The sequence below is a fragment of the Nostoc paludosum FACHB-159 genome (genome assembly GCF_014698835.1).
Classification (GTDB): Bacteria; Cyanobacteriota; Cyanobacteriia; order Cyanobacteriales; family Nostocaceae; genus Nostoc; species Nostoc paludosum.
The window spans coordinates 1-57,671 of sequence record NZ_JACJTU010000028.1 but is presented as its reverse complement, the minus strand read 5'-3'; the positions used below and the strand labels follow the sequence as shown (position 1 = coordinate 57,671).

At 41.9% G+C, this 57,671-nt stretch carries 46 protein-coding genes and 1 pseudogene (1 of these 47 running past the window's edge); 25 read left to right on the top strand and 22 right to left on the bottom strand.

What is annotated here, in order from left to right; translation table 11 throughout:
- A protein-coding gene (locus H6H03_RS25235; protein ID WP_190957831.1) for a GntR family transcriptional regulator crosses the window boundary here: on the top strand, positions 1 to 476 show its 3' end. 508 nt of this gene lie to the left of the window's left edge; the window shows 476 of its 984 coding nt (coding positions 509-984); its start codon lies off the left edge, out of view; it ends in the stop codon at positions 474 to 476.
- Positions 477 to 518: 42 nt separating this feature from the next.
- Entirely contained in the window at positions 519 to 1,718 is a 1,200-nt protein-coding gene (locus H6H03_RS25230; protein WP_190957800.1) for an FAD-dependent oxidoreductase, read from the top strand.
- Between the two features lie 77 nt (positions 1,719 to 1,795).
- Here the strand turns inward: H6H03_RS25230 and H6H03_RS25225 are convergent, their stop codons facing one another.
- The 3 genes from H6H03_RS25225 to clpP form a co-directional block, all read right to left on the bottom strand.
- Entirely contained in the window at positions 1,796 to 2,716 is a 921-nt protein-coding gene (locus H6H03_RS25225) for an alpha/beta fold hydrolase (protein WP_190957799.1), read from the bottom strand.
- Between the two features lie 189 nt (positions 2,717 to 2,905).
- The gene (clpX, locus tag H6H03_RS25220) at positions 2,906 to 4,246 is read right to left on the bottom strand and encodes an ATP-dependent protease ATP-binding subunit ClpX (protein ID WP_190957798.1); all 1,341 of its coding nucleotides are present in this window, start codon (positions 4,244 to 4,246) and stop codon (positions 2,906 to 2,908) included.
- A 9-nt stretch (positions 4,247 to 4,255) separates the two neighbouring features.
- Positions 4,256 to 4,954, bottom strand: a complete 699-nt coding sequence (clpP, locus tag H6H03_RS25215) for an ATP-dependent Clp endopeptidase proteolytic subunit ClpP (protein WP_190957797.1) — start codon at positions 4,952 to 4,954, stop codon at positions 4,256 to 4,258.
- A gap of 93 nt (positions 4,955 to 5,047) precedes the next feature.
- Here clpP and H6H03_RS25210 point away from each other — a divergent pair, with 93 nt between their 5' ends.
- Positions 5,048 to 5,245, top strand: coding sequence for a hypothetical protein (locus H6H03_RS25210; protein ID WP_190957796.1), 198 nt, complete (start codon positions 5,048 to 5,050; stop codon positions 5,243 to 5,245).
- Between the two features lie 96 nt (positions 5,246 to 5,341).
- On the opposite strand, the gene tig is transcribed toward H6H03_RS25210, so the two are convergent.
- Positions 5,342 to 6,781 (bottom strand): trigger factor, encoded by a 1,440-nt coding sequence (gene tig, locus H6H03_RS25205; protein WP_190957795.1) that lies wholly within the window; start codon positions 6,779 to 6,781, stop codon positions 5,342 to 5,344.
- A gap of 220 nt (positions 6,782 to 7,001) precedes the next feature.
- Here tig and H6H03_RS25200 point away from each other — a divergent pair, with 220 nt between their 5' ends.
- The 5 genes and pseudogenes from H6H03_RS25200 to H6H03_RS25180 form a co-directional block, all read left to right on the top strand.
- A complete protein-coding gene (locus H6H03_RS25200) occupies positions 7,002 to 7,142 on the top strand; it encodes a hypothetical protein (RefSeq protein ID WP_190957794.1) in 141 nt (46 codons plus the stop codon).
- 491 nt (positions 7,143 to 7,633) lie between these two features.
- On the top strand, positions 7,634 to 8,671 hold the full coding sequence (locus tag H6H03_RS25195; protein ID WP_190957793.1) for an aspartate-semialdehyde dehydrogenase: 1,038 nt from the start codon (positions 7,634 to 7,636) through the stop codon (positions 8,669 to 8,671).
- A gap of 144 nt (positions 8,672 to 8,815) precedes the next feature.
- Positions 8,816 to 9,715 (top strand): 4-hydroxy-tetrahydrodipicolinate synthase, encoded by a 900-nt coding sequence (dapA, locus tag H6H03_RS25190; protein WP_190957830.1) that lies wholly within the window; start codon positions 8,816 to 8,818, stop codon positions 9,713 to 9,715.
- Positions 9,716 to 10,075: 360 nt separating this feature from the next.
- Positions 10,076 to 11,848, top strand: coding sequence for a ribonuclease J (locus tag H6H03_RS25185; protein ID WP_190957792.1), 1,773 nt, complete (start codon positions 10,076 to 10,078; stop codon positions 11,846 to 11,848).
- Positions 11,849 to 11,893: 45 nt separating this feature from the next.
- Positions 11,894 to 12,127: pseudogene (locus H6H03_RS25180) on the top strand (Uma2 family endonuclease); the annotation flags it as partial.
- A 14-nt stretch (positions 12,128 to 12,141) separates the two neighbouring features.
- On the opposite strand, the gene H6H03_RS25175 reads toward H6H03_RS25180, so the two are convergent.
- Entirely contained in the window at positions 12,142 to 13,338 is a 1,197-nt protein-coding gene (locus H6H03_RS25175; RefSeq protein WP_190957790.1) for an anion transporter, read from the bottom strand.
- A gap of 494 nt (positions 13,339 to 13,832) precedes the next feature.
- Between H6H03_RS25175 and H6H03_RS25170 the strand changes: the two genes are divergently transcribed.
- Positions 13,833 to 14,210: a Mo-dependent nitrogenase C-terminal domain-containing protein gene (locus tag H6H03_RS25170; RefSeq protein ID WP_190957789.1), complete on the top strand. Its 378-nt coding sequence runs from the start codon at positions 13,833 to 13,835 to the stop codon at positions 14,208 to 14,210.
- A gap of 232 nt (positions 14,211 to 14,442) precedes the next feature.
- On the opposite strand, the gene H6H03_RS25165 is transcribed toward H6H03_RS25170, so the two are convergent.
- On the bottom strand, positions 14,443 to 16,326 hold the full coding sequence (locus H6H03_RS25165; RefSeq protein ID WP_190957788.1) for a caspase family protein: 1,884 nt from the start codon (positions 16,324 to 16,326) through the stop codon (positions 14,443 to 14,445).
- A gap of 201 nt (positions 16,327 to 16,527) precedes the next feature.
- On the opposite strand from H6H03_RS25165, the gene H6H03_RS25160 reads away from it, so the two are divergent.
- From H6H03_RS25160 to H6H03_RS25150, 3 genes are all read left to right on the top strand, one after another.
- Entirely contained in the window at positions 16,528 to 16,974 is a 447-nt protein-coding gene (locus tag H6H03_RS25160) for a hypothetical protein (protein ID WP_096536084.1), read from the top strand.
- A gap of 208 nt (positions 16,975 to 17,182) precedes the next feature.
- Entirely contained in the window at positions 17,183 to 17,356 is a 174-nt protein-coding gene (rpmF, locus tag H6H03_RS25155; protein WP_096536082.1) for a 50S ribosomal protein L32, read from the top strand.
- A 597-nt stretch (positions 17,357 to 17,953) separates the two neighbouring features.
- Positions 17,954 to 18,559 carry a sulfite oxidase-like oxidoreductase gene (locus H6H03_RS25150; RefSeq protein WP_190957787.1) on the top strand — a complete coding sequence of 202 codons (606 nt, stop codon included), beginning with the start codon at positions 17,954 to 17,956 and terminating at the stop codon, positions 18,557 to 18,559.
- Between the two features lie 128 nt (positions 18,560 to 18,687).
- Here the strand turns inward: H6H03_RS25150 and H6H03_RS25145 are convergent, their stop codons facing one another.
- Both H6H03_RS25145 and H6H03_RS25140 read right to left on the bottom strand, forming a co-directional pair.
- A complete protein-coding gene (locus H6H03_RS25145; protein ID WP_190957786.1) occupies positions 18,688 to 20,070 on the bottom strand; it encodes an aldehyde dehydrogenase in 1,383 nt (460 codons plus the stop codon).
- Positions 20,071 to 20,581: 511 nt separating this feature from the next.
- Positions 20,582 to 21,730 carry a hybrid sensor histidine kinase/response regulator gene (locus H6H03_RS25140; protein ID WP_190957785.1) on the bottom strand — a complete coding sequence of 383 codons (1,149 nt, stop codon included), beginning with the start codon at positions 21,728 to 21,730 and terminating at the stop codon, positions 20,582 to 20,584.
- Positions 21,731 to 22,538: 808 nt separating this feature from the next.
- On the opposite strand from H6H03_RS25140, the gene H6H03_RS25135 reads away from it, so the two are divergent.
- The 3 genes from H6H03_RS25135 (at position 22,539) to H6H03_RS25125 (ending at position 28,474) form a co-directional block, all read left to right on the top strand.
- Positions 22,539 to 23,930: a malic enzyme-like NAD(P)-binding protein gene (locus H6H03_RS25135; protein WP_190957784.1), complete on the top strand. Its 1,392-nt coding sequence runs from the start codon at positions 22,539 to 22,541 to the stop codon at positions 23,928 to 23,930.
- 312 nt (positions 23,931 to 24,242) lie between these two features.
- A complete protein-coding gene (locus H6H03_RS25130) occupies positions 24,243 to 25,928 on the top strand; it encodes a sensor histidine kinase (protein ID WP_190957783.1) in 1,686 nt (561 codons plus the stop codon).
- Positions 25,929 to 26,137: 209 nt separating this feature from the next.
- Positions 26,138 to 28,474 carry a PhoD-like phosphatase gene (locus tag H6H03_RS25125; protein WP_190957782.1) on the top strand — a complete coding sequence of 779 codons (2,337 nt, stop codon included), beginning with the start codon at positions 26,138 to 26,140 and terminating at the stop codon, positions 28,472 to 28,474.
- Positions 28,475 to 28,772: 298 nt separating this feature from the next.
- On the opposite strand, the gene H6H03_RS25120 is transcribed toward H6H03_RS25125, so the two are convergent.
- Positions 28,773 to 29,159: a response regulator gene (locus tag H6H03_RS25120; protein ID WP_190957829.1), complete on the bottom strand. Its 387-nt coding sequence runs from the start codon at positions 29,157 to 29,159 to the stop codon at positions 28,773 to 28,775.
- Entirely contained in the window at positions 29,131 to 32,520 is a 3,390-nt protein-coding gene (locus tag H6H03_RS25115; protein WP_190957781.1) for a response regulator, read from the bottom strand. The genes H6H03_RS25120 and H6H03_RS25115 overlap by 29 nt, the downstream gene beginning before the upstream one ends.
- A gap of 407 nt (positions 32,521 to 32,927) precedes the next feature.
- On the opposite strand from H6H03_RS25115, the gene H6H03_RS25110 reads away from it, so the two are divergent.
- Complete coding sequence (locus tag H6H03_RS25110; protein ID WP_096536066.1) at positions 32,928 to 33,332, top strand: NIL domain-containing protein; 405 nt, start codon at positions 32,928 to 32,930, stop codon at positions 33,330 to 33,332.
- 85 nt (positions 33,333 to 33,417) lie between these two features.
- Here H6H03_RS25110 and H6H03_RS25105 read toward each other — a convergent pair whose 3' ends face one another.
- Positions 33,418 to 34,485 carry a DUF3616 domain-containing protein gene (locus tag H6H03_RS25105; RefSeq protein WP_190957780.1) on the bottom strand — a complete coding sequence of 356 codons (1,068 nt, stop codon included), beginning with the start codon at positions 34,483 to 34,485 and terminating at the stop codon, positions 33,418 to 33,420.
- Between the two features lie 339 nt (positions 34,486 to 34,824).
- On the opposite strand from H6H03_RS25105, the gene H6H03_RS25100 reads away from it, so the two are divergent.
- Positions 34,825 to 35,808, top strand: coding sequence for a CHAD domain-containing protein (locus H6H03_RS25100; RefSeq protein ID WP_190957779.1), 984 nt, complete (start codon positions 34,825 to 34,827; stop codon positions 35,806 to 35,808).
- A 63-nt stretch (positions 35,809 to 35,871) separates the two neighbouring features.
- Here the strand turns inward: H6H03_RS25100 and H6H03_RS25095 are convergent, their stop codons facing one another.
- Entirely contained in the window at positions 35,872 to 38,997 is a 3,126-nt protein-coding gene (locus H6H03_RS25095) for a PAS domain S-box protein (RefSeq protein ID WP_190957778.1), read from the bottom strand.
- 708 nt (positions 38,998 to 39,705) lie between these two features.
- On the opposite strand from H6H03_RS25095, the gene H6H03_RS25090 reads away from it, so the two are divergent.
- Positions 39,706 to 39,978 carry a hypothetical protein gene (locus H6H03_RS25090; RefSeq protein WP_190957777.1) on the top strand — a complete coding sequence of 91 codons (273 nt, stop codon included), beginning with the start codon at positions 39,706 to 39,708 and terminating at the stop codon, positions 39,976 to 39,978.
- A gap of 419 nt (positions 39,979 to 40,397) precedes the next feature.
- Here H6H03_RS25090 and H6H03_RS25085 read toward each other — a convergent pair whose 3' ends face one another.
- From H6H03_RS25085 to H6H03_RS25040, 10 genes are all read right to left on the bottom strand, one after another.
- A complete protein-coding gene (locus H6H03_RS25085) occupies positions 40,398 to 41,285 on the bottom strand; it encodes an aspartoacylase (RefSeq protein WP_190957776.1) in 888 nt (295 codons plus the stop codon).
- Between the two features lie 104 nt (positions 41,286 to 41,389).
- A complete protein-coding gene (locus H6H03_RS25080) occupies positions 41,390 to 42,445 on the bottom strand; it encodes a glutathione S-transferase family protein (protein ID WP_190957775.1) in 1,056 nt (351 codons plus the stop codon).
- 119 nt (positions 42,446 to 42,564) lie between these two features.
- Positions 42,565 to 43,059 (bottom strand): ureidoglycolate lyase, encoded by a 495-nt coding sequence (locus H6H03_RS25075; RefSeq protein WP_190957774.1) that lies wholly within the window; start codon positions 43,057 to 43,059, stop codon positions 42,565 to 42,567.
- Between the two features lie 210 nt (positions 43,060 to 43,269).
- Positions 43,270 to 44,289, bottom strand: coding sequence for an RpoD/SigA family RNA polymerase sigma factor (locus H6H03_RS25070; protein ID WP_190957773.1), 1,020 nt, complete (start codon positions 44,287 to 44,289; stop codon positions 43,270 to 43,272).
- A gap of 647 nt (positions 44,290 to 44,936) precedes the next feature.
- On the bottom strand, positions 44,937 to 45,122 hold the full coding sequence (locus H6H03_RS25065) for a DUF3172 domain-containing protein (RefSeq protein ID WP_190957772.1): 186 nt from the start codon (positions 45,120 to 45,122) through the stop codon (positions 44,937 to 44,939).
- A gap of 389 nt (positions 45,123 to 45,511) precedes the next feature.
- Entirely contained in the window at positions 45,512 to 49,168 is a 3,657-nt protein-coding gene (locus tag H6H03_RS25060) for a HEAT repeat domain-containing protein (RefSeq protein WP_190957771.1), read from the bottom strand.
- Between the two features lie 81 nt (positions 49,169 to 49,249).
- Positions 49,250 to 49,540, bottom strand: a complete 291-nt coding sequence (locus H6H03_RS25055; protein ID WP_242057980.1) for a hypothetical protein — start codon at positions 49,538 to 49,540, stop codon at positions 49,250 to 49,252.
- A gap of 285 nt (positions 49,541 to 49,825) precedes the next feature.
- The gene (locus H6H03_RS25050; protein WP_190957769.1) at positions 49,826 to 50,212 is read right to left on the bottom strand and encodes an endonuclease domain-containing protein; all 387 of its coding nucleotides are present in this window, start codon (positions 50,210 to 50,212) and stop codon (positions 49,826 to 49,828) included.
- 178 nt (positions 50,213 to 50,390) lie between these two features.
- On the bottom strand, positions 50,391 to 50,867 hold the full coding sequence (locus H6H03_RS25045) for a hypothetical protein (RefSeq protein ID WP_190957828.1): 477 nt from the start codon (positions 50,865 to 50,867) through the stop codon (positions 50,391 to 50,393).
- An 82-nt stretch (positions 50,868 to 50,949) separates the two neighbouring features.
- Positions 50,950 to 51,279 carry a hypothetical protein gene (locus tag H6H03_RS25040; RefSeq protein ID WP_190957768.1) on the bottom strand — a complete coding sequence of 110 codons (330 nt, stop codon included), beginning with the start codon at positions 51,277 to 51,279 and terminating at the stop codon, positions 50,950 to 50,952.
- 67 nt (positions 51,280 to 51,346) lie between these two features.
- On the opposite strand from H6H03_RS25040, the gene H6H03_RS25035 reads away from it, so the two are divergent.
- The 7 genes from H6H03_RS25035 (at position 51,347) to H6H03_RS25005 (ending at position 57,225) form a co-directional block, all read left to right on the top strand.
- Positions 51,347 to 51,460, top strand: coding sequence for a histidine kinase (locus tag H6H03_RS25035; RefSeq protein WP_190957767.1), 114 nt, complete (start codon positions 51,347 to 51,349; stop codon positions 51,458 to 51,460).
- A 42-nt stretch (positions 51,461 to 51,502) separates the two neighbouring features.
- Positions 51,503 to 52,483, top strand: coding sequence for a homogentisate phytyltransferase (locus H6H03_RS25030; protein ID WP_190957766.1), 981 nt, complete (start codon positions 51,503 to 51,505; stop codon positions 52,481 to 52,483).
- 3 nt (positions 52,484 to 52,486) lie between these two features.
- The gene (locus H6H03_RS25025) at positions 52,487 to 52,963 is read left to right on the top strand and encodes a tetratricopeptide repeat protein (RefSeq protein ID WP_190957765.1); all 477 of its coding nucleotides are present in this window, start codon (positions 52,487 to 52,489) and stop codon (positions 52,961 to 52,963) included.
- A gap of 53 nt (positions 52,964 to 53,016) precedes the next feature.
- On the top strand, positions 53,017 to 54,042 hold the full coding sequence (locus tag H6H03_RS25020; protein ID WP_190957764.1) for a tetratricopeptide repeat protein: 1,026 nt from the start codon (positions 53,017 to 53,019) through the stop codon (positions 54,040 to 54,042).
- Between the two features lie 77 nt (positions 54,043 to 54,119).
- Positions 54,120 to 55,730: a uroporphyrinogen-III C-methyltransferase gene (cobA, locus tag H6H03_RS25015; RefSeq protein ID WP_190957763.1), complete on the top strand. Its 1,611-nt coding sequence runs from the start codon at positions 54,120 to 54,122 to the stop codon at positions 55,728 to 55,730.
- Positions 55,731 to 55,906: 176 nt separating this feature from the next.
- On the top strand, positions 55,907 to 56,503 hold the full coding sequence (gene coaE / locus H6H03_RS25010; RefSeq protein WP_190957762.1) for a dephospho-CoA kinase: 597 nt from the start codon (positions 55,907 to 55,909) through the stop codon (positions 56,501 to 56,503).
- A 422-nt stretch (positions 56,504 to 56,925) separates the two neighbouring features.
- Positions 56,926 to 57,225, top strand: coding sequence for a hypothetical protein (locus H6H03_RS25005; RefSeq protein WP_190957761.1), 300 nt, complete (start codon positions 56,926 to 56,928; stop codon positions 57,223 to 57,225).
- Positions 57,226 to 57,671 lie beyond the last annotated feature (446 nt).

The window sequence follows — 57,671 nt, the reverse complement described above, 5'->3', positions numbered from 1 at the left end:
TGGAAGAGTTAGCTGCCGTGCTAGATAAAACTACTTCTGCAACAGTAGTCACAAGCCGTTATTTTATCAATGATGTGGAAGCGATCGCAGCTCCCAAAGCTGTACGAGTAATTCCTCTGGATATCTACGACTACACCAAAGAACTCAACTTCTTGAAAACTCTACCAAAAGAAAACTGTGTAGGCATAGTCAGCCTCAGTTCTGGAATTGCCCGCGCCGCCGAAGTCATCCTCCACGGTTTGCGGGGAGATGAACTACTAATCATGACTTCTCAACCAAAAGATGCTTATAAGCTTCAAGCAATGGTCAAGCGGGCTGAGGTAATTATCAGCGATTTAGCCAGTTTTCCCGCCGTGCAAGCAGCAGTGCAAGCAGCTGACGAAGATATTATTCGCCCGCCAAAGTTGATTAAAGTTGAGAATTATATCGGCGCTAACTCGATTAACTTGCTAAAACGAGAACTGGGTTTGAGTTAATCTCAAGATAATTCGACCAATATCTTTGAGAGGAGGAATGCAGTGACGCAGATTGTGATTGTGGGCGCAGGCCCAACAGGTGCAACACTCGCCTTGCTTCTGGCAAAACGTGGTATTGCTGTAACATTAATTGAAGCAGCAAGAGACTTTCACCGCGTATTTCGCGGCGAAGCATTAATGCCCAGTGGCTTAGATGCATTAGAGCAAATGGGTCTATCGGCATTATTAGAGGATATCCCCCATCGGCAACTTGACGCGTGGGAATTTATTTTCGGAGAGAAGCAATTTTTTCGAGTTGATGAACCAATGGGGGCAGATCGGCCTTGTACGCTGCTTCCACAACCACCCCTGCTCAAAGCACTGATTTCACAAGCTCAAACCAATGATGGGTTTGAATTTATCCAAGGGGTTCCTGTCAAAGATTTACGCTGGAATAACCAACGCGTTGCAGGTGTAGTACTTAGCGATGGCAGAGAATTTGCCGCTGACTTAGTAATTGGGGCAGATGGTCGAAGTTCTCTTGTGCGACAACGTATAGGATTGGAATTGGTACGCCAACCCAAAAATGTTGACATTCTCTGGTTTAAGCTTGCCGCCAGCCCAAAATTTGCCACTGATAATGTGTTTCGTACTATTTTAAATAGCGATCGCGCATTTAGCATTTTTCATGGAGCAGAATCAGGAAAACTGCATCTAGCTTGGGTAATGTCGGCGAACGAAAACACTGACACCAAGCAAGCCAACTGGGCAGAAATTTTTGCATCATTATCACCCTCATGGCTAGCAGAACATTTCCGCAATCGCGCAGATAGCATAGAATCCCCCATTCGGCTTTCTGTTGTGGTTGGTTATTGTCCACAATGGTACGCACCAGGAGTACTGCTTTTGGGCGACGCTGCACATCCAATGTCTCCCGTGCGTGCCCAAGGAATTAATCTAGCATTGCGTGATGTAATTGTTGCCGCTAATCATCTTGTACCACTGTTCCATAAAAAAGCTCGGCACGAAGAGATTGATATGGCATTGCGGCAAATTCAAGCCGAACGCGAGCCAGAAATTATCCGCTCTCAGCAACTCCAATTAAAGGAAGCTAAACAAGGCGAACTACTGCGAAAAAATCCCCTGCTGCGATCGCTCTTGATTCAACTTGCTCCCTTACTCGGTAAAATAATTCAAAAGTCTTGGTTAAACCGCCAATATCAAATGCGTCAAGGCATAATCCAAGTACGCTTAACTGTCTAATACCAATTCTCTTGCTTGGCGCTTTTGGCGTCCTTGGCGGTTCCTTTAATGAGAATTGGTATAAAAAACCGTTTTAGTTATCCCACTTGTGCTTCTGGTGTCTTAATTTGCAAAAACTCTTGTACTCGCCGCAAATAAGTTGATGCATCTTCCAACATCGGAAAATGTGCTGTATTAGGAATCATGACAAATTCAACTTTGTCACTCAATGCTGCTGCTTGACGCCCCATTTGGGCTGGAATAATCTTGTCATACTCACCCGCTACCAGCAAAGTTGGCACTGTCAGCTTCGCAAACTCTTGCGGCATCAATTCAGATTGTGCCTTAGATACTGAAGTAAAAATTGTACCTAATGCTGCATCATAATCTGCTTGCAGAAAATCTTGCAAAAAAGCCTGCCGTTCAGAATTTGGTATGGGACTATGCAGAAATCTAGCCATAAACATCCGGTCAACAAATGGTATTTTACTTAACCATTTGGGGCGGAATTTAACTACATAATCGCCGAATTTATGAAAGGCTGTAAATGCTTTTTCGTCGTACTCAAAAACACCGCTACAAGTTAAAATTCCTCGTTCCACTCGTTGAGGGTAGCGGTTAAAAAATAAAGTAGCAACAGAAGCACCCATTGAATGGGCATTAATATAGGCACGCTGAATATGCAACCCATCTAACAAAGCTGCCAAATCATCAGCGTATTCTTCTAATTCATACGTTAAGTCTTTTATTGCCTCTGATTGTTCCTGAAGTGACTCAGACTCAGCAACAGATTCACTTGCTTGGACTATGGTTGGCTTACCACGAGAACGCCCAAATCCGCGCAAATCGTAGAGTAAACAATCAAATTGCTCGGATAAAGCATTAGCAGTACTTCGCCAATATCTAGCTGAACCAGCCCAACCGTGGATGAAAACCATCACTGGTTTTGCCAAAGAACCAGATGGTTTTTTCATCCATTCGTAGTAGTGCTCAACGCCACGAACATTAATGTAAGGCATTTGTGCTTTGTCCTCCGTCTTTATGTCATTCGTCCTCTCTTACAAATTCCCATCGTCCTTGGCGATGGGAATTTGCGGTTTGTTATTAGTCACTCGTCTGGGTGCATTATTATTACTCCTTAGTTTTTGACTAATGACCAATGACCAACGACTAATGACTAATGACTAATGACCAATGACTAATGACTCTTAAGCCGATTCTGGCTTCGGTAGTGAAGATGGATGTACGATTAGCTCGGCAGTCGATCGCTTCTCGACCATCTCGCGTGTTACTGTACAGCGCGTCACATCTTTACGAGATGGTAACTCATACATGACATCCAGCATCAATTCTTCCACAATGCCCCGCAAAGCTCTAGCACCAGTTTTCCGACGGTAGGCTTCTTGAGCGATCGCTTTTAGAGCATCTGCTTTAAAGTCTAACTGGACATTATCCATCTTCAGCAGTTTTTGGTACTGCTTCACTAGGGCGCTACGAGGTTGGGTAAGAATCGCCATCAGCGCTTCTTCATCTAGGGGATCTACTACTGCTACCATTGGCACGCGCCCGATAAATTCTGGAATCATGCCAAATTTCACTAAATCATCTGGTTCTAGATGGCGGAGAGTGTCTGCTGCTCGTTTTTCCTTTGACTGCCCTTCTCCCGGCTGCACAAAACCGATTGCTTTTTTGCCAACTCTCTGATCTACAACCTTTTCTAAGCCGACGAAAGCCCCACCACAGACAAATAAGATGTTACTGGTATCAATTTGAATGCAGTCTTGGTACGGGTGCTTGCGTCCTCCTTGGGGTGGTACGTTGGCGATCGTTCCCTCTAACATTTTCAGCAAGGCTTGTTGCACACCTTCGCCGGAAACATCACGAGTAATCGAGGGATTCTCACTCTTGCGGGCAATTTTGTCAATTTCGTCGATGTAGATAATTCCCCGCTGAGCTTCCTCTACATCCAAATCTGCCACCTGCAACAGTCGCAACAAGATATTTTCTACATCTTCTCCCACATAGCCTGCTTCCGTGAGCGTCGTGGCATCAGCTACGGCAAAGGGCACATCAAGGATTTTCGCTAGGGTTTGGGCTAAGAGAGTTTTACCGCAACCAGTAGGCCCGATTAGTAAAATATTAGACTTTTGCAACTCTACCGCATCATCAGCGCCAGCTTTGCCATTGGCTTTAGACTGAACGATCGCCAGCCGCTTGTAGTGATTGTAAACGGCGACAGATAATACTTTCTTAGCTTCGTCTTGACCAATAACGTGTTCGTCTAGATACTTTTTAATCTCTCTTGGCTTGGGTATTTGATTAAAGGAAATACTCGAAGAGCGGGTACGACGTTTTTGGGGTGGTTCCGCCCTTGGTGCAGGTTGGGCTGCTGCACCATTTGTATCGAGTAACTCCTCGTCTAGTATTTCATTACACAAGTCAACGCATTCATCGCAGATGTAGACTCCCGGCCCCGCGATTAATTTACGCACCTGCTCTTGAGACTTGCCGCAAAATGAACATTTTAAATGGGAGTCGTACTTAGACATACCAGCCTCTTATTTCAGAATGGTGACGTTTTCCCCTGCTGTGGGAAGATTTTGCCTGGAAATGACCTGATCGATCAAACCGTAGTTTTTGGCCTCTTCTGCCGACATGAAAAAGTCGCGCTCAGTGTCTGCTTCGATTCTTTCTAAAGGTTGACCAGTATGGTGAGATAGTAACTGATTTAGCTTCGCCTTAACGTAAAGAATTTCTCTGGCTTGAATTTCAATGTCAATAGCTTGCCCTTGAGCGCCACCAAGTGGTTGGTGAATCATGATTCGGGAGTCGGGAAGAGACATTCGCTTACCCGCAGTCCCGGCTGTTAACAAAAACGCTCCCATGCTCGCGGCTAATCCAAAACAGATGGTAACAACATCGGGGCGTATTTGCTGAATTGTATCATAGATTGCCATCCCTGCGTAGACGGAGCCGCCGGGAGAATTAATGTACAGTTGGATATCTTTTTCTGAGTCTTCAGCGTCCAAAAATAACAGCTGAGCGACAATTGAGTTGGCAACGGCGTCGTCTATTGGCGTCCCCAAAAAGATAATCCGCTCTCGCAGCAGGCGGGAGTAGATGTCGAAAGCCCTTTCTCCAATACCAGATTGTTCTACCACCATCGGCACGATGTTGTTAGGGCTACTCATCTGGGAGTTAATGTTTATTTTACTTAAGTTGCTGATGGGATAATTTCCCGACTGCGATACAAGCATAGAAGATTTAACGATAGTTGGGACAGAGCTCTGGGCAGCTGAGGCTGCGTTGTTGACGAGTGAGATTTTTATTTAAGCTACGTGTTAACCATTATGCCTCATATAAATTCCTCTCGTGTAACACAGTATCAAGCCCAGAGGCAAACGGTGTCACTATTTCCTGAAAATCCTTTAATTTTTCTTTTTATTGTGGGCACTGAAGAATTGGTAGATGGAGGAGTGTGGGGAGTGTGGGAAGAGAGGGCAAAAAGATTTCTCCCCTATCCTCCCACACATTTCAATGCCCAATGAGCAATGCCTTGTTTGGCCCATACCCCTCATCTCCTTTAGCTTACCCATTTCACAAGTACTTTAACTCAAGACTGGTGAATGATGGCTGTGGGGTTTTCACGACTCTGCTGTGGCTTCTGTCGAAGGTTCGCCGCTTTGTTCTGTCTCAGGTGCGTTGGTGTCTGTATCTGATTGTGTTGCTTCAGTTTCCTCTGCTGGAGCCAAAGAGCCTTCGGGTACAAGTTCAACTGAGGAGTGTTCTAAGAGCCAGTCAACGATTTTCTCGGTTAAAAGTTCATTTTCCACCATTGAGCGCAATCTTTCTTCGTCAATGTCTTGCTCATCTGGATACTGTTGTAAAAGTTCTGTGACTCTGGCTGCGATTTCGTCTGGTGTGACCTCGATAGACTCGCGTTTCCCAACTTCTCGTAAGGATAAAGAGCGTTTGAGGCGCTCAATTGCTTCAGGGCGCGATCGCTCCCGCAATTGAGGAATAATATCTTGGGTAAACAACTTTCTCACATCTAGTCCTTGCTGAGACAAGCGAATTGCTGTTTGAGTCAGCATTGCATCCACTTCTTTCTCAATTAACGTTGCTGGCAAGTCAATTTCTACGTGCTTGAGCAGTTCCGTTAATAAGGCTTCTTGCTTATTGCTTTTGGTTTTTTCGTCAGCCTCTTTTTGATATCGCTCTACCAGAGATGCTCGTAGCTCCTCCAAAGTTTCAAAATCACTGACTTCTTGGGCAAAGTCGTCATTTAATTCTGGTAACTCTTTTTCCTTGAGTTCTTTAACCGTCACTGTGAAGGTTGCTGCTTTTCCTGCTAAATCTTCATTAGCATATGGGTCTGGAAACTGCGCGGCAATTTCCTTGGTTTCACCAGGATTCATGCCCACAATACCAGAGACAAAACCTGGAATAAATTTATCTTCATACAACTCCAGTTGAAAATCAGTCGCTTCGGCTCCGGGAATCGCCTCTGGTTCGCCTGTTTCCTCTTCACCCTCGGCTTTTGAGAACACACCTTTAAAATCAACTACAGCAACATCACCGATTTGGGCTGCACGTCCTTCTACAGGAATCAATGTTGCCAATTCTTCACGTTGCTTGTTTAAAGTGTTCTCTACTTGTTCTGGATCGTACTTGATTTCCTCTGCTTGGGAACGCAAATCAGTGTACTGCACTAAATTTACTTCTGGTTCGACATCAACAGCTGCCGAAATCGTTAGGGGCTTTCCAGGTTCATAATTATTAATCAAATCCTCAAACGAGGACCGTAATTGCGGCTGACCGATTGCCTGGATGGATTCTTGTTTAACTGCTTGCTCAATACCATCTTGAATTAGTTCTTCTAGGGCTGCTGCCTTTATTCGAGTCGTACCCAGCCGTTGTAGCAATATTGGCCGAGGCACCTTGCCTTTACGAAACCCAGGAATATTGGCAGTACTCGCTAAGTTTTTAATGACTTGTTCGTAAGTTTGCTTGGTAATTTCCGGCGTAATTTCTATTTCCAAGCCAATTTGGCTGGCGGGAAGTTTTTCCTGGGTGACTTTCATGCTTCGTCTCTAGTTTTCTGGTATTTTAAACTCCGAGTACACACAAGACGCAACTAATCGCGTTTATGGCTTGATGTCTCTTAGGGGCAATGGGAGATGCCACAAGGCTTTATGATATCCAAAAATGGATGGTTGTCCTGGGTCAAAGATCTAGTGTACTGCCAATGCCCAAAGACTTGACACTTTAGCTTCATAACAATTAGTCATTGGGAAAGTGGGCATGGGGCATGATAAGGTGGACAAAGGAGACACGGTAGCAATTTTTCTCCCTCATCTTCCCACTCCCAATGAACTGATAACTCACGAATTAATTATCCACTTGCCTGACACCGTGATATCCTGGTTCTCAACGAGTAGTTAGTACTTTAAAGTTATTGTTGTAGTATTTAGTCTAGCTATTAATTTGTGGTAGCAGAGTGCATCTGTTGTCTAGCCCAATAGCTAAATTTAATGTTGTGCTAGCTTGATTCTGTTGGAATTTACAGTATATTTGTCATTTTGATAATGCATTTTGCAACTAAGATGTTTATTACATTTATACGTATAACGCCTCTGAAAAGCTCAAGTGCAGATATACTAATATCATTAATTTCAATGGCGGTTTGTTGTATAGTAATATATAGTTTAAAATTAATGTAAAAATTGAACAAGAATGATTGTAAAATGCAACATACTTAAATTGATGAAATAACTAAAAAATAAATGTATTGGATTGATAGAGATAGACTAAATTAGAAAAAAATCTAAATTTATTCAAAATGTATTTCCAGAGTGCGATCGCTATTTAAATATAAGTAAATTGACAATTGTTCTAAAAAATTACACACAAACCTCTTAAAGGAGGAAGCGAGTTTGTCTAAATCCTATCGTGTAGCTATTTTGGGCGCGACTGGTGCCGTTGGCACAGAGTTGCTGGAATTATTAGAAAGCCGTGCTTTTCCGATTGCTGAGTTAAAGTTATTGGCATCGGAACGAAGCGCAGGCCGATCGCTGCGGTTTAATGGGGAAAATATACCAGTAGAGCAAGTTTGCGATCGCGCTTTTGAAAACGTTGATATCGTACTGGCTAGTGCAGGTGGTTCTACATCTAAAACTTGGGCAAGTGTCGCTGTGGAAAAGGGCGCAGTGGTAATTGATAATTCCAGTGCCTTTCGCATGAACCCCGAAGTCCCCTTAGTAGTACCAGAAGTAAATCCCCAAGCCGCAGCTAATCACCAAGGCATTATTGCTAACCCCAACTGCACAACAATTTTAATGGCGGTGGCAGTATGGCCATTGCATCAAGTTAAACCAGTGCAACGTATTGTAGCCTCAACTTACCAATCTGCTAGCGGTGCTGGGGCAAGAGCAATGGCAGAAGTGAAAACCCAAACCAGCGCTATACTACAAGGACAACCGCCAGTTGCCGAAGTATTGCCCTACCCATTGGCATTTAATTTATTCCCGCATAACTCGCCATTAAACGATTTGGGTTATTGTGAGGAAGAAATGAAAATGGTTAACGAAACCCGAAAGATTTTTGGCAGCCAGCAAATCAGAATTACTGCGACTTGTGTACGGGTTCCCGTACTTCGCGCCCACTCTGAAGCAATTAATTTAGAATTTGCAACTCCCTTTAGTGTAGAGGCAGCTAAAGAAATTCTAAATTCGGCTCCTGGGGTAAAATTGGTAGAAGATTGGAAAAGTAATTATTTTCCGATGCCAATTGAAGCTACGGGTAAGGACGAAGTTCTGGTGGGAAGAATTCGTCAAGATATCTCTCATCCTTGTGGCTTGGAATTATGGTTATGTGGCGATCAAATCCGCAAAGGGGCAGCCTTGAATGCAATACAAATCGCCGAATTATTGGTAGAGAAAAATCTACTCAAACCATTAGTTAATAGTCATTAGTCATTAGTCATTAAGGAAATAAACATGATGACAAAAGATAAATGACAAATAAAAAATGACATTTTAAATTAATTTGCTAATAGCTTATTACAATAGAAAACCACCAAGATATAAAAACATGGGTAATTAGGAGTGACAAACAGGGTGGGAGATTTTGGCAATGTTTTAACCGCTATGATTACGCCGTTTAAAGCAGATGGTAGTGTTAACTACGATCTAGCGGCAGTACTAGCAGCGCATCTAGCCAACAATGGTACAGATACATTGGTGGTATGTGGCACAACAGGGGAATCCCCTACCCTGAGTTGGGACGAGGAATACCAGTTGTTTGTCGAAGTGTTACAGGCTGTGGCAGGGAAAGCTAAGGTAATAGCAGGTTGTGGTTCAAATTCCACCAAAGAAGCGATCGCTGCTACCCAAAAAGCAGCTAAAATAGGAGTACACGGTTCCTTACAGGTTGTTCCTTATTACAACAAACCACCGCAAGCGGGATTAAAAGCACACTTTCAGGCAATAGCGCAAGCCTGTCCCGATTTACCACTGTTGTTATATAACGTCCCCGGTCGTACCGGGCAAAACCTCCAGCCAGAAACAGTTGCCCAGTTAGCTGAGGTAAGCAACATTGTTGGGATAAAAGAATCTACAGGTAGCATAGATCAAGCAACTGAAATTCGCCGCTTGACACCAAAAGAATTCCAGATCTACTCTGGTGATGATTACATGACTTTGCCCATGTTAGCGATCGGGGCAAAGGGTGTAGTAAGTGTGGCTTCTCATCTGGTAGGCAACCAACTACAGCAGATGATCCAAGCTTTTAGTGCGGGTAAAATTGAGGTAGCCAGCGAGATTCATCTCCGACTCTTCCCGTTGTTTAAAGCTTTATTTCTCACTTCAAATCCTATTCCAATTAAAAAGGCACTAAAACTTCAAGGTTGGGAGGTTGGTTCAACTCGTCCGCCGCTATGCGAAGCGGACTCAGAAGTAACTCAAAAGTTAGAAGCAGTTCTTAAAGAACTTAGTTTAATCCAGCCACCAGCTCTTTGAGTGCTGCCAATAGGCGTGCTACTAAACATAGATATAAACTAATGACCCTAATTGTTAGCAAGTTATAGCATTGTGGATGTTAAATTGAGAGTTTCTTTCTAATAAAGAGTTATGTGAATGCATTCGTATCACTAAGTTTTCAAATTTGAAATTGGTATTACTATTTAAAAACCTGTGCTAGGACTAATAGATATACTATGAATCCTTTAGTGTATTGTCCTTTTTATTGAATAAACAATAGAAAATCTCAATTAAAACAAGATTGCTTTGGGACTGACTAAAAAGACAACAGAGGTTGTTTGAAATAAAAGATCGTTAACTATCAACTTAATTAACAAAACGTAACAAACTAAGGAGAAAATGGCTAAAAACGAAGCTAGTAATTCCGCCTTGAAAATTATTCCTTTGGGCGGTTTGCATGAAATTGGCAAAAATACTTGTGTTTTCGAGTACGAAGATGAAATTGTTCTGTTAGATGCAGGATTGGCTTTTCCCACAGAAGCGATGCATGGAGTCAATATTGTTCTCCCAGATACGACCTATCTGCGGGAAAATCGGCACAAAATTAAAGGCATGATCGTTACCCACGGTCATGAAGACCATATTGGTGGGATTGCTTTTCATCTCAAACAATTTGATATACCCGTGATTTACGGCCCAAGACTAGCAATGGCAATGCTAGAGGGTAAATTAGAAGAAGCAGGAGTACGCGATCGCACAGAATTAAGAAAAGTTTTACCGCGTGATGTCGTGCGGATTGGCAAAAACTTTTTAGTGGAATATATCCGTAATACTCATTCTATAGCTGATAGTTTCACAGTTGCCATTCATACGCCACTTGGGGTAATTATTCACACTGGTGATTTTAAAATTGACCACACGCCAGTGGATGGAGAAAGGTTTGACCTGCAACGACTAGCAGAACATGGTGAAAAAGGCGTTCTTTGTTTGCTAAGTGATTCCACTAATTCAGAAGTCCCAGGATTTACACCTTCAGAACGCTCTGTTTATCCCAATCTTGACAGAGTATTTAGTCAAGCTACTGGGCGATTGTTCGTCACCACCTTTGCTTCTAGCGTCCATCGCATCAATATGATTTTAGATCTAGCGAAGAAGCATAACCGTGTAGTGACGGTGGTTGGGCGTTCCATGTTGAACTTGATTGCTCATGCCCGTAATCTAGGTTACATCAAGTGTGAAGATAATCTGCTGCAACCGTTGAACGCAGTCCGCAACCTGCCAGATGAAAGTGTGTTGATTCTGACTACAGGTTCCCAAGGGGAACCAATGTCAGCAATGACCCGCATTGCCAACAAAGAACACCCCCACATCAAAATCCGTCAAGGCGATACAGTAGTATTCTCTGCTAACCCCATTCCGGGAAATACCATCGCTGTAGTCAATACCATTGATAAATTGATGATTCAAGGGGCAAATGTGGTCTATGGTCGGGACAAAGGAATTCACGTCTCCGGTCACGGCTGTCAGGAAGACCAAAAATTAATGATTGCTCTAACTCAGCCGAAGTTCTTTGTGCCATTTCACGGGGAACATCGAATGCTGGTGAAGCACGCCCAAACGGCTCAGAGTATGGGTATACCAGCAGAAAACATGATCGTTATTCAAAATGGTGATGTTATAGAACTGACTGAAAACTCTATCCGGGTTGCTGGTAAAGTACCATCTGGTATTGAATTGGTAGATACCACAAGTTCTGGTATGGTGAGTGCTAAAGTGTTGCAAGAACGCCAACGTATGGCAGAAGAAGGTATTGTTACCATTGCCGCCGCCATCGATTGGAACGGTAAACTGTTAGCAAAACCAGAAATTCACCTGCGGGGTGTAGTTACAAGTTTAGAGCGATCGCTGCTGCAAAAATGGGTACAACAGCGAATTGAAGAAATTCTCACTGTGCGCTGGTCAGAATTTACTGCTGGGGAAGGTGAAGCAGCAGATATAGATTGGGGTGGGTTGCAAGGAACTCTAGAGCGAGAATTGCAACGTTCCATCCGTCGAGAATTGCAATGTCAACCATCTGTAACTTTGTTGATGCAAATTCCTGAAGAACCGCCGGTGAAAGTTGCCGATGGGAGAAGACGGCGGACTCGGACTGCTGCTCAGGTGGCATCGTAATAAGAAGCTCACGCAAAGGCGCAGAGACGCAGAGATTTTAAGAGCGTCTTTGCGCTTTTGTGTGAGATTGAATCTATTGACCGGGACTATAACCAAAAAACCTGTGAGTATGCAGTTATGGGTGTGGTCGAATATTGGATTGTTGACACTTTGGAAAATAAAGTAACTGTGTGTTTGCTAAATCAGGGAAGTTATAAGCAAACTGTGTTTATCCCACACCAAAGGATTGTTTCTCAAACGTTCCCAGAATTAACCCTGACTATTCAGCAGGTGTCATAAGATAAGCCACATCCTTAATGAACCCAGAGGTACGTTAAAAGTAGAGTACACAATGTTACTGGTACTCCAAACCTGAGATGTTCCCAGAAAGTTAGCTTGTAACCTAAATCAGCAGCAGCTTCTACAACTATCAAGTTCGCAACTGAACCAAACAAAGTCAAATTACCTGCCAAGGTTGAACCCGCTGCCAGTAATAGCCAATACTTGGCATCGCCTTGAGGAATCAGGGGATGCAGTAGGAGTACAGCAGGCACATTAGAAATTAAGTTAGACAAAACAACAGTTACACCCAAAAAACTCGCAGCAGAGTTAACAGCGTGGGTAAATGGTTGGAGTAAATTCAATTTCTGGGTGACTCGCGTCAAGATAAACAATCCAGAAAACATTACCAGCAGATTCCAATCCAGTTTTTGCAAAATCCGTTGGGGTTTAACCCGGCGAGTGATTAGCAACAAGCTAGCAGCAACTAAAGCAGACTCAGCTAAGGGTAAGCCGACAGTAAATGCAATCAGCAACCCAGCTGTAATTACTAATGTTTTATTAAATAAAGGTTTAAAAATACGTTGGTTGGTGGTGGGTAATACTTGGCACGGTTTGATTGAGCGCACATTTGGATAAAGTAGCCACAGTAATCCTACCTGAACTACCAAGCCTAAAAGGGCAACAGGAGCTAATACACGCAGAAAATCTAGGTAGGGAATAGCTGAAAAGGAACCTATGAGGATATTTTGAGGATTGCCGCTCAAGGTAGCTACCGAGCCTATATTAGTTGCACCAGCGATCGCTAGTAAATAAGGAATCGGATTTAAACCCAAAGTTTGAGTCAGGCTCAAGGTTAAGGGTGTAAAAATCAGCGCTATGGTGTCATTGAGAAAAAAGGCTGAAAGAATACCGCTGCCAAAAGTTAAAGCAATTAGCAAACCTAAAGGACTCTGAGTCACACTCAGTATTACAGATAGCGATCGCCGAAAAAACCCTGCATAGGATAGGTTGGCGTTCACTACCATCATGCTCAACAGAAACACGATGGTATTAGCATCGATAGCCTGCCATGCTTCCTGTAAATTTAGAACACCTAAAGCAATTAAAAAAGCAGAACCGACTAAAGCAATGGTGGCGCGGTTCATGCGTAAGCCCGGAATGTAGCCCAATGCTAACCCCAGGTAAGTTAATCCTAAAACGCTATAGGTAGCAAATTGTAGAAAAATCACTAATATTAGCCTGATTATTCTAGTTAGGCAGACTTTGTTGGGGTAGCCTCATACTCAAGACTAAGAGGAATTTTTCTCTCTGTTTCTAACGCATTGAGCTAGCAATTTACAGGCCACAAACGCCCAACAGCGCGAAAACACAGAGACTGAAGACTGCCCACCAGGGCATTACTGTTATTTCTACTTACAAAAAATACTTTCAAAAACATTTCATTTTAAGTTTTGTAAATGTTAAACTAAAACCTACCCAACGGTGGATGTCTTCATTAAAATTTAAACTGTGTCAAGCTACGAACAAGATTACATTACTACACTACCGATCCCGCGAAAATTGCGGTTAACTTAACGTAGTAATAAATTAGTTTCTGACTTAAGTGGCTAATCGGGTATTACATTATATCAGAGTCAGGACACGAATATTCCGGAAAGTTCGTTGCCACGTTGTATACATTCACCAGAAAGGTGAACAGCCTCAATAATACAGAGGATTAACCATGAAGGTATTTGATAATACCACAAAAAATATTTTTCTGGCAAGCTGGGTCTCAATCAATCAATCAGAGACTAGTGAAGATCGAGGAACCAAGCTAAGCCGTCCTGTTTCCAAGCCCCACTGGAACATTCTCCAACCTTTAAAGCAGCGAGTAGATAGCATTCAAGTGCGCGATCGCCAACTAGCTCACCGCTTGTGTAAACTGATTCCATCTCAGTGTCCCTTTGAGCGAGATGTCAAATTATTCGGCAAAACCTTATTTCACATTCCGCCCATGTGTAAGCTCAACCCCTTATATGAAGAAGTGGTTGGTTTACGTTTCCGAGCACTGTGCTATCTAGCCGACGAGTGTGGCGAAGATGTATCGCAGTACTGTTAATTAACTTAAAAGTAAGGAGTTAGGAATTAGTTAGGAGTGAGGAGTGAGGAGTTAGGAATTAGTTAGGAGTGAGGAGTTAAGAGTTAGTTAGGAGTGAAGAGTTAAAAATAAAACTTATAACTCCTAACTTTTAACTTATAACTCCTAACTCCCAACTCCTAACTCCTAACTCCTAACTCCTAACTCCTAACTCTTAACTCCTAACTCCCAACTTTTAACTCCTAACTTTTAATTATTTTTTTCGCCATTTTTGGATAGCATCCTGAGCATCTTCGTAAGAAGCTGTCTCCTCTGGTACTAAAGTAGCAGTTTCAATTGCAGCATTGAGTTCTCCTTGGGCGGCGCGACGCTTGGCGAGATCTAAAATTTTCTCACTCCATTTATCGATTGATTTTTGGGCGGTATCGAAGCCTGGTTGACCTGGTGGTACTTTTTTCGCAACTTCGATCGCCCGATTGTAAGTAGAGGCTTGTCCGGGCTGAATTAAGGCGTTAGCTGCATCTAAAAGAGTTGTGTTACTGACATATTGCTTGCCTTCTAGCCGCCATAAATTAATTGCCGCTTGTGCTTTAGCATAAAGCGGCTCGTTTTTGGTGATTAATCGAGCCGCAGCAATAGCGCTAGCATACTGTCTTTGCTTGGCACGACCTTCTGCTAAATCTAAAATCATCCGGCTCCAAATCTTAATATTTTCCTGAGCTTGCTCGTACAATGGCTCACCAGGTTTAATTCTCCTGGCTGTAGCGATCGCTAAGCTCAAATCGCTAGCCTGAGTTTCTTGGAGCGACATTTTCGCCAAGTCTAATACTGCTTGATTGCGCTTTTGCGACTCGGAACTCAAGGCTGTTTGGGCGCTAGATTGATTTTTTGGTCTAACTGGTTGGCTGGTTCTAATTATCGAGGGGTCATTTGGTAAATTCTGGAAAGCCTGGGGACTACTGGCAGTAGCATTGGGCGATCTGCTTGATATTTCTTTAATTCTAAAAGTTTCTTGATTACGCAGAAAAAGTACCGCCATTAAACCTGCTACTACCAAACTGCCTCCACCCCATAAAATAAACTGTTTCCACAAAGGCGTGTTTGAATGATTTTGTGGGAATTGAGAGACGTGGGCTTGGGAGGAGTCAGGGATAAATCTTCCCCTCGCGTTCATTCCTATGGAAGTTTCTGGTGGTGGATTTGTGTTTCCTTGCGACTGGGAAACCAAGCCAGCAGCCGACTGCTGGATTTGTTTGCGATTAGACTTTTGGACTTTGGAGTTAATAGTTGTTTCTCCCCATCTGCCCTGATTTCGAGAGTAATCGTCCAGGGGAGGAGCTGCAAGGGCAATGGCAAAGGATTCTTCTGGATAAATCACCGCTTCTGATTCCAAATCGCTTCCTATTGCCAATTTTGGTAAGATTACTTGCGGTTTTGATGGGATGATAATGGCAGGGTTTTGGATGGGACGCCAGTGGTGCTGGCATAATTTGGGCACCAGAAGACTCAGGTAACTTTCTAAATCTGCCAAGTTGTTGCCATTACCAGAACGCAAAGCTTCTAACAATGCTGCTGTAAAAAATCCGTGCCCTAGTTCGCTACTCTCGTGGGAAAACTGCTCTGGTTGACAAGAAAAAATTGTGGCAAGTTCTAATTCTTGAGCTAGTTCTATGGTTTCTTCACCAACGGGAGCATCTGCTTGGGTGCCAAAAGCACGGTTAATATCAAGCAGTAGCAAGACATTCAACTCAGCTAGTTGGAGACTTTGCATTAGCGATCGCAATTCTATGCCTGTCTCTGGCACAAGTTCGGGGTTACCCTCCGCTGGCATTAAGTAATCTTTGCCTTTGTAGTTGACTCCATAACCACTAAAAAATAACCATAGATAGTCTTGTGGTTGCCAACATGTCGCGGCCAAATCCTCAAGCAGCAATAAAATATTTTCTTTAGTCGGATAGGTGGATCTATCTTTGATTAGTGGTGAGGTATCCGTCATTAGCAGGCAATGTTCGGGGACAAAACCTGCCTCTGTCACCAAAATATCCTTTAATGCCTCAGCATCTGCTTGGGCACAACTTAAAGGTTGAAATAACTGATATTGATTGATGCCAATAGCGATCGCCCAGTAATTTGCCATCCCGCTCTTTGTCGGTTATTGTTTGCTCGTCTGAAAATTGCGGTTGGCTTTGTCTAAAAAACAAAGCTAACCTGATGTTTTCTAGTCTAGGTGATTCTCATCGAATCTTAGGATAAAATGTAATTTTTATTACGTTAGCTGACCGGAAAATACTTTCACCTAATTTCAATTTACAAATCGTTATTCAGGAGCTATAAGGTCATGAGCCAAATTTCTGCTCACATACCATCATCGATCGCTTCCTTTTCAGTTATTAGCCAAATTGCCAGAAAAATCCGGATAGTTCCTTTAGCATTTTTGCTTATATCTACTGTTCCTACGTGGTTTTTGACCGAAGCAATCGCCCCTCAAGTTGTGCGAGCTTACACCGCTAGAGTTGACCTAGCGATCGATCGCCTGCCAGAAGAAAACTACGAAACCATTCTGCGACGAGCAGAAGCGGCCGCGAGAGCAGCTGCTCAGCGGAGCTTTGACCAAGATATTTTAGTGACAGATGTTTCAATAATTATCTCCGTACAAAGTTATGGAGCGATCGCACCAGTCCTAACATTAGAAGTTAGTCGTCCAGAATGGCGCAACCGTCCCGACGCTCAAAATTGGGCAACTTACTTCAAAACCGCGCGATCGCTACTATTCTTTGAAAAATGATGAGGGGGATGAAGGAGGCAGGGGGGCAGAGGGGATAATTCCTAACTCTTAACTCGGCACTCTCCATGCCCCATGCCCCATACCCCATGCCCAATGCCCCATGCCCAATGCCCAATGCCTTTACTTAATTCTTGGCTAAATTGGCGTCCTTGGCGTCAGTGAATGGCCTAAAATAAGAAGGTTGTCAAAAATCACGATATCTGCTGACATGGCTGTTCCTAAGAAGAAAACTTCCAAATCAAAACGAGATAAACGCCGAGCTACTTGGAGGCACAAAGCTGCCATCCAAGCTCAGAAAGCTCTCTCTCTGGGCAAGTCTATTTTGACCGGACGTTCTACATTTGTATATCCATCTGCTGAAGAAGAGGAAGAAGAATCATAATTTTCCAGTCAGGAAAAGCATGAACGGCATCGATAGATTTGATTGGCAAAAGTCACAGATCAAATTTATCATTAATGGATAAATGCTTTTTCTTAGCTTTCCTGATTGGAAAATGAATTATAGATACTCTACACAAGCTTATTAGATCTAGAAAATTGGTAGTGAGTAATTGGGAACATCCATTACCCATTACCTATCATTTATCAGTAATGATTAAGTAAGCTAATGTGCTTCCAAGTTATACATTCTCTGGTTAGGACTGTCATTAGTTATTGGTCATCGCTCATTTGCAAATAACGAACGAGAAACTGCCAAGTCTCTAGCAATATTCCTTAGGGTGCGTCGGGTTGTGTCAATAGAGTAGCTATTCGCCGTCTCCCCAATCCTCTAGCTCCCTTATTCCCCAGGTAAAGAACTTGATAAGAGAGGACAAATGGCAAATGACAAATAATAAAAGACAACCAGATAAAGTAACTACGAAATTTAAATGTGTTTTACCCTAATCATATTCAAGGGTAAAGTATCTGGCGCTGTTAGCAATTCAGCACAAAAGTTTGCAAATATTTTGATTTTGAGAAAACTTATTTTTCTCCCATTATGTTAGGAAAATTCTTTCAGAAGCCGGGAAAAGAAGACGACCAACGTGTTCCTCCAGGTCAACATTTAGCCAAAGGTTTCCCTGTATTAACTTACGGTGCAACTCCCCAAGTTAGCATTGAAGAATGGCAATTTCGGGTTTGGGGTTTAGCGAAACCAGCTACTTTTAATTGGTCAGATTTTATGGCGCTACCTCAACATGAATTCACAGCGGATTTCCACTGTGTAACGCGCTGGTCTAAACTCGATGTCAAATGGACTGGTATTAAAGTAACAGATTTTATGGGTCTAATTGAGGTAGACCCTAAAGTAGCCCACATTATGGAACACTGCTATGGCGGCTACACTACTAATATTTCTATGGAAGACTTTATGCGGGAAGAAAACTTCTTTGCCTTTAAAGTTTTTGGTGAAGATCTTCCAGTTGAACATGGTGGCCCAATGCGCCTAGTGGTTCCTCACCTCTACGCTTGGAAAAGTGCTAAGTGGATTAATGGTTTAGAGTTTTTACCTAGTGAAGAACTCGGTTTTTGGGAACGCAATGGCTACCACCGCCGTGGAGAACCTTGGAAAGAGGAGCGTTATAGCAACGCATTTGGGTTTTAAGAGTTAGGAGTTAGGAGTTAGAAATTTTTAACTAACAACTTTCTTAAAGTCATAACTCATTACTCATAATTCTTCAGTTTTAACTCCTCACTCCCAACTTTTAACTCCTAACTTTTAACTCATAACTTTTAACCCAAAAGTTTCTTGATTAAGGGCAATTTGCTCTTATAAGGAGCGTACCGCCATTTTAAATCTAGCCAGAAGGAGTTTTGCAATACGCTTTTTTCATGAGAAAAGGCGTCAAAACTAGCTTTGCCGTGATAATTGCCAATACCGCTATCTCCTACTCCTCCAAAGGGTAAAGATGGGACTCCAACATGCATGATTGTATCGTTGATACAAACTCCACCTGATGAAGTTTCCTGTAAAACCCGCTTTTGTAGGTCTTTGTTTTGAGAAAATAAGTATAAAGCTAGAGGTTTTGGTTTAGAGTTAATCAAGGCGATCGCTTCTGCAATATCACTGTATTCAATGATGGGCAAAATAGGGCCAAAAATTTCTTCCTGCATTACAGAATCTTCTAAGGAAACGTTATCAATTATTGTCGGGGCAATATAACGTTCTGAAGATTTTGTTTCTCCGCCAACAATAACTTTGCCATCTTCAACAAACTTAACCAATTTGTCAAAGTGTTTTTGACTAATAATCCTGGCATAATCAGGGCTATTTGCCGGATTGTCGCCATAAAATTCTTTTAGGGTTTTTTCTAGACCATCTATTAAATCTTTTTTGATGTTTTTATCTACTAAAAGATAGTCAGGAGCAATACAAGTTTGTCCAGCATTAATAAATTTTCCCCAAGTAATTCGTCTGGCAGTATGTTCAAGATTAATGTCAGTATCGACTATACAAGGACTTTTGCCGCCCAATTCTAAAGTAACTGGTGTCAGATGTTTTGCCGCTGCTTCCATGACAATTTTGCCGACGGCTGTGCCACCAGTAAAAAAGATATGGTCAAATTTTTCTGCTAGTAGTTTTTGACTAGTTTCTACGCCTCCTTCAACTACTGCAATATAGCCTGGTTGGAAATATTTGGTAATAATCTTAGCGACAATACCGGAAGTATGGGAAGCAATTTCTGACGGTTTAATAATTGCACAATTTCCTGCGGCGATCGCACCTACTAAGGGTGAAATTGCTAACTGGAATGGATAGTTCCAAGGGCTAATAATTAAGACAACTCCCACTGGTTCTGGATAAATGCGGGCTGAATATGAAAAAAAGTCTAAGGAAACTGGTGCTTTTTTGGGCTTTGCCCAAGTTTTGATGTGTTTGATAGCATAATCAATTTCCTTAATTACGGCAATTTCTGTCAGATAAGTCTCTACTACTGGTTTATGTAAATCTGCTTCTAATGCCTCGATTATTTGTTGCTCGTGTTCAATAATTGCTTGTTTGAGTTTTTGCAGTTGCTCAATGCGAAAATTTATATCTTTAGTTTTGCCCGTTTGAAAAAACTCTCGCTGATGTTGGATAATCTCGCTAATGTTAGATAATTCAGTGTTAATCATTGTTTTGTACTAGAAACTACTTATTTAATACTATCGCTGCGTCTATAGGACTCATATTTGATTGCCTGAAAAAAACTCAATACACTTAATATTCTAGAATTCTGTTGCCTGTTGCCTTTTGCCTCTTCCCTATCTACACAAATAATTTCAGTAAGCAAATCGGATTCCTATATATATTTGTAGTATAGCAATCCTAAATGAGTCGTGAAAAATATAAATAAGGAAACGAACCGCAAAGGACGCAAAGGACGCAAAGGGAAGAAAGAAGAAAGAGATATATAATTTTCACAAATGATTTAGGACTGCTATATTACACAGCTATCTTACAAAAAACTTGTATTAAAGACAATTTAAAATACTAATCGATTGATAAATGCTAAACCACGTCTAATTTGAAAACCCTAGTTTTTCAGAATTGGGATTGATTCACAAATTCTCCATTCTTCCCTATTTTATTTTGAACAACTCCAGTTATCAATTTAGACGAGACGAGGTTTAATTACTAAATTTGTTATGTTTTTTGGGGTAAAAGTACAATAAATTTACTACCTTTACCTAACTCGGAATTGACCAAAATAATCCCTTGATGTGCCTCAACAATTCGGCGAGCAAGATATAGTCCTAAGCCACTACCAGAACTTTTGTGGCTACCTTGGCGAAATCGTTCAAATATGGTGGTTTGTTCTTCAGGAGGAATACCTGGGCCGGTATCGGCTATCTCAATTCTAATGTAGTCAGGAAAATTAGATTTTCCAGAAAAAAATTGATATTCGCTATTTTTGGCAACCTGGGTTTGGGAAGTCAGGCGAATAGTCACTGAACCAGAATCGGTAAATTTGATTGCATTGCCGATAAGATTAGTAAAAAGACGATGTAATTCTAAGCGATCGCCAATTACTGTGTTTGTCTTTAATTCCTCAGCTAATTCCAAATTGAGCGACAGTTTTTTGTCTTGAGCAAGGGGTGTCAATTCTCCAGCTACTTCTTCTAGTAACTGTGCTAAATTAACAGGCTGTAATGCCAAAGTTTTGCGACCTGCTTCAAAGCGATAAACTTCTAATAAGGTATTCACCATAGAAAGCAGGTTGATATTGCTGCGAGCCATGATGGCGATTACTTCCTGCATTTGGGGTGATAATGCTCCTAAAGCGCCTTGTTGAAATAGCATTAACATGCGATCGGCTGCTACTAAGGGAGTGCGTAAGTCATGGGTGAGGCGGGAGACAAAATCTTCTCGCTGGCGGGCGATTTCATCGCGTTCATCCATACTGTGCTTCAAACGCAAAAGCGATCGCACTCTTGCTAATAATTCATCTACTGTGACAGGTTTACGGATAAAATCATCAGCACCCAAGTCTAATCCGTGGGCAACGTTAGGCGCATCGTGGGCAGTGATTAGCAATATGGGAATATATTGTGATAATTTCATATCTCCCCGAATATGCTTAGTAACTTCGTATCCATCCATACCTGGCATCATTAAATCTAGGAGAACTAAGTCACAAGGAGATGCTTGCAATTGTGCCAATGCCGAAATCCCATTTTCTGCGGTGCTAATGGTGTAACCTTCTTCTTCCAAAATAGTTTTGATCAGAAACACATTATCAGGAGAGTCATCAACCACCAGAATTTTGTCAGAGCGAGAAGATTGTAAAGTCATGTCAAGCCTGGGTATGAGGTAAAAGCAAATTTTTGTCAGTTCGACTGTGTTTGTAACAATTTGTTCGGCAATTCCTTTAATTGACCTCCCATTTAAGAGATATTATTTAGCAATAAATTTGTACTTACTGAGTAGAGGATTTGGTGTTAAATTAAACTGGGCTAGATTTTTAACAAAAAATAACTCACTAATAAAATTATGGCTAGTAAAATTTAAAATTTGGATACAATTAAGTGGTGCTAATGGATAAGGTAATATTTGATATAGTAACTACTATCGGAAACTAAAAATCAAATTGTCTAGGCGATCGCTCTATTACACAATTTGCAATAAATGAGTGTTAATTTTTGTAAAATTATTTCAACAGACTGCTTTAAAATTATCAAATATTTTTACTACTTTTTATCTTGCCAACCGAGAGCTAATTGATGATTATTTCAAAGCGGGCGAGCAAGAATTTGAGAAATTGCAAGAATCTTTTTGAGAATATAATCCGCTTTTGTATGAAAAATTAAAATCTGCTCAACTAAACAAGCATCAGGTATGACTGTTGACGGTTGACTGATGACTGTTAACCGTCAACATACAATACTATTCTCTTTTAAAGGTGAGATGAGTTCTCAGTTGATTGTGGCAAGCTCAAAATATCTTGTGTAGAGTTTTACTATTTGGCAAAGGTGCGTTAAGCTGCGTGAACGTAGCTTACGGATTTGAGATTGACTTGAGAAAAACATTATATTTTAGGTTTTGTCTAGATTTTTACCAAGCAATTCAATATAAGATCTAAAACTTAAAATCCCAAATCAACATGGCAGATCTAACTCCTAATTCTAGTTTTAGTTTGACACTACGCTTACAGATTCCCAATCGCGTGGGGATGTTGGCGTCGGTAACCCAAGCGATCGCCACTACTGGCGGTAATCTCGGTCAAATTGATTTAATTGAACAAACCCGCAAAGAGTCTACCCGCGATATTACCGTTGATGCTGCTAGTACCGAACATGCTGAAACCATTGTGCAAGCAGTCAAAGCACTGCCTGATATTAAGTTACTGAGTGTCTACGATCGCACCTTTAATTTGCATCGCGGTGGCAAAATCAGCATTGCTAGCCGAATTCCCTTAAAAAGTGTGTCCGATTTAGCAATGGCTTACACACCAGGAGTCGGCAGAATTTGTACTGCCATCGCTCAAGATCCAGAAGAAGTTTACAAGTTAACCATTAAACAAAATACTGTTGCCATTGTTACAGATGGGAGTGCAGTTTTAGGTTTAGGAAATCTCGGCCCGGCAGCGGCCTTGCCAGTTATGGAAGGCAAAGCAATGCTGTTCAAAGAATTTGCAGGGCTGGATGCTTTCCCTATTTGCCTAGCTACCCAAAATACAGACGAGATTATCCAGGCAGTCAAGAATATTGCTCCGGTATTTGGCGGCGTGAATTTAGAAGACATTGCTGCGCCACGTTGTTTTGAAATTGAGGCGAGATTGCGACAGGAATTAGATATTCCGGTTTTTCATGATGACCAGCACGGTACTGCAATTGTCACCTTAGCAGCCTTGTTTAATGCCTTGAAGTTGGTACATAAAACAATCGGCGAAATCCGCATTGTAATTAACGGTGCAGGGGCAGCTGGAGTTGCGATCGCTCGGTTGCTCAAGAAAGCTGGAGCAGAAAAAATCTGGATGTGCGACTCCAAAGGAATTATCTCTACCAGCCGTACAGACCTCACAGAAGAAAAACTCGAATTTGCTGTGAAAGCTCAAGGTACCTTAGCTGGTGCAATGCAAGGTGCTGATGTATTTATTGGAGTCAGCGTACCAGGAGTTTTGACACCAGAAATGGTGCAATCGATGGCGAAAGACCCAATTGTGTTTGCAATGGCCAATCCCATTCCCGAAATTCAGCCAGAATTAATTCACAAAAATGTCGCTGTCATCGCCACTGGTCGGAGTGATTACCCAAATCAAATCAATAACGTTTTAGCTTTCCCTGGAGTATTCCGTGGTGCTTTAGATTGTCGGGCACAGGCAATTACCACCACAATGTACCTAGAGGCTGCAACTGCGATCGCTTCTTTGGTCAATCCTTCAGACTTAAATCGCGAACACATTATTCCTTCAGTCTTCGATCAACGCGTTGTAACTGCGGTTGCTGCTGCCGTGCAACACGCCGCACGTCAAGAAGGTATTGCTCGGAATTAGTTAATCATAGAACTTACGCACTCAAGCCTGAAACCTAGATCCCCCCTAGCCCCCCTTCAAAAGGGGGGAACTTCTAAAGCCGCCTTGGAAAGGGGGTTGGGGAATCTGAGTGCGTAAGTCCTGAATCAATTCCAAAAATGACTTTAGAGGGATGGGCTAGCCGCCTGTCCCAAACTACTGGGCATTTGTGGAACATTACGATAATTTGTAGTAAAAAATTCCATATTTAGGCAAAAACGCTAAATATCAATTTTCTGCGGCAATTTGGGAACAGTAACTTAATACTGACGCCCTTATAGCTGACCTTTCGCTATGAAAATTTCTCACAAACTTCTTGTAAGCTTTGTTGGTGTTTCCTTATTAACGAATGTTGTTGGTGCAGTTGCCATCGCCCAAAGCCAGAAAATTGCTGAAACTCTAGCGATGGCGGAAGCTGAACACGTTGCCCAAGTGGTTGCCACTTCCATAGCCCACCATGCTTATTACGATAAAAAATCTATTTCTATTGAACGTTCAGGGGAACTGCAACACTACACTAATTTGCTGCATGACTTACAAAAGCGCGATATTGTCGTGGTGAATCGGCAGAAACTAATTTTGGCGGATGCCGTTCCGGAAAATGTCGGCACTATTTTTGAGCATGACCAAGGCAACGAAATCGAGCAAACGATTCAGGATGGCAAGGTCAGAACCTTTTTAGAAAAGAGTGTTGATTATCCCCAAGGAATTAAACTCATTGTCGTGACGCTCAACAGCAAGCAAAATCAGGTCGATGGTGCCGTCATCCTAGAGTGGTCATCGCTGTATGACAAAGCGATCGCCCAAGCTAGACCCACAATGATTGCGATCGGTGTGACCAGTTTAGGTTGTCTAATTTTGGCATTGATTCTAGGATTGCAAATTTCCAGCAGTATTGCCAAACCACTGCAATTGGTGACAGAGGTAGCGCAGCAAGTCACCCAAGATTCTAACTTCGACCTACAAGCCCCTGTAAGCACCAAGGATGAAACAGGTATCCTCGCAACTGCATTTAACAATCTCATTGAACGTGTCAAAACACTGCTGACTGAAAAAGAGCAACGTTCAACAGAACTTCAAGAAGCTTTAACTGAGCTTCACAACACTCAATTACAACTAATTCAAACTGAAAAGATGTCGAGTTTGGGGCAACTGGTTGCTGGAGTTGCCCATGAAATCAACAACCCTGTGAATTTTATTCATGGTAACATCCGCCATCTTGATACCTACACTCAAGACCTACTGAAATTGGTTCAGGCGTATCAGACGCACTACCCGAATCCACCCGAAACCCTGCAAGCCACCTTGGATGACGTGGAACTCGACTTTCTAAGTGAAGACGCGATGAAGGTGCTGCAATCAATCAAAGTTGGCACTGAGCGCATTCGGGAAATTGTTTTATCTCTCCGTAACTTCTCCCGCCTGGATGAATCAGAATTTAAAGCTGTTCACCTCCATGAGGGTATGGAGAGTACACTGCTGATTCTGCAACATCGCCTCAAAGGAAGACCAAAATTTCCAGCAATTGAAGTTGTTAAAGACTACAGCGAATTGCCTTTGGTTGAGTGCTATCCCGGACAACTCAATCAGGTATTCATGAACTTACTGACGAATGCCATCGATGTCTTGGAAGAATCTGCTCGACAACAGACAAAAACCGATGGACAACCACAGCCTGGTAAAATTTGGATTTCAACTCAACTGACGGCTGACGATCGCGTGCAAATTGCGTTGGCGAAGCCCGCCGAAGGCATCGCCGACAATGGTTTGGGGATATCTGAAGCACTACGAGGGCGTATTTTCGATCCTTTTTTCACTACCAAACCCATTGGCAAAGGCACAGGCTTGGGCTTATTCATCAGCTATCAAATAGTCACACAAAAACATCATGGCAAGATCTGGTGCGATTCCAAAATATCAGAGGGCATCAAAATTGTAGTTGAAATACCCGTTCATCAACCGAAAGCAATGGCGAGTTGAAATATTAAAGGCTTTAAGAGCTTTATAATTGCTGAAATACATTTGCTATATATATTTTTGCCGTTTTGAACCCTTATTTTTTATATCTTTGTGAGAAATCCCGACTGGGAGTGTTTATAGTAGTTTTTAAATCGCTATGATTTTCGGGTGACATCGGGGAAATAAAGCAAGATAATCCAAAACATCATCTACTTTGTCAGCTGTTTGTAATGAAGTATCAAGCTGGAGACGAGTTTTTCCAAAGGTTACCGTTAATTTTGGCAGGGCCAATTCTCAAACATACTGAACCTGAATCGGTAACAGTATGGGTGGCACTCAAACAGTCTTGTCAGGTAGAACTTAAGGTTTATGACACAACAAATGATGGCGAAGTGCTGGGAAATTGCTTATTGCAGGGGGAACGCTCTACTTTTGCGTTGGGCAAATATCTTCACGTTGTTGCTGTCACGGCTCGGTCTACAGTTGGACATCGCCTAACTAGTAATCGCATTTATGCCTATGACTTGGAGTTAACTTTCGCTAACCAGAGGCAAACACTACAACAAGCATTATGCTCAAACTCTTATCCTACGGCTAGTATCAGCTACTTTGAGCATCAAAAACCAACCTTTACCCTACCGCCCAACCGTCTCGAAGATTTGCAAATTGTCCATGCTTCCTGTCGTAAACCTCATGGTTCAGGGTTTGATGCCCTACCGATTCTCGATAGCTTAATTGAAGCATCTGCAAATCAAGCCCAGCGGCGTCCTCACCAGCTGTTCCTGACTGGGGATCAAATTTATGGTGACGACGTAGCAGACCCGTCGCTGTGGGTTGCTACTACCCTTGGGGATGGTTTGCTGGGTTGGGAGGAACAATTACCTGTGGGTGGAGTGTACTGCACTCCCAAGGAATTGCCCCCTGGAGAACGAGCTAAAGTTGCTACCAATGAAGCCGGCTTAACCGCAGGATTACATAATAAATCAGAGAAAGTTGCTAGTCATCTACTGAGCCTGGGTGAATATTATGCTACTTATTTATTAACGTGGTCGCCAGTGTGCTGGCCGGTTGTATTTCCTAAAGGACGCCAAGTAACAGGCGATCGCCGAGCCATTAAAAATTGGAACCGGGCAGTCAAAGATTTACGACAGTTCATTTATACTCTGGGGAAAGTGCGCCGCGCCCTTGCAAATATTCCCACTTACACCATCTTCGATGACCATGATGTCAGTGATGATTGGAATTTAAACCAAGCTTGGTGTTTGCGAGTTCTGGGGCGTCCCTTGGGGCGGCGAGTGGTACAAAATGCTCTGTTAGCTTACACGGTGTTTCAAGCTTGGGGCAATACACCAGAACAATTTGCAGCAGGTCAACCTGGAGAAAAGCTACTGGCTGCGGCAGAAACTTGGTCAGCGAAGGAAGGAAAAGATACAAAGGCTGATGAAGCGATCGCTCGTTATGTTGGTATGCCACCCAACGATCTCCACACGGATTTACCTGTTTTAATCCGAGACGACTCAGTGTTTATTTTGGCTCGACATCCTGAGGCGCTTACTTGGAATTACATAGTCAAGAGCGATTGTCATGAAGTGATTGTTTTGGATACACGTACTTGGCGGGGTTATCCAGCCGATCAAAAAGCGATCGCCCCACCAATGCTGCTATGTCCAAAAGCTTTTGAGCAACAACTAGTTTTACCTTTACAACAAATAGCTCAAGAAACTCAGATTCAAACCACATTTGTGATTGCACCGACTAATGTATTTGGTTCGCAAGTAATAGATTGGATTCACCATTGGAATTTACAACAAGAGAAAGTGTTTTCTACAGATGTTGGTGATGCTTGGAACATCAATGTTGAAGCATTAGCAAAGTTTCTCAACACCTTGTTTAAACAACGGCGACAAGTGATTATTTTATCTGGGGATATTCACTATAGTTTTGCGGCTCGACTATCTTATGCACGCACCAATTCTCAATTGCAATCGGTTTTAGTACAGCTAACTTCTAGCGCCCTGAAAAATGAAGAAGCACTAACACGGCTGATACATACACGCATGAAAGATTGGTTATTAGCAGAAAAGCTACGATATTGGATTGGATGGATGAACCCGGCCAATATGGTAGAAATTTCTGGAAAACAATTACACCACAATACCTTTACTGCCAAACGCTACCCTAATCGACTACGCCAACAAGAGCAATTAACTGACCCTGACTGGTATTGTGTATTGGAATGGTTAATTCGACAACGCGCTCAAATTTGTAACTGCACAACAGATATTTCATCATTCATAGCTCCTTGGAAACGAGCGAAAAATACCAAAAGACGATATTTACAACCGCTAATGTTTTGGAAATCTCGCTGGTTTCAAGAAGGGCAAGAAGTAGTTGGATTGAATAACTTAGGTTTGGTTCAGTTTGAGTTTCCAGATGCGGGTAATTCTTGCCAAATTATTCAAGATTCCTACTGGTTTTCATCTTGGTATCCAACTCAAATTGTTTACAGCCGTTTTGAAACTCAGTTAACGCCTAATCAGGCATTATTGGAGAATTTTAAATTTTAGAATTCAGAATTCTGATTCTGAATTCTGAATCAATTACTAGCACTCTTTAAATAAATTTAGTAGCTCTGTTTGCATTTTTCTTTCTCTTTCTTTACTTTTGCCTTGTTTAGTAAAACCTTGACAATAATAAGTAGAACAGCGTAAAAAAACCAAAATATGTAACTAAAAGTAAAGTTGCCCAAAAAACTCTTCCCTTCTGCCTTCTGCCTTCTGCCTCCTGCCTTGTCATAACGACAATTTTCAACACCGACCTACTTAGACTTTCGCAAGCCTGTTCCCTGTTCCCTGCCATAGCTTATTACTTCTCCAAGTTCCAACCCAGTGCTGCTGCTACTTGTTGAGCTAATTCTAGGGGATTGAAAGGTTTAGCGATCGCACCGTTCATTCCTATTTGAGCATAGCGACGGCGATCGGAAGCCTGGATTTTAGCAGTTAACAAAATTACCGGGATTGCTTTGGTTAAGGGATTTGCTTGTAACTTTTCAAAGGTGGCAATACCATCCATATCTGGCATCATTACATCCAGTAAAATCGCATCTGGCTGGTAAGTTTCGGCTTTAATTATGCCTTCTTTCCCAGAACCGGCTGTCTCTACTTTCCAGCCTGCGACTGTTTCCAAGCAAATCTTGGCAACTTCTTGAATATATTGTTCGTTATCAACCACTAGAATTCGCTTTGTTGTCATCATCGCTATCCTCTTGTTGGTTGTGAGTAACTCGTTGAAGTAACTCCATCACCCGTTGTTCAAATTCCTCACTACTTACACGCCCTTTGGTCAAAAATTCTGTATGTCCTAATTTCAGTCGATTGTGTTCGGATTCATCCAAATCCCTAGCTGAGTATACTAGCACAGGAGTATTACACAGATAATTGTGCTGCTGTAGCCAATCTACTACTGCAAACCCATCACTCTCTGGCAAGATCAGGTCGAGAATCATTAAGTCAGGATTCACTTCTTGACTTAGGCGGATTGCTTCCCGTCCAGTTTTGGCTAGGAAGGTTTCAATCTTATGCCTTTCAAACAGAGTCATCAGCAGTTGAGCTAAATCGGTATCGTCTTCAACAATTAGAACGCGGACTTTCTTTGAAGATTTAGCTAATGCCTGTCTGAGTGACTCTAATAGATGGTTGTCTGAAAATGGTTTATTTACCAAATTCAATTGGTTACTTTTATCAGTTTTTTGGGAAGTGCGGATCAACGGGAGAGTAACGTAAAAAGTACTACCCTCGCCTAACACACTTTCAGCCCAGATGCGTCCACCATGCTGTTGCATAATGCTCTTACAAATTGCCAAGCCCAAACCAGTGCCATCATGATTGCGTGAATCAGAAGAATCAACTTGTTGAAAGCGCTCAAAAATACTCTCAAGTTTGTCGGCTGGAATACCGCGTCCGGTGTCTTTAACTATTAACAAAACTTCATCGTCTTGTTGTTGAACTTGCAAGCAAACTGTAGATCCAGAAGACGAAAATTTAATGGCGTTACTCAATAGGTTGGTTAGGGTTTGAACAATGCGATCGCAATCTGCCCATACTTGACCGGAGACATCCGAAATCACTAGCTTTACTCCTGCTTTATCAGCCAAAGGCTGCATCACATTTACAGCTTGAGCGATGATGTCAATGATATTACAGATTGTCGATTCCATTTTCGCTTTACCCGACTCGATCCGTTCAATGTCGAGGATGTCGTTGATTAAGCGTACTAAACGTTCGGTACTATCAGTAGCAATTTGTAACAAGCGTTTTCCCTGTTCTGAGTCTGTCGGTAGCAAACCACTGGCAAGCATTCCTAGAGAACCATGAATTGAAGTTAAAGGTGTGCGGAGTTCATGGCTGACAACAGAGATAAACTCATCTTTCATGCGTTCGATTTGCTTGCGTTCAGTTATATCACGCAATATAACTGTATAAAATATTTCTCTACTTAGATCGATTTTGGAGATGGAAGCCTCTGCTGGAAATTCAGTGCCATCTTTGCGCCGACCATATATTTCGCGCCGTTCCCCCATGCGACGGGCAAGATTGGGAGATTTGCCAAAGTCCACCACGTGCTGACGATGTACGTTGCAAAAGCGCTGCGGCAAAAGTAAGTCCAGCTTTTGTCCAATTACTTCCTGGGCAGAGTAGCCGAAAATTTTCTCTGCTCCTTGGTTAAACAATGTGATGCATTGAAAACCATCGATCGAAATAATTGCATCATCAGCGATATCTAAAATTCGGGCAAATCGAGCTTGAGAAAAACGCAATTCTTCCTGTGTCTGCTGGCGTTCATTAAGTTGTGACTGCAACTGTTGATTTACAGCAATTAACTCAGCAGTGCGCTCTGCTACTCTCAGTTCTAGTTCGTTGATAGCTTGGAAATTGTTGAGTGTTGGCTGTTGACTGTTAACTGTTGAGTTAGGAGTTAGGAATTCTTCCCCTGCTCCCTCAGATCCTCTGCTCCTTTGGGCTACACGTTGCCGCAATTTTACCCGTTCTAAACGATTGACGATTCGGGTTACTAGTTCTGGCCCGATAATCGGCTTACTAACAAAGTCATCAGCACCAACGCTAAATACCTGATTTACTAGTTTGGCATCGTTATGCACTGTGAGGAAGACGATGGGTAACTCACTCCAGCGTGGATCGTTGCGTACCATCTGGCAAAGTTCAATACCATTGGTAAATGGTAGTTCCAAATCTAAAATCAGTAGATCTGGTGCAACTGCTTCCAAGGTTTCCCAAAACTGGCGCGGATCTTCAAGAGCGATCGCTTTAAGTCCCCAAGGACTAAGTAAGGTTTGTAACAATGCCTGAATTTGCGGATCGTCGTCCACAACCAATATTTTGGTTTCTGTCTCAGATAAATTTTCTCGCGTCGGCGTTGGCGTTTCTAATACCTGTGTAGTCGGCGATGCAGAGATTACCGCTGCATTCTTTTCCTCAATTTCCCGACGCAAGAACTTTACCCAAGTTTCGAGATTGTTGATTTGAGATCTACTCAAAGTTTGACCAGAACTGAGTAGCAACTCGATATTCCGCGCCCATTTTGAGCTAAGAGTCAAGCCAAAAGTACCTAAAGATCCTGCTAAAGTATGCGCCTCTTTGGCTGCAAAGCTTTGAAATTCAGGATTTAGATTATTTTCGTTTAAAGCTGCGATCGCTTGCTCTAACACCTTCACCTGCTCATCCACCCGCCCTTGATATCGTTGCCAAATTTCGGCAACAGCCATTAGTGTTTGCTGCTTTGATTGGGCATTGGGCACTTGTACTGAGCCAAGTCGTTGGCGCAGCCTCTCGTAGAGAAGTATTGGGCGTTGGGCATTGGCTCCAGCTTTCTCCCTTGTTTCCCTTTCCCCCTGCCCCCCTGCTCCCTTCCCCTCTGCCTCTTCGAGTGGTTTCAAACGATAACCGATACCATAAACTGTTTCAATCAAATCACTGGGCGCTCCTACAGCTTTGAGTTTGTGTCGTAACCCTTTAATATGGGTGCGAACAGCTTCCTCTTGTGGAGTATCTTCATAAGACCAAAGATGTTCTAGAATCATGCCGCAGCTAAACACCCGCTGACTATTTCGCAAGAATAGTTCCAATAGAGCATACTCTTTCGGGGTGAGTGCTAGCAGATTTCCAGCATAGTTAACTTCGCAACTGCTAGGATTTAGGCGCAAGTTACCACGCTCTAGGATAGGTTGCAACGTTATGGTTCCACGACGCAATAGCGCCCTGACACGAGCAACTAACTCTTCTTGGTCAAAGGGTTTAACTACATAATCATCTGCGCCTGCATCCAATCCGATCGCTTTTTCATGACCACTATCACGCCCTGTCAATAATAATATTGGCACTTGCAGACCATGAGACCGAATCTTGCGGCAAAGGCTAATACCATCCAACTTGGGCAACATGACATCCAAGAGTATTAAATCAAAATCACAAGTTTGGATGAAATCCCAAGCAATGTCACCATCAGCGGCAACTTCAACGGCATAGTTTTGGTTAGTCAAAACGGAAGTGAGTGCATAGGCATTGAACTCATCATCCTCTACAATTAAAATTTTCATTTTAAATGCTTTCCAGACAGAAATGGATAGAACAAGTAACCAGCGAAAATTTAAATAGCAAAATAATTAATATGAAAGGGAACAGGCAATAGGCAATAGGTAATAGGCAATAGGCAATAGGCAATAGGCAATAGGCAACAGAGAACAGTGATAATTCCGCATATAAGGGGGAGCTAGTCTCGTGGGCGGGTTTCCCCCGCAACGCAGTGGCTCGACTTGAGAGAACTGGCATCAAGGTTTTGAACCTTTATTTTTTATCAAAGTTGAATTCTAAAGCATTTCCACAAATTTTATCTTTCATCTTTCAGTTTAATACTCATTACCTATTGCCCATTGCCCATTGCCCATTGCCTGTTCCCTATTTCCTTCTGAGTACGCTACAACAGAAAAAAGCCTCTGCTAAACCTGTGAAAAAACGAGTAACCCTCACCTTCCCCAAACGCGCTGTACAAATGCCAGTAACTTATGTACTGGCTAAAGAGTTCAACGTCGCTGCCAATATTATCCGTGCCCAAGTTGCCCCAAATCAAATTGGCAAATTGGTATTAGAACTATCGGGAGATATCGATCAATTGGATGCGGCGATTGAGTGGATGCGATCGCGCCATGTTAATGTTTCTCATACTTTAGGCGAAATTGCCATCGATCCAGATGTCTGTGTCCACTGTGGTTTGTGTACTGGGGTTTGTCCAACAGAAGCCCTCACTCTCAACCCAGAGACATATAAGTTAACATTCACGCGATCGCGTTGTATTGTCTGCGAACAATGTATTCCCACCTGTCCTGTACAAGCAATCTCTACCAATCTTTAAAATCCAAAATTGACATAGCAATCCTAATTTATTGCCTATTGCCTTCCTCCACAACTAAGTTCACAAATCACATAAAATCGCTATCTTATCCCAACCTAAACACATCTGCTATCACAGCGCTATCACCCACCAGCCTAGTTTTTGCAGGAGAGTCATAAACCACTAATACCGAAGGTATACCAGTGACATCCTCAAAAAGTGTAATTCCTTCAGCACAATCTTCCCGATTTCCATAGGGAATATCTTGTACAAAATCTGGATTAATAAACGTATTTTCTGGTAAATTTACAGCGTTTTTCCAGCGATATAGTTGCACAGAACCATTTAAATCCATTGTTGGGCCGGCTAAAATTAACAAGTCTTGTCCATCTACACACAAATCCCGAACTCCCAAACCATTTAGCCAGATAAAATGCTTTTTATATACTCCCTTTTCTTCCCCAATTTCTTTCAATTTTAGAAATCCAGGCTTAGAGTCTTCTAACTCTATTTCTAGCACCACGGCCCAACCCCGCAATACAGGGCCGCGCAAACCAAGAAAAATCCGATTTCCAACGATGGCTATGCCTTCAATATCAAAGCCATTGTCTTTTCCTGGAATTGCTGCTTTAATAAATGAGCCTAAATGAGAGTCTTCTGTTAAAGCTGCCATCAGTAAATTACTTTGGTTTATGACCTCTAACTTAGCAGCATTTAACTGCACATCTGGCTTTTGGGGGTGTGGGCAAGATGAGAATAACTTTCCGTCTATTAAAGGAATTCGTCCTAAGAGGTAACGGTTGGGTTCTGATTTAATTTTTGCTAGCCTTTTAAAATTTTTTATCTCGGTTTTGTCGGGTTTTGGTTTTTTGCGTTTGTAGCTATGAGAACCAACAAACCATAAGTAATAATCGCTGTAAGCGACTCCTTCTATATCAATTTCTTGGTCTTTTGGCGCAGGTAGACTGAGAAATTCTGCTACTCTAAATTGTTGATGATCTGTAAATTTATCACCATCAACTAGAGACAAACGTTCAATCGTTGAACTTTCATCTGACCCCAACCATAAATACTTTTGGTGTGTTAGTAGCACCGCTGATAATTCTTGTCTGTGTTCTTTAAAATTATCGACAAAAGTCAATAAAACTTGATTAAGCATCTGTGAGTTTGACATTTTTAACGATCTAGATAGTTGCAAAAATATTGCTAGTGTTACTATAATGTATAGCTTTACATCTCTAGGACTTACGCAAGAATAAGGCTTTTGGTCACATCTTGCGTAAGTCCTGATCTCTATAAGATATCTAAAAAGATTAGATGGATATCACATCAGAAGGATAATTTACTGCTTATACCTTTGATAGATATTTGTTAGTTGATAAAAATACTTATATCTATCAAAAGTAAAATAATACTTTATAAGTATTATTTAATAAAAATACTAAAAGTACATGAATTTTTTTACTAATGTTATTATGCAATAACCTGATTAGGTATCTCATTAAGATTAATTATGAAATTAGCCACACAACCGACGGTAAAAACTCTAGGGGACTACGCCTACCAAGCGATTCAAAAACACTTTAAGAAAACCTTGAAGTGGGAAAAATCAGTGAAGAAAGATGAAGATCCAGAAGCACTTCACCAAATGCGAGTTGGAATGCGTCGTCTACGCACGGCTGTAACTAGGTTTGACGTAGCGGTAGATTTGCCCAAACCAGTGAGCGATCGCAGTATTGGAAAAATAGCTCGTCGTCTTGGTAGTCTCAGAGATTTAGACGTACTCAAAGAAAGTTTGGAAAATAATTACAAACCAAATTTACCTCGCAAAGAGCAGAGAGCGCTGGAAACAGCTTTTTCAGCCTTGGCCAAACAACGTGAAGACATACTCTCAAGCGTGCAGAAAACGTTAAAGGATGAACCTTATAAGTCTTTGAAAGAAGCATTGGAAGAGTGGTTAGAGAAACCCAATTATCAACCTTTAGCATCAGTTACTATCCAGCAAGTACTACCAGATTTACTTTTACCGGAAGTGAGTAATTTCTTATTGCATCCGGGTTGGCTAATTGGCACAGAATTTCTGGAATCAGAAGTAAAAGTCCAGAAAAACTGGGAACGAGAAAAGATAGAACACCAATTGACAACCGAAGGCGAAGTTCTACATAGTTTGCGAAAAGAAGCTAAACGTATACGCTACCAGATGGAGTTATTTACAGACTTATATGGCGAGTCTTACGCGGCTTACCTTACAGAAGTCAAAAATATCCAAGAAATTTTGGGTACGATGCAAGATAGTGCGGTTTTAGGTGAGTGGCTTGGAGATATCTTCAAGGCAGAAATTCAAACTCAGCTACCTACCCTTGCTAATTTGTTAACTGAAAATCGTTACCAATCCTGGCAGCAGTGGCAACCCCTACAAGAAAGATATCTGAAAACTGAAACTCGGCATAGCCTTCATTTAACAATACTGCACCCACTTTCGGGAGTAATAAGTTAGAAGTTAGGTTGACTGTTAACAGTCTACAGTGCATTGGGTATTTTCCGGGTCAGTATACTTGGGCTATTGTGGATTCCCTATAACAATGCGATCGCGTCCTTGTGCTTTTGCTTGATACAAAGCTGCATCTGCTACTTTCATCAATATATCTCCTGAGATGCCATGTTCTGGGAAACAAGCAATACCTATAGACATGGTGATTGAACTGAGCAATTGATGGCGATGCTCGACTTTGAGTTGTTTAACTCCTTGACGTAGCTGTTCGGCGCGTTGTGCTGCATCTTCTAACGAAGCACCAGGTAAAATCAGCAGCATTTCTTCACCACCAAAGCGACAAGCAATATCGCTTTCTCTGATTTGATGTTGCAAGAAATCGGCAATTTTCTGTAAGACAGTATCTCCAGCATCATGGCCGAAGGTGTCATTAAAATGCTTAAAGTGGTCAATGTCAAGCAAAATAACACTCAGACACTGCTGATGACGCCGAACAAAATGCAATTCACGAGCTAGAGATTCTTCCAAATAACGGCGATTGAATAGTCCTGTTAGGGGATCGCGGATGCTTTGGTTGTGAAGGGTTTCATACATTTTTAAATTTGCTAATGCTAGGGCAATGTGTTGAGCAACAATTACAGCTAGCTGTTGTTTTGCTGCCATAATATGCTCTTTTACCAAGGTACTCAAATAAAGCACACCACAGGTTTTACCACGAGCAACCATTGGAATACATAGTGTAGTAGTTAGAGAAGAAACAAGGATATGCTTACAGTACAAACCATCATGGATGTTTTCGACAAAATGAGTTTGTCCTCGACGTAATGCATAGCATTCGTGTGCTGAGAAAAGTGTTTGGGTAGTCGGTTCGCCCCAAGTGGCGTGGGCGTAGCTCGTCGTAGACATCGCTTCTACGGGAGCCTGGGAATCCTCGATCAAAAAAACTGCACCTGAGCAACCTGGAAACAAACGAGGCATCAATTGAGTTAGTACCCTTTGGGATTCCTGCAAATTCAGGCATACTTGCAGAAAATCGCTCATTTGGTTGAGCGAAATAATTTCTTGATTATGTTGTGCCAGTTCTCGGTTTGCAGCTTCCAATTGCGCTGTGCGTTCAGTCAATGCCTGTTGTGTTTGAATTAACTCTGTGTAGTCATGGGAAATACCTAATAAAGCATATACATCGCCATTCGGTTTTTTGAGGGGAATTTTAAACGTTTCAAAATGATGTACTTTATCGTACAAATTCAGCGTTTCATGTTCGTGTAGAGGTTTGCCAGATTCAAAAACTAGATTATTTTGTTTAATAAAATATGCGGTCATTTCAGGAGAAAAACATTCAGCTACGGTTTTTCCCTGCACTTGATGGCGATTTTCATAAGCAATGCATTTGGCGAATACGTCATTACAAAAAGACAATCGCATCTGTTGGCGCTCAACAACAAAAATATGATCTGGTATGGCATTAATTAAGCTTTCAAGTTCGGCTGTGCGTTGAGCCACACGTTGTTCTAGGTCTTCATTCAACTGATGAATTTCTGTTTCTTGGCGTTTGCGTTCGCTCACATCCCTGGAGTTAATCACAATTCCATGAATCGCCGGATCGCTAAGAAGATTGCATCCAGTGGATTCAAGAAATCGCCAAGAACCATCTTTATGTCGGAAGCGATATTCTACCAGTTGTGTTGTAGTAGAAGGCAGATTGAGTAGTTTTTCAAAGGTATTCCAAACGAAAACTATATCTTCAGGTGAGATAAATTCAATTATCAATTTACCAATTAATTCTTCTGGCTTATAACCTAGAATTCTTTCTACTGAAGGACTGACAAATCGCATCCTGCCTTCTGGATCTTGAATGCAGACCATATCAGAACTGTTTTGAATAAGCGATCGCCATTTTGCCTCGCTTTTTGCTAAGCTAGCTTCTGCTCGTTTGCGATCGGTGATATCGGTAGCAATGCCACACATTCCAGATATCTTACCAGCTGCATCATATATGGGAAACTTGACTGCAAGATAGGTATGGTCGCCATCATCTTGAGGAACTACTTCCTCAACTTCAATTGTTTGACCCATTTGGAGTACTTTTTGATTGTTGACCGATAATTTATCTGCTACCTCTTTGGGGAAAAAATCATAGTCAGTATGTCCTATAATCTTGTCTCGATTAATAGAAGAAACGACATCATGCTGACGATTAATGATTAAATATTGCCCTTGTAAATCCTTTAAGAAAATGATGGCTGGAGAGTAATCCAAGATGGCTTGTAAACGAGCTTCACTCTCTTGTAATGCAGCTTCAAATTGTTTGCGTTGGCTGATATCCACCACTGTACCAACCATGCGAACCGCCTCTCCTGCTTGATTGTAGAAAAACTGCCCTTTTCCTTGAATCCAGTGAATGCTATTATCTGTCCATACCACACGAAATTCTTGATAAAAGTCTTGCTGTAATTGTCGGGAATTTTCTATTGCTTGAACGAGGGCTTCTAAATCCTCTGGATGCACGCACACTGCAAAATCGGCATAAGTTCCACCAAAAGTACCAGGTTTTAAGCCAAATAACCGTTCATGTCCTTCTGACCAAGTAATATTATTAGTTTCTAAATTCCAATCCCAAATGCCCATATAGCTTGCTTCCAGGGCTAATTGCAATTGTTCTTCACGATGACGTAAAGCTTCTTCGTCCTGCTTGCAATCGCTAATATCATACATAAACCCACGTAATTTCGTGGGTTGCTGATTCTTAGTAATCACAGTGACAATATCTCGCAACCAAATAATCCGATTATCTGAAGTAATAAAACGGTATTCAAAAGAATGGTTTTGCTGCTTTTGTGTAGATTCTTTACAATATTCGACTGCTCGATGGCGATCTTCAGGATAAATACAGCTTTCCCAAAGTCCAGGTTCAGTCAGCCATCTTTTTAGGGGATAACCAAATATTATTTCTGCTGGCTGGCTGATAAAGGTGAATAATTGAGTTTGTAAGTCAAATTCCCAAACAACACCATCAATGGAGTCAATCAGATCCTGCATGAGTTGTAACTGCCGCTTTTGAATTAAGTTCCAGCTAATCAGAATAATTACTACAACGAGCAAGACGATTGCTGTAGCCTCCCCAAAGCCAAGTAAACTGGAGTTGAAACAACCATCTATCTGGGCGATCGCGGTGGATGCTAGGCTAATATCCATAGTCTTGTCTCAAGGAATTTTGATTGCTGAGAAAATTCACCTAAATGAATTATTCACCAAGAAGCTGCTGCAAACGAATTGGAAATAGTGAAAATACTTGCTGCTAAACGTTCGTCTCAATAGTGAAAGAGTCAAACTTATTGAACGTTATATATCCAGAAGTTGGAAACCCGATGGAAAATTTACGGGAATTTCAGATTTTCAAGGTATTTATATAAAAGCGTATATTTTACTTGAAGATAATGTGGAGGTGAGTGTTTTTCCATCTTGAGCTTAACAATCGTTGCGATCGCCACACGAAGCAGAGGAATATAATCATCAAATGGTTGAAGCAGTTGGAATCGTTCAGTTTAAAGCCACACTGACTCCAAATTTCCAAATCCGTGAATCGTTTATTAACTTAACTCAATTAAGGCTGCACCTATAGAAAAGTAACACTAATTCGCCAAAAGACGGCTACAGATGATAAGACTCTGAGGCACAAAGTACAAATCGCAACACTTATTGTTATAAATTCTTCAGCAGAGTACTCGTATTTTCCACAAATTTGGTGTATTGTATTTATTCTGTCCAATTTTTCAGTACTCAACTGTATCACAGTATCCTATAGATATGGCTGAACCTTCTTGAAAGGCTACATCAGCTTCTCAAAGAATCAACTTCCAGATTCTCTTTTTTTATGACCACTTTTTCAAACCTTTAGCGTATATGAAAATCATCAAAAAATCTGAAAAGTTAACTCTCAAGAAGATGAAGGAAATGGAAGAAGCTGAAGAACAGATTCTTCAAGGTGAAACTGTTGATTTTTCCGAACCTGTGGTTGAGGAGAAACAACTCATTACTCCAGAGTTTCCAGTTTTCGCTGAGCCTAATTATATTCCACTACGTGACAATCCTTTAGTTCAATCTGTTGGTAACTCAGGCTGGCAGCCTTCTGATATTTGGCGGGAGATGAGGGTAGATAGTTTTTATGATGGATAGACAGAGTGCTTAGTCAGCAAATATTCTGCTTAATGGTAAATTGCTACTTATATAGCCCGCAATATAAGAAATAAGCTGTTGCTGATTTCATGTATGAAAATCATTGTGCGTGAGATCGAAATTCCTGTAGAGATGTTGTAATTGCAATGTCTCTACATCTCGATTTATTGAAATTCAAAAATCAACTCTTCTCAACTCTTACTCTGGAGCGACTCTGCGCTACGCCAGTTGCTTCTCTTCTCTACGAGACGCTAAGAGCGAACGAGACGCTTCGCGAACAAGTCGGGCATTGCCCGCCCAACGCACTGGCTCCTCTACGTGTTAGCAAAGCGGGGCGTAGCCCGCTAAATTCATATTCTCAATCAGCAACGCCCAAAAATTTATTTGCTATGGAACTCGAAAAAATAGTTGCAGAACAGTTAAATTTTTAATTGCTCTTTCTTAGTAAAAGCCATTGCAATTCCTTTTTCGTAATAAGCCGCCTCATTAATAAAAATAGGCCAAACTGTAGATTCCCCTTGATACACAATTGTCTGATTCTCAAAAGTGAGAAACATTGGATCTTCTGGATTCAAGGCTTGATAATCTTTGTCTTGAAGCTCTGGATGAATCATGGCATAGATTGTACCATCCTGTTGTTTTGGGTAGTCTACAACAGATAAATGATGATAGAGAGTTAATGTTTCGTTAGTTGCTAAAATTTCACCCTGGTTAAATCGTTCGATATAATCTAGAATCGTATGAATCAGTTCCTCAGTTTGTTGGAACAATTTTGCTTTTAAAACACCTTGAGCTATTGGCCCAACTTCGATCGCAAATCCTAATTCACACAAAGAATTCACAAAGGGATTTTCTTCAACTGATTTAAAAGAGCAGCAATAAACTTTAACCAAAGGGTTTATTTCGCTCAAATAAGCAGCCAGCTTCAAGTTAAAGGGATGAGTGTTTACTAAAATAATTGTCAGACCCATATTAGATGTTGTGCTGTGCAAATCTAAAATGAAATCTGCTTGTTTATCGCCATTTGCCGCTAAGCTATTTTGAATTGATTTAGCTTGTAATTCTTCGTAACTATTAAGATTTGGGTTTTCTAAATCTTGTCTGAGAAAACAGCGGTTTAAATCCTTATCTACATATCGCCTTGTTGCTGCAAAAGCCTGAGGATTTGCTAACAGGGTAACTGTCTCAAAGCTTCGCCTAGTAATCAATTCGGGAAACTTAGTAAATTTTTGGACTAAATAAGCCCCTGTAAACTCATTACCATGAGTTCCACCGACAATTGCAACTCGATTAATTTGGTTAACCATCGCACCAACTTTGTTATAGGCAATAGAAAATAAGCTTGAAGGTCTCTTTGTTTAGGGTTTTTACGAACAATTAATGTTCTAGCTTAGCTACTAACTGCTATAACTTATAGAGCATTCACTTTGTTGATGCGATCGCGATTATGCGGTTGATTTAGATAGGACATATCAGGGCCATCGGGAATAATTCCACCGGGGTTGAGTGGGAACAAGTTACCGTAGTAGTCGCGTTTTACTGTTTCTACATCGCAGGTGTCAGCAACACCCGGAAGCTGATATAAATCTCTTAGGTAAGCTCCGAGGTTCTCATAGTCTCGAATGCGTCGTCGGTTACACTTAAACAAGCTGTAATAGACGCTATCAAAGCGAAATAAGGTGGTAAATAAACGCACATCTGCAAGCGTGAGATTGTCGCCGCACAGATATCGATTAGTTTGCAATGCAATATCAATCTCATCGAGTGTTGCGAACACTTCATTACAGGCTTGATTATACGCCTCTTGACTTTGGGCAAAGCCGCAGCGATAAACGCCGTTATTTACTGCGTGGTAAATTTTTTCATTCCACCAGTCAATTTTTTCTTTGAGTTCTTGTGGATAAAGATCCAATGTTGAATTGTTGGCAAACTCGTTAAATTGAGAGTTGAGCATGACAATAATTTCTGAACTCTCATTGTTGACGATGGTTTTTGTTTGGCTATCCCACAGAATAGGAACTGTAACGCGTCCGGTGTAACCCGGTTCTGCCTGCTGATAAAATTCAGCTAGTGTACGACAACCTTGTTCTTCTTCGTTGAATATCCAACCGCCTTCGATGGGAGAAGGAGAGACGATACATACTGATATTACAGCTTCGAGTTTTTTGAGCGATCGCACTACCAAAGTTCGGTGCGCCCAAGGACAACCCAACCCCACATAAAGTCTATAGCGTCCGGCTGCTGGTTGGTAAACATTCCCCTCTTCGGTGCCGATGAAGTTGCGAAACTGGCTATTCGGACGAATATATGCTCCCGATTTATTACTAGGAGCCAACTTTGACATCATTATCCGCCAAAGAGTTGTCCAGACAAACATTCCGAGCCAAATAATCAGCTTTGGAGGAAGCGATCGCCCTTTCTTTTTGGGGAGAGTTTTATTATCATCTATTGGGGTTGAGTTGCTCATGGCGACAATCTTGCTTTGAGAGCGATGGAAGTTACCACTTTATCTACCCTTCAATTTTTAGTGGTTAGGTTTCCACTCTTACAACTTACCTTAAGATTGTGACACAAAACGTCAGTCTCTTAGACCATTTCAAACTCTAACTGATGACTCTTGAGAAAATCATGGGTGAAATGATCTACCACATTTGTATCGGCTAGTTCTAAATTATAAAAATCTACAGTTTCATGCTCAAAATATGGCCCAGCGTGCCAAGTTCCTTCATGTAATTTAATAAAACAATTTCCCGGAATGCGGAAAGCAGCAATTTTCTCTAACGCTGGTTCATTCACATGATTATTTGGCGGACAAACTGCAATTAACCAATCTTTTCCTTCCAAAGAACCCAAACATTGAGTACATTGCATGTGGCGAGTAATTTTATGAAACTTCCGCCCCCTTTTATTCAACCGCATAATATAAAATCGCGGAGTTCCATTTTGCAAGTTTAATTGAGCGTCTTCAGTATCATAAGCTTTGCCATCTTGACTTGCAAAAATAACCTGGCCATAGGGCGAAAAGTTTTCTGGCGTTATCCATTGCGCCTGCAATTGTTGTACTGTTTGTGAACTGCTCATATCAAATTTTTTTTAAATAGATTATTAATAAAAATTCAGAATTCAGAATGGGGTATGCTCCACTTTGCTAACAGAATTGGTCAATTAATAAAGCTTGCATACGCAAGTTTGATAATTTGAACAAAATCAAGGACGCATACAAACATTATTGATTTTTCAACCATTCTGAGTTCTGAGTTCTGAGTTCTGAATTTTGCCCGAAAAACAATATTAGCTAGCTAGATAACTACGTACTTGTTCTTTTTGGCGTCTGAGAAGACTTAGAGCTTTTTGCTCTATTTGACGCACTCGTTCTCGGCTAATGCCCATGCGATCGCCAATTTGTGCTAAAGAAAGTTCATGTCCATCTGTCAGGCCAAAACGCAAGGTTAAAATTTCTCTCTGCTGAGGAGATAACTTTGACAATAAGTTTTGTAAATCTTGGTGCAAGGACTCTTCAGCGGCGTAGTCTTCGGGAGAAAGTCCGTCATCTTGCAATATGTCTTGCAATTCTGTATCCTGTTGTTCCCCAACTCGTGCTTCTAGCGAAAATGGCTGACGCGCTAAAAACAAACACTCACGAATTTGGCTAGGTGTTAAAGACAACGCTTCGGCAATTTCAGCAGTACTGGGAACGCGACCTAATTGTTGAGATAATTCTCGCTGTACCCGCTTAATTTTATTCAGTTTTTCAAATATGTGAATTGGTAGTCTAATTGTACGTCCTTGTTGAGCGATCGCTCGCGTGATTCCTTGACGAATCCACCAGTAAGCATAGGTTGAAAACTTATAACCAAGAGCAGGATCGAATTTATCTACACCTCGTTCTAAACCCAAAGTTCCTTCTTGGATTAAATCCATAAATTCTAAGTTGCGGTGCTGATATTTTTTCGCCACAGCTACCACTAACCTGAGGTTAGCTTGAATCATTTTCTGCTTGGCTTGCTGTCCTTGATTTAGCTGTTGCTGCAACTCCTCAACACTCAAGTTCATTTCCTCTGCCCATTCTTGCAGTGTGGGTTGATGATTTAGTTTCACAGCCAATTCTTCTTTAGCCGCTAATAAATTCATCATCTGCTGCACTTGCTGGGCAAAAATAACCTCTTGCTCACGAGTCAACAAATCTACACGCCCGATCTCTTGCAGATAAATACGCACAATATCATCTGTAGTTCGAGCTTTTTTATCTGCAACTAAACTTTTTTTCTGCGTTTTTTGAACTTCGGTTTGTGGAGATGTTAAGTTGCTCATGTTTATTCACTCCTATGTAACCTTATGAATTTATTGGTATCAAGTCTAGATACCCAGACCCATAGCCCTTTTACACCGTTAATCTACCCATTGCCTAGACTAATGAATTTCCGTCTTTGATAAATTAAAAGTCAATTATTCAAAATAATCAACTCTAAATCAACTGTAGCCTAATAGTACCATCTTCAATACTGACAAATCAATTACCAAAGGTATTATTTAGCATATATTTTCAAACAGTCACATTCTGCGATCGCTGCCTTTTGCATCTAGTCAAGTTTATTAAATACAAAATCAACATTTTTGCCTCTAACTTATGACGAAATTATTTCATTAAATAGTAAATAATTTACTTAGACATAATTAACCTTGAGATAGAATCCTAGCTTATGGTGTCCAGTTTACTACTAATTAAGGACTAGAATACAAACTTGAAAGCTAACTAAAAACATTAACTTAGTTTCATATTCGATTGATTAAAAAATAAACTTGGCAACATATTGTCTCTATTCGAGATGAATTTAAAAGTATGCAAGGTGTTTTGAGAGTAATTTTTTGTTGAAAAATCAACATTTTTTCTTGTAAAGGTGCTTAGCGCTAAATCAGACAACAGTGACATAACCCCAACTTAAAAGAGATTTGAGACGCTAAACAAACACGCGGATAACTCTGGCGATCGCATTTGTGCCAGATTGCACGCAGATATATGCATCAACGGTGGTATTATCGGTGTAATGGTTAGTGACGACATTCTTGAGACTAAAAGTAGTAACAGTGGTCACATTAACACCAAGGATAATAGTTGGCAAGACAGCAACACCCGCGATCGGCATTAAGATTCTCTGAAAGTAATAGGCAATGGGCAATAGGCAATAGGCAATAGTAAAAAAGACAGGTCAACGTGTACTGAGTTTTTTCACGAAATCAAATACTAGTCCTGTAGATGATGATGCGGAGACTATTGCCCAATACAGTTCAGTTAAGGATTTTTTGGAGAACCATAGACCTGTAGAGACTAGCAATTGCAACGTCTCTACATTGTTCGCAGGATAAAGGTTAGAACTTACGCACTGAAGCCTGAAACGTAGATCCCCCCTAGCCCCCCTTAAAAAGGGGGGAACTTCTAAAGCCCCCTTTTTAAGGGGGTTGGGGGATCTGAGTGCGTAAGTCCTAAAGGTTTTAGTCTTATCTGAAACGTATTCGCCCATTGCTCATTGCCTAATTACCTTGTCCTCAACAACTGCACAAACGTATTACTCACCGTATTGTCTTTGGTATCTGCGGCGTATTGAATTAACTTTTCCCGCAGTTCTTTGGCTGCATCTAATGGGAGTAAGGTTGCTAGCAGGAAGTAAACGCCACGAAATCGGGGGTCACCCATTCTATCAACTAATAGTCCTTCGGCGGCATCGCTGTCGCCGAGAAAGTTTTGCACCAGGAAGAAGTCCATGATTTTATCGTGGCGGAAGTACCATTCTTTTTTGGCTTCGCCTTTTTCATCTTGCCACTGACGGCTGACTACCATTTTGTATTTCTCGTCTGATAAAGACATGACGACTTGGTGAAATTCATCGGCGGGTAAGGCTTGTTTGTCTTGGACTCGCATTTCGTAGACGGCGGCTGAGAATTTCTTTAAGGGAAATTCTTGATTCCATTCTTTGAGGTATTCTGCCGCCATTAAGTTGTATTGCTGTTCTTGCAGGCGAAACAAGTTTGGGTGTTTGCCTTGTGATAGCATGAGCGCGACCACTGTTAAATCCATTGGGTTGGATAGAATGCGGCGGACAGCATCTAACTCTTCTTGGGCTTGTTGCTGTTTGAGGACTTCTGTTAAATAATTAGCGCAGGCTTTTTCGTAATCAATACCTTGAATTTTGGCATCTTTGGGCAGTCGTGGCTGACGGGAGATCAAAAACTCTTGAATTTGTTGTTGTTCGAGGGGCTGCAATTTATATGTTTTGGCTGTTGAGGGGGGTGTCCACTCTAGGGGCTGGGTTGTCATGATAATGTTGCCCCGGAAATAGCTTTCGACAAACTGGCAGATTTTGGCGCGGGTTTCGGCGGTGACTTCGTTGAGTCCGTCGATGCAGATATCTATGGCGCCACTGTATATGAGGTTTTTCAGGAAGTCGGCGTCTTGGGCTTGGCCGTGTAGCTTGTCTTGGATGGCTTCAATTACGCCTTTATGACATTTTTGGGCGGGGAGATAAACGACTATGCGCTGGGAGTTTTTCAACAAATGGCGGAGAAACATCGACTTGCCTAAGCCGGAATCTCCTTCTAAGATAATTTGTCCTTGAATGCTGGGGAGGGCTGCGGTAATTGGCAGGATGTCTCCTGAAGTGGGGACTTTGACTTTTGATTCTGGGAAGTATGATTGGTCATGAAAATTATCTAACCCGGCATCGGCTAATAGGGAAGGTTTGAAGGGTTCAAATAATTTGCGGCGGAAGGGCGGAAACCAGGTGAGGAGAAAGCCGACGTAGCCGACGCCTAAGATTCGGCGTACCCACGGGTTCCAGAAGAAGATGGCTTGGACTTGGGGGAATTGGGGGTAGGCAAAGATGAGGGCTAGCCAAAAGACAATGTGAGCGATGATAGTGTTTCTGGCTTTGAAGAACCACTGCCAACCCTCAAGGTTACTTATCTGTGACTGCACTGCATAAGCTTTAGTAGGGTAGGAGGTTTTGAGGTTGTTGTAGTGGGATTGTAGCAAACCAATATCTTGCCATTTCCAATGAACTTTTTTGTTCTCGGCAACTATCGAAATCTGTTCTGCTAAATCTTCTCTTAATCTATCCAGGTCTTTACTAGGTTCCCAGGCTTTGAGAAAAACCTCCAGCGTTTTTTTGCCTTCATCGTGGGTAAGTTGCTCAGGAATTGCTTTTCTTTCAGGTCTGCCCAGCCATGTCAGTAGGGTTTTTATTTCATCTGTGCCGCCACTCAGGAAGTAAGACCAAAACCGCCAAAATTCAAAGTTTCCTCTATCTCGCCCAAATATTCCCTGGTTTGGCTCATAGACATAATTCAAAACTATAACAACTTCTTCCAACTTGAGTTGTTTTATCTTCCCTAATGCCACTGCCGCACCTGAACGAACCTCGGCGTCCACCTTTTCATCCTTAAGGATATTGAGGATGTCAGGGACATACTTGGCTGCGGCGTCTCCCAAGCTGCCCAATGCCACTGCCGCACTTCCACGAACGCTGGCGTCCACCTTTTCATCCTTGAGGAAATTGAGGATGTCAGGGACATACTTGGTTGCGGCATCTCCCAAGTTGCCCAATGCCTCTGCCGCACTTGAACGAACGTCGGCGTCCACCTTTTCATCCTTGAGGAAATTGAGGATGTCAGGGACAGACTTGGCTGCGGCGTCTCCCAAATTGCCCAATGCCACTGCCGCACCTGAACGAACGGAGGCGGGAACCTTTTCATCCTTGAGGATTTTGGCGATGTCAGGGACATAGTTGGCTGCGGCGTCTCCCAAGTTGCCTAATGCCTTTGCCGCACTTGACCGAAGGGAGGGGTGAACTTTTTCATCCTTGAGGATATTGGCGATGTCAGGGACATAGTTGGCTGCGGCGTCTCCCAAGTTGCCCAATGCCTTTGCCGCAATTGACCGAACGTAGGCGTCCACCTTTTGATCCTTGAGGAAATTGAGGATGTCAGGGACATACTTGGTTGCGGCATCTCCCAAGTTGCCTAATGCCACTGCCGCACTTGAACGAACGAAGGGGTCCACCTTTTGATCCTTAAGGATATTGGCGATGTCAGGGACATACTTGGTTGCGGCATCTCCCAAGTTGCCTAATGCCACTGCCGCACTTGAACGAGCGTTGGCGTCCACCTTTTGATCCTTGAGGAAATTGAGGATGTCAGGGACATACTTGGTTGCGGCATCTCCCAAGTTGCCCAATGCCTCTGCCGCACTTGAACGAACGTCGGCGTCCACCTTTTCATCCTTGAGGAAATTGAGGATGTCAGGGACAGACTTGGCTGCGGCGTCTCCCAAATTGCCCAATGCCACTGCCGCACCTGAACGAACGGAGGCGGGAACCTTTTCATCCTTGAGGATTTTGGCGATGTCAGGGACATAGTTGGCTGCGGCGTCTCCCAAGTTTAATGCCTTTGCCGCACTTGACCGAACGAAGGGGTTCACCTTTTGATCCTTGAGGAAATTGAGGATGTCAGGGGCATACTTGGCTGCGGCGTCTCCCAAGTTGCCCAATGCCTCTGCCGGACCTTCAAAACGAACGCTGGCGTCCACCTTTTCATCCTTGAGGAAATTGAGGATGTCAGGGACATAGTTGGCTGCGGCGTCTCCCAAATTGCCCAATGCCACTGCCGCACCTGAACGAACGGAGGCGGGAACCTTTTCATCCTTGAGGATTTTGGCGATGTCAGGGACATAGTTGGCTGCGGCGTCTCCCAAGTTGCCCAATGCTACTGCCGCATCTGAACGAACGTAGGCGTTCACCTTTTCATCCTTGAGGATTTTGGCGATGTCAGGGACATAGTTGGCTGCGGCGTCTCCCAAGTTGCCTAATGCCTTTGCCGCATCTGAACGAACGTAGGCGTTCACCTTTTCATCCTTGAGGATTTTGGCAGCTTTATCAGCAATATCCTCTGGTTTCTTGACCACGGATTTTAAATCTTTCAGATCATATTCAACTAATTTATACAGAGCATATTGCTTAACTTGGTCGTGTCCGTCATCAAGGGCGGCTGATATACCGTTAATCTGCCAATCTTGGGGTTTGGGTTTGGGGGTTTCTTTGGCGTTTACCCAAGGTAGAGAGAGGAAGAGAGTTAGGAGTAGGGTGAAACAGAAAAGGAAAAAGAGGGAGAGCTTGCTGGTGCTGCGGGGTATGGTGAGCATAATTTGGGGCAAGGTGGCAGATTAGGCGCGGTTATGGGTATAATACCAAGCCTAGAATTGCTCATTCCTGATTGAGAATCTTTAGTATTCGCTCACGAGTATTAAAGGCTCATTAACGAAGCTCTGAGGTTCAGCGACGAATCTTTGATATTCAGCGGCGAAGCTTTGATATTCAGCAACTAATCTTTGATATTCGGCGACGAAGCTTTGATATTCAGTGATGAATCTTTGATATTCAGCAACTAATCTTTGATATTCGGCAACGAAGCTTTGATATTCAGTGATGAATCTTTGATATTCAGCAACTAATCTTTGATATTCAGTGATGAATCTTTGATATTCAGCGACGAAGCTTTGAGGTTCATTGACCAAAAGATACATCTCGTTTTGCAAATTAGGAGACTCTCAATACGATTCGGTTAAGGGGATATTTGAAAAGTCCTCTCCTCGGTAGCAAAACGTTTTAGATCCCCCTAAATCCCCCTTAAGAAGGGGGACTTTGACTTTGATTTAAGAAGGAGGACTTTGACTTTGATTTAAGAAGGAGGACTTTGACTTTGATTTAAGAAGGGGGACTTTGACTTTGATTTAAGAAGGGGGACTTTGACTTTGATTTAAGAAGGAGGACTTTGACTTTGATTCCGGTTCCCCCCTTTTTTAAGGGGGGTTAGGGGGGATCAGACGCTGTATCTGCTCACAGACACTATCAAAGTGATTTAAAACTTGACTATTTGTAAACCTAATAATCTTTAAACCATAGCCTTCCAAAATGTTTGTTCTCTCCAGATCGTAATCTTGACCTTCATCTGTAAAATGGCTATCTCCATCAACTTCAATGACTGTTTTTAAAGTAGGACAGTAGAAATCAACTATGAAATGATTAATCGGTCTTTGCCTTAAAACCCGATATTGAAAATTTCTCAAATATTCATACCACAGCTTTTTTTCTGCTGGGGTCATATTTTTACGAAGTTCTTTCGCTCTTTCTACAAGCTTTGGATTGTAAGGTAAATGGTGATTGCTGCTATTGAGTTTGTTTGTCATAGTTTCTAGTGTTTATACTCCTTACCCAATACTGCTCGGTTAAGGTGCATAGTCATTCGAGATCCCCCCTAACCCCCCTTGAAAAGGGGGGAAAACTTCTCAAAGTCCCCCTTTTTAAGGGGGATTTAGGGGGATCTCAAAGTATTTGCTACATCACTAAAGGCTTTTAAAAAATCCTTTAAGAATTGACAGCAGCTTTAGCAGGTTTACTTTTGATAGCTTTAAAGCGATCGCCTAATTGTTCTGCAATACTTTTTAAACCTGGAGTTTTCTTAGCGGCTGTCTTGACGTAATCATAAACTGTCAAGCTGCTGCCCATTGCTTCGCTACCGACTGCCATTAGAGTATCATCTACTTGTTCTGTCAGTTGTCGCAGTCCAATCAACAGTTCGGTAAGCGTCGCTGCTAGTTGATAATCCCGGACAAATTCATCTAAATCAAAGCTAGCTGGGAGAATTTCTTTGTTAGTCTGGGCAGCAATCAGGCTAGTGTTGACAAAGGCTAGTCTTTTATCGCCCATTTTAAATAACTTGCGTCGTTCTTCGACACTTAGAGTAACGAGAAAAGGCATCTTTGCTTGGATAGTCGCAAAGGCAGCTTTAATTTCTTGGATATCTTCTGGGGAAAGGGAGGCGGTAATGTTTTGGTATGCCATCGGATCTTTACCGTGGTAATTTTTGTTATGATTCCCACGGAAAAATGCGATCGCACAAATTTGGGTATGGGGAGATGAGGAATTAAATATCTTCGTCCTCGTCATCATCGTATATTCCTGCCCGACTTAAAGCATACTCTGATAGCAGAGGCGTATCTCGCCTATGGCTGTCTGCCCATTCCCGAAAAGCTGTTATCCACTCAAGAGCCGTTGCAGTTTTGTAAAATGGTTGCTCCTGTTTTGCTTTCATCAATTGCTCAAGCAATGCATCAAAATGTGGCTTAACCACTTCAACAGGAAGTTGAGTTACATTTGCTAACACCTGCACAACGCTTTCTAACTGTTCTGTGTCAGCCTCTGGGAGTAATGGTAGTGTTTGATTGTTATTGTTTCCCAGGCTATTAGCTTCCATAAATAATACTCAAATGAGTTCCTAGTTTAATTATTATTGCGATCACACAGTCTTGAGGAATGGGGAGATGGGGAGATGGGGAGACGCAAGAACGCGGGGACGCGGAGAAAAATACATGCCCAATGCCCAATGCCCAATGCCCAATGCCCAATGCCCAATGCCCTATGCCCAATTTCTGTGACAATGGTTTAAAGTAAGCCGGAATACAGTATCCAAGCTACTCATGAGCCATTCTCAAAACAGTCCTTTGTCAAGCAAAGCCGCTCCATTTTCTTTTGATTGGTTGTATGCTTTCTGGAAATTCTCTCGCCCGCACACGATTATCGGGACGAGTCTTAGTGTGTTGGGTTTGTTTTTAATTGCCGTTGCGGTTGGTGGAGACGCGATGAATCATGGAGACGCGATGAATCGCGTCTCTACAAGTTCGGTGCTACCTTTGTTGGGGGCATGGGTTTCTTGTTTGTGTGGCAATGTCTACATTGTGGGGCTGAATCAATTAGAAGATGTTGAAATTGACAAGATTAATAAGCCTCATCTACCCTTAGCTTCTGGGGAATTTTCCCGGAAAACTGGGCAATTAATTGTAGGAATTACTGGAATTTTGGCGCTAGTTGTGGCGTGGCTAACTGGGCCATTTTTGTTTGGGATGGTGGCAATTAGTTTGGCTATTGGCACTGCTTATTCTTTACCGCCAATTCGTTTGAAGCAGTTTCCTGTTTGGGCGGCGCTGTGCATTTTTTCGGTGCGCGGTAGCATTGTGAATTTGGGATTGTATCTGCATTACAGTTGGGCATTCCACCAAAGCCAAGCAATTGTACCTGCGGTGTGGGCGTTGACGTTATTTATTTTGGTGTTTACATTTGCGATCGCCATTTTTAAAGATATACCCGATATGGAAGGCGATCGCCTCTACAATATCTCTACTTTCACTATCCAACTCGGCGCCAAAGCTGTGTTTAATCTCGCCCTTTGGACGATAACTGTTTGCTATTTGGGCATAATTTTAGTTGCTGTGCTAGGCGTCGCCTCGGTTAACCCCATATTTGTAGTAATTACTCATTTAGGGTTGCTCCTTTGGATGTGGTTGCGGAGTTTGAAGGTAGACTTAGAAGATAAAACTGCGATCGCTCAGTTTTATCAATTTATCTGGAAACTCTTTTTTATCGAATATTTGATTTTTCCTATCGCCTGTCTTTTGGCTTAGACAATGTTAGAAACCTTGCCAATTAATTCTATTATCGCCGGAACCATAGTTACTTTCAGTCTGGTAATCCTTGGATATTTCGCTTGGAAGACTTTGATTACTTCAGATTTATTTCAAAAAGGTATCAATCTTGCTCAAGCAGAAGATTATGAAGGTGCAGAAGCAGCTTTTCGCAAAGTTATCTCTCTCAATTCTACTAATGATGTGGTGCGCTTATTTCTCGGAGATGTTTTAAATCGGCAAAACCGAGTAGAAGAAGCAAAAGAATTATTTTGCGAAGTGATTAGCCGTAGCCCGAAAAATCCCGATGCTTACTTGCGTTTAGCAAATGTTTTAATGCAACAAGATAAACGAGAAGAAGCGAAAAATAATCTGCAACAAGCCAAAGAATTATTACAAAAACAACGTCAACCGGAAAAAGCTGCAAAAATCGCTAAATTATTGGAGAAAATGAATGCCAAAATTAGGAATGGGGAATGAATAATCATATTAAAAATAGTTTGCATATAAATAAAATAGGTAGACTAATAACAATGGTGAAAATAAATAATCTCCTGGCTAAAGCTATTGTCTGTTGGTGTTTGAGCATTGCTATCCCTGCTTTTGGTAAAGAAATTAGCACTGTTTTAGCAACAGTTAAAAACTCTCCTCAAGCCATAGTTCCTCAGAATAAAAAGGCAATGGCTAACTTTGAACAAGGAGCCAATCTCTACAAACAAGGAGATTTAAAAGGAGCAGAGGCGGCTTTTCGCAAAGCAATTCAACTAGAACCAAAATTTGTGGAAGCTTATGTGGCTTTAGGAAATACTCTCGACGATGGAGGTAAGCCACAAGAAGCGATCGCACAATATCAAAAAGCCATCAGCATCGATCCTAAATTTGCCAAAGCTCATTTTTTCTTAGGAAATGCTCTCTACGTTCAAGGAAAATTTCCAGAAGCAATTACTGAATACAAACAAGCTATTAGCGTCGATCCCAAACATGCAGAAGCTCACTATTACTTAGGGAACGCCTTCTATGCTCAAGGAAAGCCAGCAGAAGCAGTGGCAGAGTATACAACGGCGATTCGTCTCAATCCCAAAAATGCCGCCAGTTATAATGCCTTGGGAAATGTTTTGTACGCCGAAGGCAAACTAGAAGAAGCCATCGCCCAGTACCAACAAGCCATTAGCGTCGATTCCCAAGATGGAGACGCTCACTATAATTTAGCAAGTGCTTTTTACGCTCAAGGTAAGCTCGACGAAGCAATAGCCGACTACACCCAAGCAATTCGCCTCGATCCCAAACACGCACAAGCTTACACCGGTTTAGCAAACGCTATGGATGATCGAGGTAAGCCCCAAGAAGCGATCGCACATTATAAAAAAGCCATCAGCATTTTACCCGACTATGCATACGCTTACTATAATCTGGCAATTACTCTGGGAAGAGAACAACAAACACAAGAAGCGATCGTCAACTTCAAAAAAGCCAGAGAATTATTCCAAGCTGAGGAAAACAACGAGATGGTTGAGCAAATCGATCGATTAATTGAAAAATTAAAGGGGAGTGGGGAGTAGGGCATGGGGCATGGGGCATGGGGCATAGGAAGATGAGGAGATGCGGAGAATAACTAATGCCCAATAATTAATGACTAATGACAAATAACAAAGGCAAAGTCTATCTCGTAGGTGCTGGGCCTGGAGATGTAGCGTACCTGACGGTAAAAGCTTACAATCTCTTGGCTGCTGCTGAGGTGCTAGTCTACGATGCTTTGGTAGATGCTCAATTATTACAATGCGTACCACTTGATTGCTTGAAAATAGATGTTGGCAAACGGGGTGGTAAACCTAGTACCAGTCAAGCAGAAATTAATAAGTTACTCGTAAATTACTGCCAAGAAGGGAAACAAGTTATACGGCTCAAATCAGGCGATCCTTTGATTTTTGGGCGTTGTACTTCCGAAATTGAAGCATTGAAAGCATCTGGTTGTGATTTTGAACTAGTACCAGGAATTTCCTCAGCCCTTGCAGCACCGTTATTGGCAGGAATTCCCCTTACAGATCCGGTTTTAAGTCGCACTTTTGTAGTATTTACAGCCCACGAAGTAGAGGCTTTAGACTGGGAGGCGCTATCGCGGTTAGAAACACTGGTAATTTTGATGGGAGGGCAACAGATACGGGAAATTGTAAATCAACTGTTGCGATATGGGCGATCGCATTTGACACCCATAGCCATCATCCGCTGGGCAGGGACACCAGAGCAACAAATTTGGACAGCACAACTGGGGAATATTTGCGAACAAATCACCGGATTATCTCTTTCCCCAGCCGTAATTGTGATTGGCGAAGTTGTTGGGCTACGGAAGTACTTGCAACCTGAGAATATATATAGAGAAAGGCACGCCAGTATTCCCACAGCTCAACCTATGTCAACTAACCTCCCCCCTTTTCCTTCATCCCCCTCATCTCCCCTTGCTGGCAAAACAATCTTGGTGACACGTTCAGTCGGACAATCAAATCAATTTAGCAATCGTCTCATGGCTTTAGGTGCAACCGTTATCGAAATGCCTACCTTAGAAATTTGCCCACCTTCGAGTTGGGAAAATTTAGATAATGCGATCGCTAATATATCTAGCTTCGATTGGTTAATTCTTACTTCTACCAATGGTGTAGACTACTTTTTTGCCAGACTAATCGCCCAAGGTAAAGATAGCCGTGCTTTGGCTGGCGTCAAAATTGCCGTTGTTGGCGAAAAAACAGCCCAATGTCTTAAGCAATATTCTTTGCAACCAGATTTTATTCCTTCTAACTTCGTCGCTGATTCTTTAGTGGAAAATTTTCCAGAAGAATTATCTGGTAAAAAGATTTTATTTCCCAGAGTTGAAAGCGGCGGCAGAGAAATTTTGGTTAAAGAATTAACTACTAAAGGTGCAGAAATAATAGAAGTTGCAGCATATCAATCTTGTTGTCCCAGCAGTATCCCACCTGCGGCACAATTAGCTTTGCAAAACCGCAAGGTAGATGTAATTACCTTTGCCAGTTCTAAAACTGTACAATTTTTCTGCCAACTTACTAACAACATATTTCCGAATAAGTCTCATACTAGTCAATTGTTAGATGGTGTTTGTATTGCCTCCATCGGCCCTCAAACTTCCCAAACCTGCCATTCCTTATTCGGACGTGTAGATGTCGAAGCCCAAGAATACACTTTAGATGGTTTAACCGAAGCGTTGATAAAGTGGGGAGTAGGGACTGGTGACTGGTGACTGGGGACTGGGGAGATGGGGGAGTGTGGGGAGATGGGGGAGTGTGGGGAGATGGGGGAGTGTAGGGAGAAAGAGAATTTATGCCCCCGTCTCTTCCCACCCCTCCCACACCTCCGTCACCTCCCACACCTCCCCATGCCCCATGCCCCATGCCCAATGCCCAATGACTAATGACAATGACAAAACGCATAATCGGCTTAACTGGAGGTATTGCCACAGGCAAAACCACCGTCACCAATTATTTAGCTAGCAGTTATAAGCTGCCGATTTTGGATGCAGATATTTATGCTAGGGAAGCAGTGTCAGTGGGTTCGCCTATTCTTGGTGCGATCGCCCAACGTTACGGGCAACAAATTTTACTAGCAGATGGCAACCTCAACCGCCAAAAGCTAGGCGAAATTATTTTTAATCGCCAAGATGAACGTAACTGGATAGAGAGTTTGATTCATCCTTATGTGCGCGATCGCTTTCTTGAAGCAATTACCCAATCCTCTTCACCAATACTGGTGTTAGTAGTGCCTCTGTTATTTGAGGCTGGGATGACTGATTTGGTTACAGAAATTTGGGTAGTACATTGTTCTCAAGAACAACAACTACAGAGATTGATGCAACGAAACCAATTGAATCAAGAACAAGCACAAGTCCGGATTAATAGTCAACTATCTATCGCAGAAAAACTCGCCCGTGCAAATATAGTTTTAGATAACTCTTCCAGCCTAGAAGTATTACTAAAACAGGTAGATATAGCCCTCAAACTCCCAAGTGTAAACTAAAATATATTTATTTTCAAAAAGACATATATACTAAATTTCGCAGACATAAAATTTTAGTGAATAAATCTTAACAAATTCCGTGAAAAATCTCTAAATTTAGCCAATCTTATTGAATAATTCGGTGATTTTACAGTTGAGGCTGCGGTTAATACTGCTGTAGATTTAAATTGTTAATCAACAGTTAGCCGCTATTATCTCTGGTGTTGTACTAGATGCTCAAGCTCGAAGAAAATCAAGTAATCAATAAATACGATATTCAAAAAATTTTCTTGGCTAAATATATATCCTAATTAGTAGTGACAGAGAATGACTTTTCAACATAAGATAGAGTTTGCGAAAAGTTCAACATTCATAAGTCTTAGGCATTAATTATTAAATTTTTTTAAGAAATATTTTTAACTTAATTTTTTAATACAAACTATATGAATTTAAGTTTTAGTTTCTTCAATAAGTTAGGACTGCTAACCTCTCCGCTAAAAGAATTAAAACACCACAATAAAACACATGATTATAGCCAAAAAATCTGTGGAAGTGACTATGTATTTGAGCGAGTCAATGAAGGAAGAATCGGCTACATGACTGGAGTAGGTAACGGTGTTAAAGCTAGCGATCGCATCATTTTACGACAAGGCAGTGAATCTTATCAATATCAAATTGAGGAGATTGATTACTACTCCTATCCGTCTGATATGTGGATAGCTTTACTCAAGCAAGTACTTTAATAGACTTCTTGCAGAAGTCGGGGAAAGGGGAAAGGGAAAGGGGGAAAGGTTTGGTATTTTCCTTTTCCCTTTAACATGTATCCCTTTTCCCACAAGAGTGCAAAAAACACTTTTGCAAGAGACTCCATGAACAAAATTCACAACGAAGGAATGAAAATATTTCTTTCCTAGTCACCAGTCCCCAGTCCCTATTTTCAAGGCAGGTCTAATATCAACAATTAAAGGTGCGTTAGCCTACGGGATAACACACCTTACAAAATTCCATCGTTTATCAAATAACAATATTCGCGTTAGTGGTTTGGATTCTTGTTCATATTTCTCCACCAACCACTACATCTCCATCGGTGATAGGTTAAGATAAAGCGCATTTTGTCAATCAGTTAAAATACTCAAAATAAATTAGATGGTAATGATAATCGTGCGGGTGGGAGGGGAAGGAGGCGAGC

Excerpts from the sequence above, each read along its gene's own strand:
- H6H03_RS25225 (WP_190957799.1), bottom strand. The coding sequence starts at position 2,716 with ATGCCTTACATTAATGTTCGTGGCGTTGAGCACTACTACGAATGGATG.
- clpX (WP_190957798.1), bottom strand. The coding sequence starts at position 4,246 with ATGTCTAAGTACGACTCCCATTTAAAATGTTCATTTTGCGGCAAGTCT.
- clpP (WP_190957797.1), bottom strand. The coding sequence starts at position 4,954 with ATGCTTGTATCGCAGTCGGGAAATTATCCCATCAGCAACTTAAGTAAA.
- H6H03_RS25210 (WP_190957796.1), top strand. The coding sequence starts at position 5,048 with ATGCCTCATATAAATTCCTCTCGTGTAACACAGTATCAAGCCCAGAGG.
- tig (WP_190957795.1), bottom strand. The coding sequence starts at position 6,781 with ATGAAAGTCACCCAGGAAAAACTTCCCGCCAGCCAAATTGGCTTGGAA.
- H6H03_RS25200 (WP_190957794.1), top strand. The coding sequence starts at position 7,002 with ATGGGGCATGATAAGGTGGACAAAGGAGACACGGTAGCAATTTTTCTC.
- H6H03_RS25185 (WP_190957792.1), top strand. The coding sequence starts at position 10,076 with ATGGCTAAAAACGAAGCTAGTAATTCCGCCTTGAAAATTATTCCTTTG.
- H6H03_RS25170 (WP_190957789.1), top strand. The coding sequence starts at position 13,833 with ATGAAGGTATTTGATAATACCACAAAAAATATTTTTCTGGCAAGCTGG.
- H6H03_RS25165 (WP_190957788.1), bottom strand. The coding sequence starts at position 16,326 with ATGGCAAATTACTGGGCGATCGCTATTGGCATCAATCAATATCAGTTA.
- H6H03_RS25160 (WP_096536084.1), top strand. The coding sequence starts at position 16,528 with ATGAGCCAAATTTCTGCTCACATACCATCATCGATCGCTTCCTTTTCA.
- rpmF (WP_096536082.1), top strand. The coding sequence starts at position 17,183 with ATGGCTGTTCCTAAGAAGAAAACTTCCAAATCAAAACGAGATAAACGC.
- H6H03_RS25150 (WP_190957787.1), top strand. The coding sequence starts at position 17,954 with ATGTTAGGAAAATTCTTTCAGAAGCCGGGAAAAGAAGACGACCAACGT.
- H6H03_RS25145 (WP_190957786.1), bottom strand. The coding sequence starts at position 20,070 with ATGATTAACACTGAATTATCTAACATTAGCGAGATTATCCAACATCAG.
- H6H03_RS25140 (WP_190957785.1), bottom strand. The coding sequence starts at position 21,730 with ATGACTTTACAATCTTCTCGCTCTGACAAAATTCTGGTGGTTGATGAC.
- H6H03_RS25135 (WP_190957784.1), top strand. The coding sequence starts at position 22,539 with ATGGCAGATCTAACTCCTAATTCTAGTTTTAGTTTGACACTACGCTTA.
- H6H03_RS25130 (WP_190957783.1), top strand. The coding sequence starts at position 24,243 with ATGAAAATTTCTCACAAACTTCTTGTAAGCTTTGTTGGTGTTTCCTTA.
- H6H03_RS25125 (WP_190957782.1), top strand. The coding sequence starts at position 26,138 with ATGAAGTATCAAGCTGGAGACGAGTTTTTCCAAAGGTTACCGTTAATT.
- H6H03_RS25120 (WP_190957829.1), bottom strand. The coding sequence starts at position 29,159 with ATGACAACAAAGCGAATTCTAGTGGTTGATAACGAACAATATATTCAA.
- H6H03_RS25115 (WP_190957781.1), bottom strand. The coding sequence starts at position 32,520 with ATGAAAATTTTAATTGTAGAGGATGATGAGTTCAATGCCTATGCACTC.
- H6H03_RS25105 (WP_190957780.1), bottom strand. The coding sequence starts at position 34,485 with ATGTCAAACTCACAGATGCTTAATCAAGTTTTATTGACTTTTGTCGAT.
- H6H03_RS25100 (WP_190957779.1), top strand. The coding sequence starts at position 34,825 with ATGAAATTAGCCACACAACCGACGGTAAAAACTCTAGGGGACTACGCC.
- H6H03_RS25095 (WP_190957778.1), bottom strand. The coding sequence starts at position 38,997 with ATGGATATTAGCCTAGCATCCACCGCGATCGCCCAGATAGATGGTTGT.
- H6H03_RS25090 (WP_190957777.1), top strand. The coding sequence starts at position 39,706 with ATGAAAATCATCAAAAAATCTGAAAAGTTAACTCTCAAGAAGATGAAG.
- H6H03_RS25085 (WP_190957776.1), bottom strand. The coding sequence starts at position 41,285 with ATGGTTAACCAAATTAATCGAGTTGCAATTGTCGGTGGAACTCATGGT.
- H6H03_RS25080 (WP_190957775.1), bottom strand. The coding sequence starts at position 42,445 with ATGAGCAACTCAACCCCAATAGATGATAATAAAACTCTCCCCAAAAAG.
- H6H03_RS25075 (WP_190957774.1), bottom strand. The coding sequence starts at position 43,059 with ATGAGCAGTTCACAAACAGTACAACAATTGCAGGCGCAATGGATAACG.
- H6H03_RS25070 (WP_190957773.1), bottom strand. The coding sequence starts at position 44,289 with ATGAGCAACTTAACATCTCCACAAACCGAAGTTCAAAAAACGCAGAAA.
- H6H03_RS25065 (WP_190957772.1), bottom strand. The coding sequence starts at position 45,122 with ATGCCGATCGCGGGTGTTGCTGTCTTGCCAACTATTATCCTTGGTGTT.
- H6H03_RS25060 (WP_190957771.1), bottom strand. The coding sequence starts at position 49,168 with ATGCTCACCATACCCCGCAGCACCAGCAAGCTCTCCCTCTTTTTCCTT.
- H6H03_RS25050 (WP_190957769.1), bottom strand. The coding sequence starts at position 50,212 with ATGACAAACAAACTCAATAGCAGCAATCACCATTTACCTTACAATCCA.
- H6H03_RS25045 (WP_190957828.1), bottom strand. The coding sequence starts at position 50,867 with ATGGCATACCAAAACATTACCGCCTCCCTTTCCCCAGAAGATATCCAA.
- H6H03_RS25040 (WP_190957768.1), bottom strand. The coding sequence starts at position 51,279 with ATGGAAGCTAATAGCCTGGGAAACAATAACAATCAAACACTACCATTA.
- H6H03_RS25035 (WP_190957767.1), top strand. The coding sequence starts at position 51,347 with ATGGGGAGATGGGGAGACGCAAGAACGCGGGGACGCGGAGAAAAATAC.
- H6H03_RS25030 (WP_190957766.1), top strand. The coding sequence starts at position 51,503 with ATGAGCCATTCTCAAAACAGTCCTTTGTCAAGCAAAGCCGCTCCATTT.
- H6H03_RS25025 (WP_190957765.1), top strand. The coding sequence starts at position 52,487 with ATGTTAGAAACCTTGCCAATTAATTCTATTATCGCCGGAACCATAGTT.
- H6H03_RS25020 (WP_190957764.1), top strand. The coding sequence starts at position 53,017 with ATGGTGAAAATAAATAATCTCCTGGCTAAAGCTATTGTCTGTTGGTGT.
- cobA (WP_190957763.1), top strand. The coding sequence starts at position 54,120 with ATGACAAATAACAAAGGCAAAGTCTATCTCGTAGGTGCTGGGCCTGGA.
- coaE (WP_190957762.1), top strand. The coding sequence starts at position 55,907 with ATGACAAAACGCATAATCGGCTTAACTGGAGGTATTGCCACAGGCAAA.
- H6H03_RS25005 (WP_190957761.1), top strand. The coding sequence starts at position 56,926 with ATGAATTTAAGTTTTAGTTTCTTCAATAAGTTAGGACTGCTAACCTCT.